Source organism: Leifsonia aquatica H1aii, assembly GCF_000633535.1.
In the GTDB taxonomy this organism is placed as follows: Bacteria; Actinomycetota; Actinomycetes; order Actinomycetales; family Microbacteriaceae; genus Leifsonia; species Leifsonia aquatica_A.
Genome location: NZ_AYMR01000024.1, coordinates 1 through 57,671 on the forward strand (window position 1 = coordinate 1; position 57,671 = coordinate 57,671).

At 71.3% G+C, this 57,671-nt stretch carries 51 protein-coding genes (1 of these 51 running past the window's edge); 30 read left to right on the forward strand and 21 right to left on the reverse strand.

Annotated features, from left to right (window positions below):
* Positions 1 to 34: 34 nt before the first annotated feature.
* Genes U870_RS0118755 through U870_RS0118765 form a run of 3 tightly spaced genes read right to left on the reverse strand, consistent with a single transcriptional unit; the run spans position 35 to position 2,461 of the window.
* A complete protein-coding gene (locus U870_RS0118755; protein WP_025158913.1) occupies positions 35 to 949 on the reverse strand; it encodes a phosphoribosylaminoimidazolesuccinocarboxamide synthase in 915 nt (304 codons plus the stop codon).
* A 19-nt stretch (positions 950 to 968) separates the two neighbouring features.
* Positions 969 to 1,703 (reverse strand): SDR family NAD(P)-dependent oxidoreductase, encoded by a 735-nt coding sequence (locus U870_RS0118760; RefSeq protein WP_025158914.1) that lies wholly within the window; start codon positions 1,701 to 1,703, stop codon positions 969 to 971.
* On the reverse strand, positions 1,700 to 2,461 hold the full coding sequence (locus tag U870_RS0118765) for a hypothetical protein (protein ID WP_025158915.1): 762 nt from the start codon (positions 2,459 to 2,461) through the stop codon (positions 1,700 to 1,702). The genes U870_RS0118760 and U870_RS0118765 overlap by 4 nt, the downstream gene beginning before the upstream one ends.
* A 53-nt stretch (positions 2,462 to 2,514) precedes the next feature.
* On the opposite strand from U870_RS0118765, the gene U870_RS0118770 reads away from it, so the two are divergent.
* Entirely contained in the window at positions 2,515 to 2,982 is a 468-nt protein-coding gene (locus U870_RS0118770) for a MarR family winged helix-turn-helix transcriptional regulator (protein ID WP_025158916.1), read from the forward strand.
* Positions 2,983 to 2,991: 9 nt separating this feature from the next.
* On the opposite strand, the gene U870_RS0118775 is transcribed toward U870_RS0118770, so the two are convergent.
* Together U870_RS0118775 and U870_RS0118780 are read right to left on the reverse strand one after the other, a co-directional pair.
* The gene (locus U870_RS0118775) at positions 2,992 to 3,345 is read right to left on the reverse strand and encodes an SHOCT domain-containing protein (protein WP_025158917.1); all 354 of its coding nucleotides are present in this window, start codon (positions 3,343 to 3,345) and stop codon (positions 2,992 to 2,994) included.
* A gap of 10 nt (positions 3,346 to 3,355) precedes the next feature.
* A complete protein-coding gene (locus U870_RS0118780; RefSeq protein ID WP_025158918.1) occupies positions 3,356 to 3,808 on the reverse strand; it encodes a DUF6325 family protein in 453 nt (150 codons plus the stop codon).
* A gap of 195 nt (positions 3,809 to 4,003) precedes the next feature.
* Between U870_RS0118780 and U870_RS0118785 the strand changes: the two genes are divergently transcribed.
* Entirely contained in the window at positions 4,004 to 5,254 is a 1,251-nt protein-coding gene (locus tag U870_RS0118785) for an FAD-binding protein (protein WP_025158919.1), read from the forward strand.
* A gap of 76 nt (positions 5,255 to 5,330) precedes the next feature.
* Here U870_RS0118785 and purD read toward each other — a convergent pair whose 3' ends face one another.
* Complete coding sequence (gene purD, locus U870_RS0118790; protein WP_025158920.1) at positions 5,331 to 6,584, reverse strand: phosphoribosylamine--glycine ligase; 1,254 nt, start codon at positions 6,582 to 6,584, stop codon at positions 5,331 to 5,333.
* Between the two features lie 57 nt (positions 6,585 to 6,641).
* On the opposite strand from purD, the gene U870_RS0118795 reads away from it, so the two are divergent.
* The 6 genes from U870_RS0118795 (at position 6,642) to U870_RS23320 (ending at position 16,777) form a co-directional block, all read left to right on the forward strand.
* Positions 6,642 to 6,998 carry a sterol carrier family protein gene (locus U870_RS0118795; RefSeq protein WP_025158921.1) on the forward strand — a complete coding sequence of 119 codons (357 nt, stop codon included), beginning with the start codon at positions 6,642 to 6,644 and terminating at the stop codon, positions 6,996 to 6,998.
* Positions 6,999 to 7,141: 143 nt separating this feature from the next.
* On the forward strand, positions 7,142 to 7,567 hold the full coding sequence (locus U870_RS0118800) for a hypothetical protein (protein WP_025158922.1): 426 nt from the start codon (positions 7,142 to 7,144) through the stop codon (positions 7,565 to 7,567).
* Positions 7,568 to 7,599: 32 nt separating this feature from the next.
* A complete protein-coding gene (gene purF / locus U870_RS0118805) occupies positions 7,600 to 9,183 on the forward strand; it encodes an amidophosphoribosyltransferase (protein ID WP_025158923.1) in 1,584 nt (527 codons plus the stop codon).
* A gap of 25 nt (positions 9,184 to 9,208) precedes the next feature.
* Entirely contained in the window at positions 9,209 to 10,330 is a 1,122-nt protein-coding gene (purM, locus tag U870_RS0118810; protein WP_025158924.1) for a phosphoribosylformylglycinamidine cyclo-ligase, read from the forward strand.
* Positions 10,331 to 10,553: 223 nt separating this feature from the next.
* Positions 10,554 to 12,605 carry a purple acid phosphatase family protein gene (locus U870_RS0118815; RefSeq protein WP_081815353.1) on the forward strand — a complete coding sequence of 684 codons (2,052 nt, stop codon included), beginning with the start codon at positions 10,554 to 10,556 and terminating at the stop codon, positions 12,603 to 12,605.
* A gap of 53 nt (positions 12,606 to 12,658) precedes the next feature.
* Positions 12,659 to 16,777 carry a metallophosphoesterase gene (locus U870_RS23320; RefSeq protein WP_025158926.1) on the forward strand — a complete coding sequence of 1,373 codons (4,119 nt, stop codon included), beginning with the start codon at positions 12,659 to 12,661 and terminating at the stop codon, positions 16,775 to 16,777.
* A gap of 75 nt (positions 16,778 to 16,852) precedes the next feature.
* Here U870_RS23320 and U870_RS24075 read toward each other — a convergent pair whose 3' ends face one another.
* Positions 16,853 to 17,824: a hypothetical protein gene (locus tag U870_RS24075; protein ID WP_025158928.1), complete on the reverse strand. Its 972-nt coding sequence runs from the start codon at positions 17,822 to 17,824 to the stop codon at positions 16,853 to 16,855.
* 132 nt (positions 17,825 to 17,956) lie between these two features.
* On the opposite strand from U870_RS24075, the gene U870_RS0118835 reads away from it, so the two are divergent.
* Positions 17,957 to 19,228 (forward strand): Calx-beta domain-containing protein, encoded by a 1,272-nt coding sequence (locus U870_RS0118835; RefSeq protein ID WP_081815354.1) that lies wholly within the window; start codon positions 17,957 to 17,959, stop codon positions 19,226 to 19,228.
* Between the two features lie 4 nt (positions 19,229 to 19,232).
* On the opposite strand, the gene U870_RS0118840 is transcribed toward U870_RS0118835, so the two are convergent.
* Positions 19,233 to 19,766: a hypothetical protein gene (locus tag U870_RS0118840; RefSeq protein ID WP_025158930.1), complete on the reverse strand. Its 534-nt coding sequence runs from the start codon at positions 19,764 to 19,766 to the stop codon at positions 19,233 to 19,235.
* A 144-nt stretch (positions 19,767 to 19,910) separates the two neighbouring features.
* Here U870_RS0118840 and U870_RS0118845 point away from each other — a divergent pair, with 144 nt between their 5' ends.
* Entirely contained in the window at positions 19,911 to 21,149 is a 1,239-nt protein-coding gene (locus tag U870_RS0118845; protein WP_025158931.1) for a sensor histidine kinase, read from the forward strand.
* Positions 21,146 to 21,748, forward strand: a complete 603-nt coding sequence (locus U870_RS0118850) for a response regulator transcription factor (RefSeq protein WP_025158932.1) — start codon at positions 21,146 to 21,148, stop codon at positions 21,746 to 21,748. Before U870_RS0118845 ends, U870_RS0118850 begins: the two co-directional genes overlap by 4 nt.
* 9 nt (positions 21,749 to 21,757) lie before the next feature.
* Here the strand turns inward: U870_RS0118850 and U870_RS0118855 are convergent, their stop codons facing one another.
* Complete coding sequence (locus tag U870_RS0118855) at positions 21,758 to 22,444, reverse strand: DUF998 domain-containing protein (protein ID WP_162819193.1); 687 nt, start codon at positions 22,442 to 22,444, stop codon at positions 21,758 to 21,760.
* A gap of 78 nt (positions 22,445 to 22,522) precedes the next feature.
* On the opposite strand from U870_RS0118855, the gene U870_RS22790 reads away from it, so the two are divergent.
* The 5 genes from U870_RS22790 (at position 22,523) to U870_RS0118880 (ending at position 26,642) form a co-directional block, all read left to right on the forward strand.
* Positions 22,523 to 23,134: a TetR/AcrR family transcriptional regulator gene (locus U870_RS22790; protein WP_025158934.1), complete on the forward strand. Its 612-nt coding sequence runs from the start codon at positions 22,523 to 22,525 to the stop codon at positions 23,132 to 23,134.
* A gap of 68 nt (positions 23,135 to 23,202) precedes the next feature.
* A complete protein-coding gene (locus U870_RS0118865; protein ID WP_025158935.1) occupies positions 23,203 to 24,126 on the forward strand; it encodes an ABC transporter ATP-binding protein in 924 nt (307 codons plus the stop codon).
* Complete coding sequence (locus U870_RS0118870; protein WP_025158936.1) at positions 24,123 to 24,866, forward strand: ABC transporter permease; 744 nt, start codon at positions 24,123 to 24,125, stop codon at positions 24,864 to 24,866. Before U870_RS0118865 ends, U870_RS0118870 begins: the two co-directional genes overlap by 4 nt.
* Positions 24,867 to 24,891: 25 nt before the next feature.
* Entirely contained in the window at positions 24,892 to 26,037 is a 1,146-nt protein-coding gene (locus tag U870_RS0118875) for a sensor histidine kinase (RefSeq protein WP_025158937.1), read from the forward strand.
* Positions 26,034 to 26,642: a response regulator transcription factor gene (locus U870_RS0118880; protein WP_025158938.1), complete on the forward strand. Its 609-nt coding sequence runs from the start codon at positions 26,034 to 26,036 to the stop codon at positions 26,640 to 26,642. The genes U870_RS0118875 and U870_RS0118880 overlap by 4 nt, the downstream gene beginning before the upstream one ends.
* A 32-nt stretch (positions 26,643 to 26,674) precedes the next feature.
* Here U870_RS0118880 and U870_RS24080 read toward each other — a convergent pair whose 3' ends face one another.
* Both U870_RS24080 and U870_RS0118890 read right to left on the reverse strand, forming a co-directional pair.
* Entirely contained in the window at positions 26,675 to 27,265 is a 591-nt protein-coding gene (locus U870_RS24080) for a hypothetical protein (protein ID WP_043710420.1), read from the reverse strand.
* 18 nt (positions 27,266 to 27,283) lie between these two features.
* Positions 27,284 to 27,496: a DUF3073 domain-containing protein gene (locus tag U870_RS0118890; protein ID WP_025158939.1), complete on the reverse strand. Its 213-nt coding sequence runs from the start codon at positions 27,494 to 27,496 to the stop codon at positions 27,284 to 27,286.
* Positions 27,497 to 27,637: 141 nt separating this feature from the next.
* Here U870_RS0118890 and U870_RS0118895 point away from each other — a divergent pair, with 141 nt between their 5' ends.
* A complete protein-coding gene (locus U870_RS0118895; protein ID WP_025158940.1) occupies positions 27,638 to 28,711 on the forward strand; it encodes an NAD(P)-binding domain-containing protein in 1,074 nt (357 codons plus the stop codon).
* Positions 28,712 to 28,872: 161 nt separating this feature from the next.
* Here U870_RS0118895 and U870_RS0118900 read toward each other — a convergent pair whose 3' ends face one another.
* From U870_RS0118900 to U870_RS0118920, 5 genes are read right to left on the reverse strand one after another with little or no spacing between them, the layout of a single operon-like run.
* Entirely contained in the window at positions 28,873 to 30,870 is a 1,998-nt protein-coding gene (locus U870_RS0118900) for a glycogen debranching N-terminal domain-containing protein (RefSeq protein ID WP_025158941.1), read from the reverse strand.
* Entirely contained in the window at positions 30,867 to 31,664 is a 798-nt protein-coding gene (locus U870_RS0118905) for a Type 1 glutamine amidotransferase-like domain-containing protein (RefSeq protein ID WP_025158942.1), read from the reverse strand. Before U870_RS0118905 ends, U870_RS0118900 begins: the two co-directional genes overlap by 4 nt.
* Positions 31,661 to 32,572, reverse strand: a complete 912-nt coding sequence (locus U870_RS0118910) for a carbohydrate ABC transporter permease (protein WP_025158943.1) — start codon at positions 32,570 to 32,572, stop codon at positions 31,661 to 31,663. Before U870_RS0118910 ends, U870_RS0118905 begins: the two co-directional genes overlap by 4 nt.
* Entirely contained in the window at positions 32,569 to 33,705 is a 1,137-nt protein-coding gene (locus tag U870_RS0118915; RefSeq protein ID WP_025158944.1) for a carbohydrate ABC transporter permease, read from the reverse strand. The genes U870_RS0118910 and U870_RS0118915 overlap by 4 nt, the downstream gene beginning before the upstream one ends.
* 14 nt (positions 33,706 to 33,719) lie before the next feature.
* Entirely contained in the window at positions 33,720 to 34,970 is a 1,251-nt protein-coding gene (locus U870_RS0118920) for a sugar ABC transporter substrate-binding protein (RefSeq protein ID WP_025158945.1), read from the reverse strand.
* 437 nt (positions 34,971 to 35,407) lie between these two features.
* Here U870_RS0118920 and U870_RS0118925 point away from each other — a divergent pair, with 437 nt between their 5' ends.
* The 8 genes from U870_RS0118925 (at position 35,408) to U870_RS0118960 (ending at position 44,998) form a co-directional block, all read left to right on the forward strand.
* Positions 35,408 to 36,460: a LacI family DNA-binding transcriptional regulator gene (locus tag U870_RS0118925; protein WP_025158946.1), complete on the forward strand. Its 1,053-nt coding sequence runs from the start codon at positions 35,408 to 35,410 to the stop codon at positions 36,458 to 36,460.
* A gap of 45 nt (positions 36,461 to 36,505) precedes the next feature.
* Positions 36,506 to 37,087, forward strand: coding sequence for an antibiotic biosynthesis monooxygenase (locus tag U870_RS0118930; protein WP_025158947.1), 582 nt, complete (start codon positions 36,506 to 36,508; stop codon positions 37,085 to 37,087).
* A gap of 164 nt (positions 37,088 to 37,251) precedes the next feature.
* Positions 37,252 to 37,731, forward strand: coding sequence for a hypothetical protein (locus U870_RS0118935; protein ID WP_029947860.1), 480 nt, complete (start codon positions 37,252 to 37,254; stop codon positions 37,729 to 37,731).
* A gap of 370 nt (positions 37,732 to 38,101) precedes the next feature.
* A complete protein-coding gene (locus U870_RS0118940; RefSeq protein ID WP_025158949.1) occupies positions 38,102 to 38,953 on the forward strand; it encodes a DUF4097 family beta strand repeat-containing protein in 852 nt (283 codons plus the stop codon).
* Positions 38,950 to 39,591, forward strand: a complete 642-nt coding sequence (locus tag U870_RS0118945) for a PadR family transcriptional regulator (RefSeq protein ID WP_025158950.1) — start codon at positions 38,950 to 38,952, stop codon at positions 39,589 to 39,591. Before U870_RS0118940 ends, U870_RS0118945 begins: the two co-directional genes overlap by 4 nt.
* Positions 39,592 to 39,885: 294 nt before the next feature.
* Positions 39,886 to 42,030 carry an APC family permease gene (locus U870_RS0118950; RefSeq protein WP_081815357.1) on the forward strand — a complete coding sequence of 715 codons (2,145 nt, stop codon included), beginning with the start codon at positions 39,886 to 39,888 and terminating at the stop codon, positions 42,028 to 42,030.
* 129 nt (positions 42,031 to 42,159) lie between these two features.
* On the forward strand, positions 42,160 to 43,524 hold the full coding sequence (locus U870_RS0118955; RefSeq protein ID WP_025158952.1) for an NAD-dependent succinate-semialdehyde dehydrogenase: 1,365 nt from the start codon (positions 42,160 to 42,162) through the stop codon (positions 43,522 to 43,524).
* Positions 43,525 to 43,732: 208 nt separating this feature from the next.
* The gene (locus U870_RS0118960; RefSeq protein WP_025158953.1) at positions 43,733 to 44,998 is read left to right on the forward strand and encodes a Glu/Leu/Phe/Val family dehydrogenase; all 1,266 of its coding nucleotides are present in this window, start codon (positions 43,733 to 43,735) and stop codon (positions 44,996 to 44,998) included.
* An 84-nt stretch (positions 44,999 to 45,082) separates the two neighbouring features.
* Here U870_RS0118960 and U870_RS0118965 read toward each other — a convergent pair whose 3' ends face one another.
* Entirely contained in the window at positions 45,083 to 45,622 is a 540-nt protein-coding gene (locus U870_RS0118965) for a GNAT family N-acetyltransferase (RefSeq protein ID WP_025158954.1), read from the reverse strand.
* Between the two features lie 169 nt (positions 45,623 to 45,791).
* A complete protein-coding gene (locus U870_RS24685; RefSeq protein WP_025158955.1) occupies positions 45,792 to 46,835 on the reverse strand; it encodes a hypothetical protein in 1,044 nt (347 codons plus the stop codon).
* A 258-nt stretch (positions 46,836 to 47,093) separates the two neighbouring features.
* On the opposite strand from U870_RS24685, the gene U870_RS0118975 reads away from it, so the two are divergent.
* Positions 47,094 to 47,855: a MerR family transcriptional regulator gene (locus U870_RS0118975; protein WP_025158956.1), complete on the forward strand. Its 762-nt coding sequence runs from the start codon at positions 47,094 to 47,096 to the stop codon at positions 47,853 to 47,855.
* 92 nt (positions 47,856 to 47,947) lie between these two features.
* Here U870_RS0118975 and U870_RS25120 read toward each other — a convergent pair whose 3' ends face one another.
* Complete coding sequence (locus U870_RS25120; protein ID WP_025158957.1) at positions 47,948 to 48,850, reverse strand: membrane protein; 903 nt, start codon at positions 48,848 to 48,850, stop codon at positions 47,948 to 47,950.
* Between the two features lie 63 nt (positions 48,851 to 48,913).
* Here U870_RS25120 and U870_RS0118985 point away from each other — a divergent pair, with 63 nt between their 5' ends.
* Positions 48,914 to 50,392 carry a PLP-dependent aminotransferase family protein gene (locus tag U870_RS0118985; protein ID WP_025158958.1) on the forward strand — a complete coding sequence of 493 codons (1,479 nt, stop codon included), beginning with the start codon at positions 48,914 to 48,916 and terminating at the stop codon, positions 50,390 to 50,392.
* Here U870_RS0118985 and U870_RS0118990 read toward each other — a convergent pair.
* Positions 50,356 to 51,294 (reverse strand): SDR family NAD(P)-dependent oxidoreductase, encoded by a 939-nt coding sequence (locus U870_RS0118990; RefSeq protein ID WP_025158959.1) that lies wholly within the window; start codon positions 51,292 to 51,294, stop codon positions 50,356 to 50,358. The genes U870_RS0118985 and U870_RS0118990 overlap by 37 nt on opposite strands.
* Positions 51,295 to 51,417: 123 nt before the next feature.
* Between U870_RS0118990 and U870_RS0118995 the strand changes: the two genes are divergently transcribed.
* From U870_RS0118995 to U870_RS0119005, 3 genes are all read left to right on the forward strand, one after another.
* Complete coding sequence (locus tag U870_RS0118995) at positions 51,418 to 52,107, forward strand: TetR family transcriptional regulator (protein WP_025158960.1); 690 nt, start codon at positions 51,418 to 51,420, stop codon at positions 52,105 to 52,107.
* Between the two features lie 99 nt (positions 52,108 to 52,206).
* Positions 52,207 to 55,581 carry an efflux RND transporter permease subunit gene (locus U870_RS0119000; RefSeq protein WP_025158961.1) on the forward strand — a complete coding sequence of 1,125 codons (3,375 nt, stop codon included), beginning with the start codon at positions 52,207 to 52,209 and terminating at the stop codon, positions 55,579 to 55,581.
* A 95-nt stretch (positions 55,582 to 55,676) separates the two neighbouring features.
* Positions 55,677 to 56,606: an arginase family protein gene (locus U870_RS0119005; protein ID WP_025158962.1), complete on the forward strand. Its 930-nt coding sequence runs from the start codon at positions 55,677 to 55,679 to the stop codon at positions 56,604 to 56,606.
* Positions 56,607 to 56,679: 73 nt separating this feature from the next.
* Here U870_RS0119005 and hutI read toward each other — a convergent pair whose 3' ends face one another.
* Positions 56,680 to 57,671, reverse strand: the 3' portion of a protein-coding gene (gene hutI, locus U870_RS0119010; protein ID WP_025158963.1) for an imidazolonepropionase. 175 nt of this gene lie beyond the right edge of the window; 992 of the gene's 1,167 nt are visible here — the last part of the coding sequence; its start codon lies beyond the right edge, outside the window — the gene reads right to left on this strand; it ends in the stop codon at positions 56,680 to 56,682.

Sequence of the window (57,671 nt, forward strand, 5' to 3'; positions counted from 1 at the left end):
GGGCTTCGTCGTGCGTGACGCGTGGCGGAACGGGTCAGGCTCCGGTCAGCCGCTCCAGCAGTTCGCGATAGCGTGCGGTCGTGCGCTCGACGATCTCGGCGGGCAGCTCGGGAGGGGTGCCGGTCTTGTCCCAGTTCGCCGCGAGCCAGTCGCGGACGATCTGCTTGTCGAAGCTCGCCATCCGGGTCTCCGCCGTGGGTGCGGTCGCGTAGACCTGGGCGTCCCAGTACCGGCTGGAATCGCTGGTGAGCACCTCGTCCGCGAGGGTGATCTCACCGGTGGCGCGGTCGGCGCCGAACTCGAACTTCGTGTCGGCGATGATGACACCGCGCTGCTCGGCGATGGCGGAGGCGCGGGAGTAGACCTCGAGCGAGAGGCGGCGCAGCTCCTCCGCGATCTCGGGCCCGACGAGCTCGACGGTGCGCTCGAAGCTGATGTTCTCGTCGTGCTCGCCGAGCGGCGCCTTCCACGCGGGCGTGTAGAGCGGCTCGGGCAGACGGTCGCCGTTGCTCAGGCCGTCGGGCAGCGGGATGCCGCAGACGCTGCGGCTCGCCTGGTACTCGGCCCAGCCGCTGCCCGTCAGGTAACCGCGAACGACGCACTCGATCGGGAACATGTCCAGCGGCTTCACCAGCATCGAGCGTCCCGAGACGGCGGCGGGGATGCGCTCCACCACCCGGTCGTCGGCGCCCTCGTGGCGCAGCTCGTGGTCGGGCACCAGGTGGTTCGGCCCGTCGGCCAGCTGGTCGAACCACCACAGGCTGAGCGCGGTGAGTAGCTCGCCCTTGCCGGGGATGCCCGGCGAGAGCACATGGTCGAAGGCGCTGACGCGGTCGCTGGCGACCACCAGCACTGCCTCGGCGTCGTCGAGGCCGGTCGCGCCCTCCGGCACGTAGAGGTCTCGGACCTTGCCCGAGTAGCTGTGGACCCATCCCGGCAGTTCGCTCACCCGTCCATCGTAGGCGGCGTCACGCCGCCTTGCCGCCGTCGACCGGCAACACGACGCCGGTCACGTAGGAGGCGGCGGGCGAGGCGAGCCAGCCGACGGCCGAGGCGACCTCCTCCGCACTGCCCATCCGCCCGAGCGGCATCAGACTGCCGACGTGGGCGCGGGTCTCCTCGCTCTGCGTGAGGATCGGGCCGGACGCGATCGGGCCCGGCGCGACGGCGTTGACGCGGATGTCGCCCGCCGCCTCATCGAGGGCCGCGGTGCGGGTCAACCCGACGACCGCGTGCTTGGCGGCGACGTAGGCCGACATCCCCGGCGCGGCGGAGGTGCCGGCGCTCGACGCCACGTTGACGATCGCGCGCGGGCCGTCGGCGCGGTGGAGGGCGCGCAGCTCGGCCCGCATCGCCACGGCCACGCTGCGGAACGTCACCGCGACGACCGCGTCGAACTCGTCGGGGTCCAGGTCTGCCAGGGGCGCGGGCCGGTGGCCGCGGCCGACGTTGTTCACGCAGACGGCGAGCGGATGCTCCGCCGCCAGGCCTTCGATTCCGGCGGTCAGCCCGGCGTCGTCCGTCGCGTCGACGGCCACCGGCTCGGCGCAGTCGATGCCCTCGGCGCGGAGGGCATCGACCAGCCGGCGCAGGGCCGCCGCGTCGCGCGCGAGCGGGAGGATCGTGTGCCCGTCCGCGCCGAGCCGACGGCAGATCGCCTCGCCGATCCGGCCGTTCGCACCCACCACCAGTGCGGCACTCACGCGGCCGCTCGATCCCGGCCCCTGCGACGGAGCCGGTCGTGCTCGCGGACCTCGCGCCGGTCGAGCGGGAACAGGAAGCCGGCGGCGATCAGCCAGGCGATGCCGCCGAAGCGGCCGATCGGCAGCAGGAACTGCAGCGGCTCGATCGCCAGGGAGAGGAAGCTGAGCTCGGCCAGAGCGGCGACGACGAGACCCGCCCACGCCAGCCAGCGCGGGAGCAGGCCGAGGATGAGCGCCGGGACGGCCATGCCCGCGAGGAGCAGGCCGAGGCCGGTGACGTATCCCACGCCTCCGGTCACGAACGCGGCGAACGAGAACGTCAGCGCCAATCGCGGATCGGAGGTCAGCTCGGGACGGGAGAGCAGGAAGGTCCCGAAGGCCGAGACCATGAGCAGGATCGACGCGGTGAGTCCGCCCGCGAAGCCGATCGAGGGGCCGGGCACGCGCACGCCGAGGCGCTGGAGGCGCGCGAAGGCGGTGGCGGCCAGGATGCCGAGCGGGACGGCGGAGCCGAACTGGAGGAGGGCGACGACGCGGAGCGCGGTCGCGTCCTGTTGCGCGTGCTGGGCGACGGCGGTCGCCCCCGCGTATGGAGAGACGAAGGCGTCCGGCCCGGCAGCGGCGAACCCGACGATCAGGGCGAGGAGCACGAGCGCGCCGTGGACGACGGCGAGGCCGCCGAGCGGGGGTCCGCCGGATCCGCGCCGCGCGCCTGGCTGCGGCCCGGCGGTCGCACCCGTATCGAGTGAATCGTTCATGGCTGTAATCGTTACATAGTGTAATCGTTACGCGCAACAGCTATTCTGGACTCGTGACCCGTCCCGACGCCGCCGTGCCCCCGCGCACCGCCTTCCTGCTGGCGCAGGTGGGCGCCTCCGCCGCCGACCGCTTCCAGGAGCGGGTGGCCGCGCTCGGACTCACCGCCCGCGCGGCGGGTGCGATCCGCATCATCGGCCAGCGTCCGGGGATCAGCCAGCGGGAGGTCGCGCACGCGCTGGGCGCCCCGCCGAGCCGCATCGTGTCCCTGCTGGACGAGCTCGCGTCCGCCGGCCTGGTCGATCGCGAGCGCAACGAGACCGATCGGCGCAACAATGCGCTCTCGCTCACCGGCGAGGGGCGAGCGATGCTCGGTCGGTTGCGCACGGTCGCCGAGGAACATCAGGCCGAGGTGCTCGACGTGCTCGCACCGGACGAGCGCGTCGCCCTCGCCGCACTCCTGCAGAAGCTCTCGACGGGCACGGGCCTCACGCCCGACGGTCACCCCGGCTACCGGGCCTGACGCGCGGCCTCAGCCCAGCAGTTTCGCCTTCGCCGCGGCGAACTCGTCGTCGGAGAGCAGGCCCTGGGTGTGCATGCTCGCCAGTTGCTGCAACTGCGCCATGAGGTCGTCGGCTCCGGATGCGGGGGCCGCGACGGCCTGCGGCTGCTGCTGCTGCTGCGCCACCGCCTGCTGGGCGGCGGCCTGCATCTGAGCCTGCTGCTGCTGCGCCTCGTACTGCTGCTGCTCGTAGCTGTCCTGTGCGCGCTGCTGCTGGCGGCGTGCCATGCCTCCGCTGACCGCGGTGGCGGTGCCGGCGACGACCGCCGTGCGCGCGGCGAGCCCGATCAGTCCCGGGCGTCCGACCCGTCCGATGAACGGCATGATGTCCTCCTCAGCCTTCCGCGCCCGCGGGCGTCTCGTCGTCATAGTCGCCCGCGACGATCGCGTTGACGACCGGGGCGGGGATGCGCTCGGTGTGCACGACACTTCCCCCTGCCGCGAAGAACCGGCTGGCGAGCTCGGTGGCCCAGCGGTGCTCGATCACCAGCACGGCGCCGGCCCGCCCGGGCTCGATGAGGTCCGCGATCGCGGCCACGTCTTCGTCGCCGGCGAGCCCGCTCGCCTCGAGCTGCACATCGGCCATCCCGATCTGGTCGCCGATCTCCTCCAGCTCGAGCAGTTCGACGCTCCCGTCGAGACCGCGGCGGACGATCAGCAGATCGAGCAGTCGCACGGTCCCGCTCGCCACGAGGTCCAGGATGGCCTCCACGACGGCGGGCGACGGCAGGTCGGTGTCGAACTGGGCGACGATGAACTCCGCGGGTCCGTACTCGAAATCGGCCACCGTGGTCCTCCTCCTGCGGCGGACGCCGCTCCTGCGCCTGACGCTACTCGCGGCGACGAGGCCCGCACAATGACCGATCGCGCGGCGGTTCCGCCCGATCCGTGGTCCCGACCGGGGTGATGCGCACGTTCACATCCCTAGACTGAGTGCGGTCGAGGTGGCGCGGGAGCCGCGCCCGGTGCGAAGGAGGACCGCGTGGACGAATGGAACTGGGCAGGCAATCACCGGTACGCCGCGAGCCGTATCGCGGCGCCGCGGAGCGTGGACGAGCTGCGCGCCCTGATCGCCGACGCGCGTTCGGTGCGCGCGCTGGGGAGCAGGCATTCGTTCAACGACCTCGCCGACACCGACGACCTCCTCGTCAGCACGGCCGACCTCCCGGCACCGATCCGCATCGACCCGGATGCGCGTCTGGTGTCCGTGGGCGGGGGCGTGCGCTATGGCGACCTCGCCCGCGAGCTGGAGGCGGCGGGCTGGGCGCTGCACAACCTCGCCTCGCTCCCGCACATCTCGGTGGCCGGCGCGATCGCGACCTCCACCCACGGTTCGGGAGACCGCAACGGCACGCTCGCGACCGCCGTGGCGGGGCTGACCATCCTGCGCGCCGACGGCGACGTCGTCGAACTGCGCCGCGGCGACGACGACTTCGACGGTGCGGTGGTGTCGCTCGGCGCACTCGGGGTCGTGCTGGAGGTCGCCCTCGACATCCGGCCCACCTTCGCCGTGCGCCAGCGGCTCTTCGGCGGAGTGCCGTGGGAGGCCGTGACCACCCGGTTCGACGAGGTCACCTCGGCGGCGTACAGCGTCTCCCTCTTCACCACCTGGGACGAGGAGGCCGTGAGTCTGGGCTGGATCAAGGAGCTCGCCGACGAGCCGTCCGCGATCGGCGACGACTTCTTCGGCGCGCCGGCCCTGACGGAGGCGCGGCACATGATCGCGACGATGGACGTGCGCAACACCACCGAACAGCTGGGCGTCCCCGGCCCGTGGAGCGAGCGGCTCGCGCACTTCCGGTTCGAGTTCACGCCGTCGAACGGGGCCGAGATCCAGTCGGAGTACCTCGTCCCACGCGCCAACGCCGTCGCCGCGATCGAGGCGGTTCGGTCGATCGCGCCGCTGATCGCCCCGCTCCTGCAGATCAGCGAGATCCGCACCGCCGCCGCCGATGCGCTCTGGCTCTCGAGCGCCTACGGAACCGACGTGGTCGGCCTGCACTTCACCTGGCTGCGCGACCAGGACGGGGTGGAGGCGGTGCTCCCGGCGCTCGAGGATGCGCTGCTGCCCCTCGGCGCCCGCCCGCACTGGGGCAAGCTCTACCTCGACCGGGCCGGCGTCGTCCCGTCGCTCTACCCGCGCCTGGACGACTTCCGGGCCCTCGCCGATCGCTTCGACCCCACGGGCCGCTTCCGCAACCCCTTCCTCACCCGCCTCCTCGCCCGCAGGTAGCCATCCGTTCCGGACTTTTGTACGCCGACACGCGCGTGTTGGCGTACAAAAGTCCGGAAGCGATGGCTGGGGACGGTCAGGACACGCGGGCGGCGATGTCGGTGCGGTGCTGCGAGCCCTCGAGGTGGATGCGGCCGACGGCCTCGTACGCGCGCTCGCGCGCCTCGGCGAAGGTGGTGCCGCGGGCGACCACCGAGAGCACGCGGCCTCCGGTCGCCAGCAGGGTACCGGACGCGTCGCGTGCGGTCGCGGCGTGGGCGATGGTGACTTCGGGCACCTCGGCCGCGGCCTCCAGTCCGGTGATCGGTCGGCCGGTCAGCGGCGCCTCCGGGTAGCCCTCGCTCGCAACGACGACGGTCACGGCCGTGTCGAGCGCGAACTCGGGGCGCGGCATCCCGGACAGGGCGCCGGTCGCAGCGGCGAACAGCAGGGTCGACAGCGGGGTGACCAGGCGCGGGAGCACGACCTGCGTCTCCGGGTCGCCGAAGCGGGCGTTGAACTCGATGACGCGGATACCGCGCTCGGTGACGATGAGCCCGCAGTAGAGGAGGCCGATGAAGGGCGTCTGCTCGACGGCCAGCTGGCGCACGGTCGGCAGCGCCACGGTGTCGATGACCTCGTCGACGAAGGTCTCCGGCAGCCAGGGCAGCGGGGAGTAGGCGCCCATGCCGCCGGTGTTGGGACCGGCGTCGCCGTCGAGCAGCCGCTTGTAGTCCTGCGCCGGGCTGAGCGGGAGCACGGTGTGGCCGTCGCTGACGAGGAAGAGGGAGACCTCCTGGCCGTCCAGGAACTCCTCGAGCAGCACGCCGCCCTGGGTGAGGTAGTGCTCGGCGTGGGAGAGCGCGGCGGCACGGTCCTCCGTCACGAGCACGCCCTTGCCGGCGGCGAGCCCGTCGGCCTTGACAACGTACGGGGCGCCGAGGTCGTCGAGCGCCTTCTCGACGTCGGCGAGCGTCGCCGCGCGCACCGCTCGGCCCGTCGGCACGCCCGCGGCCTCCATGATGCGCTTGGCGAACGTCTTGGAGCCCTCCAGCTGCGCGGCCGCCTTGCCCGGGCCGAAGACCGGGATGCCGCGGGTGCGCACCGGGTCGGCGACACCGGCGACGAGCGGGGCCTCCGGGCCGATCACGACGAGCTCGATGCCGTTCTCGATGACGTACTCGGCGACGGCCGCCCCGTCGAGGGGATCGAGGCCGGTCTCGACGGCCACGTCGGCCGCGATCCCCGCGTTCCCGGGCGCGACCACGATCTCGTGCTCCGCCTCCTCCGCGAGGAGCGCAGTGGTGATGGCGTGCTCGCGGGCACCGGAACCGAGGACGAGAATCTTCACGCGACCATGCTAGAGGGCCACGGCGAGTGCCCGCCGCCCCGGTGGGAGGATGGAGGCATGGCCCGAGCGAAGATCCCCGACTCCGAGGGCGGTCCCGCCGTCCGCGCCGCGCTGGCCGACGGCGCCGACCGCCCCACCACCGCGATGGCCGTGCGTTACCTCCTGCAATTGCTCGCCGAGCGCGCGCCGGGCAACACCGTCGAGGTGCGCGTCCCGCCGTTCGGTGCGACCCAGTGCATCCCGGGCCCCCGCCACACTCGGGGGACCCCGCCCAACGTCATCGAGACCGATCCGGCGACGTGGCTCGCCCTCGCGTCCGGCGCGTTGAGCTGGGAGGACGGCCTCGCCTCGGGCTCCGTGCACGCCTCCGGCCAGCGCGCCTCCCTCGACGGGCTCCTCCCCCTCCGCTTCTGATCGCAGCCCCATCCCGCATCCCGTCCCCGGCTGCCGAGTACACGGACAGTCGGGTCGAAGCGGTCGAGTACACAGAATTCGTGTACCCGGCGGCGGGATGCCGGATGGGCGTTCGCCCAGGCGCGGTAGGGGAGAATGGGGGGATGAGCGATGATCCGGAGGAGCAGGCGTCCGTCACCGAGGCGGAGGTGCGCGTGCACCGTTCGCCGCGGTACTTCCGGTTCATGCTCACCGGCGCCATCCTGTTCGCGATCGTCGCGCTGGTGCTGACGTTCTCCTTCCCGGAGAACCCCACCTACGACCGGGGCACCGTCTTCGGCTTCCTGCTCGCGATCTGCGTGGTGGTCGGCGTCGCCCTCGGCTCGCTCGTCGCACTGCTGATCGACCGTGCGACCACGCGGCGCGCGCGCCGGGTGCAGGCGGATAGAATCGACGTGCACATCCCCGCGGAGGAGCCCGAGGACGCCGAGCACGGCGCTGTCGAGCACGGCGCCGCCACCCCCGGCGACACCCAGCGCACCGGTGCCGAGCCGGACGGCGAACGGCCCGCCTCCCACCCCGAGAGCTGAACACACGACACACCTCGAGAAAGGGGTCCGCTGTGGCCGGAGGCGACGGTCTTCTCAGCCATGATCTGCTGCCCGGTGAGAAAGGACCCCAGGACGCATGCGGCGTCTTCGGCGTCTGGGCTCCCGGTGAGGAGGTCGCCAAGCTCAGCTACTTCGGCCTCTACGCGCTGCAGCACCGCGGGCAGGAGTCGGCGGGCATCGCGACCAGCGACGGCGACAAGATCCTCATCTACAAGGACATGGGCCTCGTCTCGCAGGTGTTCAACGAGAACGCGCTCAACTCGCTGACCGGGCACATCGCCGTCGGCCACACGCGCTACTCCACCACCGGCGCCTCCAGCTGGCAGAACGCGCAGCCGACGCTGGGCCGCACCTCCAGCGGCACGGTCGCCCTCGGCCACAACGGCAACCTGACCAACACCGCCCAGCTCATGCAGCTCGTGCACGATCGCTACCCGGAGCTCGACGGCGAGCTGACCCGCGGCAACACGACCGACACGGCCGTCGTCACGGCGCTGCTCACCGGCGACCTCGACCACACGCTCGAGGCGACGGCGCTGGAGGTGCTCCCGCGGCTGCGCGGCGCCTTCTGCCTCGTCTTCATGGATGAGCACACCCTCTACGCCGCTCGCGACCCGCAGGGGGTGCGCCCGCTGGTGCTCGGCCGGCTGGAACGCGGCTGGGTCGTCGCATCCGAGACCGCGGCGCTCGACATCGTCGGCGCGAGCTTCGTGCGCGAGGTGGAGCCGGGCGAGCTCATCGCCGTCGACGAGAACGGTCTGCGCACCACCCGTTTCGCCCCCGAGAAGCGCGCCGGCTGCGTCTTCGAGTACGTCTACCTCGCGCGCCCCGACACGACGATCGCCGGCCGCGGCGTCTACGAGGCCCGGGTCGAGATGGGTCGTCAGCTGGCCCGTGAGCACGCGGTCGAGGCCGACCTCGTCATCCCGACCCCCGAGTCCGGCACTCCCGCGGCGATCGGCTACGCGCAGGCCTCCGGCATCCCGTTCGGGCAGGGCCTGGTCAAGAACTCGTACGTGGGCCGCACGTTCATCCAGCCCTCGCAGACCATCCGCCAGCGTGGCATCAAGCTCAAGCTGAACCCGCTCAAGGAGGTCATCAAGGGCAAACGTCTCGTGGTGGTCGACGACTCGATCGTGCGCGGCAACACCCAGCGCGCGCTCGTCTCGATGCTGCGGGAGGCCGGCGCGGCCGAGGTGCACGTGCGGATCTCCAGCCCGCCGATCACGTGGCCGTGCTTCTACGGCATCGACTTCGCGTCGCGCGCGGAGCTCATCGCGACCGGCCTCGGCGTCGAGGAGGTGCGCCAGTCCATCGGCGCTGACAGCCTCGGCTACCTGTCGGAGGACGGCATGATCGGCGCGACCGAGCAGCCGCGCGAGCTGCTCTGCACGGCCTGCTTCACGGGGACGTACCCGATCGAGCTGCCGGATGCGCACCACCTGGGCAAGAACCTCCTGGAGCGTCCCGAGGGCGCCGTCGTGGTCGCCGAGTCCGACACGGGCGCGGATGCCGCGTCGGACGGCTGCGAGCCCGGCCCGGACGCCGAATACGAGCGCCTGCTCTCGTTCGGCGACCCCGGCCGCCAGGAGTAGCCGCCCGCCCGGGTACGATTGGCGGGTGAACGACTCCACCGCATCCTCGTCCTCCTCCTACGCCGCCGCCGGCGTCGACACGGCCGCCGGGGACCGCGCGGTCGAGCTCATGAAGGCCGCCGTCGCCCGCACCCAGGGCCCCGAGGTCTTCGGCGGAGTGGGTGGGTTCGCCGGGCTCTTCGACGTCTCGGTCCTGAAGGACTTCCGCCGCCCGCTGCTGGCGACCTCGACCGACGGCGTCGGCACCAAGGTCGCGATCGCGCAGGCGATCGACAAGCACGACACCATCGGCCAGGACCTCGTCGGCATGGTGGTGGACGACATCGTCGTGGTGGGCGCCCGCCCGCTGTTCATGACCGACTACATCGCCTGCGGCAAAGTCGTTCCCGAGCGGATCGCGGCCATCGTCGCGGGCATCGCGGGGGCGTGCGAGGCGACCGGCACGGCTCTGGTCGGTGGCGAGACCGCCGAGCACCCCGGTCTGCTGGGACCGGACGACTACGACGTGGCCGGTGCCGCGGTGGGCGCCGTGGAGGCGGACGACCTGCTCGGCGCCGAGCGCGTGCGCGACGGCGACGTGGTGCTGGCGCTGGCCTCCTCGGGGCTGCACTCCAACGGCTATTCGCTCGTGCGGCACATCCTCGCGCAGCGGGGCATCGGCTTCACCGACCACTCGGACGACTTCGGCGGGCTGGTGGGAGAGGCGCTCCTCGAGCCGACGCGGCTCTACACGTCCCCCCTGCTGCGCGTGCTGCAGGAGCCGTCGCTGCGCGGGTCCGTGCACTCGCTCAGTCATGTGACGGGCGGCGGCATCGCGGCGAACCTGGCGCGCGTGCTCCCGGTCGGCTCCTGGGTCGAGGTGGAGCGGTCGACGTGGTCGCCGAGCCCGGTGTTCCGCATCCTGAGCGACCTCGCCGGCAGCACGCTCGAGTCGTCCGAGGGCACCTGGAACCTCGGCATCGGGATGTTCGCCGTCGTCGCACCTGACGCGGCGGACGCCGTCGCAGCAGCGCTGGCGGCGGACGGGATCCCGACCTGGCCCGTCGGGGTCATCTCGACCTCTGCGCGCGACCTCTCGGGTTTCGAGCAGGGTGCCAAGGGTGTGGACGGCGGCGCGGTGCGACTGGTCGGCTCCTACGCCGGATAACCGCGGCCCAGCGGGTTCTCGGGCTGGTGCGCGCGAAAGTGTAGCGCTTTAGCACCCGGCCATGTCAACATCGATTTCCGGACGTGTGAACCTTTCCTGAACGGTTCCGGAACGGGCTGAACGTTCTCTCAGACGCTCCTTAGGCTGACGATCGCTGCGCTCGCAGCACGCGGCCACGCCCTCGCGCGGCCGCCTACCCGACCGCCCGAAGGACCTCCCCAGGATGAGATCTCCCGCGCTCTCACGCGCCCTCACGAAGTCGAAGACCCGAACGGTCCTGGCCGCAGCGGGGGTGGCCGCCGTCGTGGGCGCGGCCACCTTCGCGGGCGGCCTGGCCTTCGCTGCAGGCGGGCTCAACCCGCCCGCCGAGAACCCCGCTGTGATCTACGCGCCCAACGCCATCCCGGATCGCGTCATCCTCACGCCGAGCTCGACCCCCGCCGTCACCCAGAACGTCTCGTGGCGCACCGCGAAGGGCGTCGCCGCGAAGGTGCAGCTCTCGCCGCTGAGGAAGGGCCCGGTCACCCCCGCCGGGACATTCGACGCGACCACCACCGTCCAGTTCTCGACCGACCTGGGCTACGACATCGCCTACCACACGGCGACGATGACCGGGCTGTCGCCCGCCACGGGCTACCTCTACCGCGTGGGCGACGGCGACACGTGGAGCGAGTGGTTCGAGTTCCAGACCGCAGCCGACGGCGCGCAGGACTTCTCGTTCCTCATCCAGGGCGATGCGCAGAACGACATCAAGGCCTACGCCTCCCGTGCCTTCCGCGCCGCGTTCGAGGCGCGCCCGTACGCGAAGGCCGTGGTGCACCTCGGCGACCTGATCGACACCGACGTCTCCGACGCCGAATGGGGCGGGTGGAACGAGGCGGCCGGCTTCCAGAACGGCTACCTGAACGTGCTCGCCGCCCCCGGCAACCACGAGTACTACCCGGGCCCGCAGCTCACCAAGTACTGGGGCGCGCAGTTCGAGTACCCGCGGAACGGGCCGACCGGCTCGACCGAGGTCACCAGCTACTTCGACGAGAACACGTACTACGTCGACTACCAGGGTGTGCGGTTCATCTCCCTCAACGCGAACGCCGCTCCCGGCGCCATGCTCGACGCCGAAACCGCATGGCTCGACCGGGTGCTCGCCGGCAACCCCAACCAGTGGACGGTCGCCTACATGCACCAGCCGCTGTTCTCGGTCACCAGCGGCCGCGACAACAAGACCGAGCGCGACGCCTGGCTTCCCCTCTTCGAGAAGTACGACACCGACCTGGTGCTCGCCGGTCACGATCACGCCTACGGCCGCGGCAACCTCTTCGCCAACGAGAAGGACCTGCCCGCGGGCGCCGACGCGAAGTCCAGCCAGACCGGCCCGGTCTACCTGGTGACGGTCGCCGGTCCGAAGGCGTACGTCCCGGACCCGGTGGCGTCGAACAACTGGATCACCAACGGCGCCAACATGCGCAGCATGAACCACGACGCGCAGATGTACCAGACGGTCGACGTCACGGACGGCGAGATGCACGTCGAGAGCCACTTGGTGACCGGTGAGCTGTTCGACGGCTTCACGATCACCAAGAAGGATGGCGCGAAGCTCGTCACGGACGACACGAAGGCGCGCGCGTCGGGACCGGGCTCGGACCGCGCCGCGTACACCGCGCCGCAGCTGCCGATCCCGGCCACCCCGGGCGCGACGCCGCAGCCGACCTCGACCCCGGAACCGACCTCGACGCCGGAGCCGACGTCCACGCCGCAGCCCACGTCGACCCCGACGTCCACGCCGCAGCCCACGTCGACCCCGACCTCCACGCCGACCGGCCAGCCCACACCGCAGCCGACCCCGTCGGCCAGCCCCTCGACTCCTGAGCTCTCGGTGACCGGAGTGGCGGCGGGCGGCGCCCTGCAGATCAAGGGCGGCGGGTTCGCGGCGAACGAGGACCTCGAGGTCACGCTGCACAGCGACCCGGTCACCCTCGGCAACTTCGCGGCGGAGGCCGACGGCAGCTACTTCGCCACGCTCCGCATCCCCGCCGACACGGCCCCGGGCCAGCACCGGATCGAGGTGCGCGGGCTGGAGTCCGGTGCCGTCGTCAGCGTGCCGCTCACGGTCCTCGCGGCCGGCTCGCCGAGCACCGGTGTCCGTGACCTCGCGGCCACCGGCTCGAATGCCCTCGCCATCGGCATCCCACTCGCCCTCGGCGGTGCGGCGCTCCTCGCCGGCGGCGTCATCGTGGTGCTCCGCACCCGACGCAAGCAGGACGGAGCCGAGGCCTGATGCGTGTCACACCCACCCACCCGAGTACCCCTGACCCGAAAGGCCGTCACACGATGACGAACTCGTCGCGGCACCGCCGCACGAAGCCGAGACTGCTCGGCGCCCTCGCCGCGGTCGCGGTGGCCTGCGGAATGCTCGCCCCCGTCGCCGGGGTCGCGCAGACCGCATCCGCCGCCACCGTCCCGGCCGCACAGCAATACGTCCCCACCCGCGTGCCCGACCGCGTCGTGCTCACCCCGGCCGCCGACGCCGCCACTGCGCAGTCGGTGACCTGGCGCACCTCCACGGCCGTCACCTCCGGCCAGGCGCGGGCGGAGATCCGCGTCGCCGTCTCGCAGGCGTACCGCACGGACGTCACGACCGTTCCGGCGGCCGAGAACACGACGATCGACTCGGGCTTCGGCTACCAGACGAGCTATCACACGGTCCGGTTCACCGGGCTGTCGCCGAAGACGAAGTACCAGTACCGCGTCGGAGACGGCACGACGTGGAGCGAGTGGCAGCACTTCTCGACCGCGGCGAAGACCGCCGAGCCGTTCTCGTTCATCTACCTCGGCGACGTGCAGAACGGCATCAAGTCCGACGCCTCCCGCGTGATCCGCAACGCGTTCCGTGACCGACCCGACGCCAAGATGGTGCTGCAGGCGGGCGACCTGATCGACTCGGCGAACGACGACTCCCAGTGGGGCGAGGTCTTCAAGGCGGCCGGCTACCAGTTCGGCGAGCAGAACTACCTCGCCGCGGCGGGCAACCACGAGTACGAGGGCGACACCCTCTCCCGTCAGTGGCAGGCGCAGTTCGACTACCCCGCCAACGGCCCGAAGGACGCCGCGGCGGCCTCCGTCCTGGATGGCACCGTGCACTACAACGACTACCAGGGCGTACGGTTCGTCTCGCTGAACAGCAACATCACGGAGTCGAAGGCGCTCGCGGTGCAGACCGCGTGGCTCGAGTCGGTGCTGAAGGACAACCCGAACCAGTGGACCGTGGTGTACTTCCACCACCCGGTCTTCTCGCTCGACGAGGGCCGCAACAACACGGCCATCCGTCAGGCGTGGGTGCCGCTGTTCGAGAAGTACAACGTCGACCTCGTGCTGCAGGGCCACGACCACAACTACGGTCGCGGCAACAGCAACGCCGCCGAGAAGGATCTCCCGGCCGGCTGGAACAACGAGCTGAATTACGACGGTCCCGTCTACGCGGTCTCGGTCGTCGGCAGCAAGATGTACTCCAACGCCGGTCCGCGCCTCTGGACCTCGAACGACGCGCATCTCCGCAAGCTCAAGGGCGACACGGAGCTGTACCAGCTGATCGACGTCTCCGGCGGCACGCTCCGCTACGAGGCACGCACGGCCGACGGCCAGTACTACGACGGCCTCACCATCGTGAAGAACGCGGCCGGCAAGGCTGTGACCGACGACAGCAAGCCGGACAAGATCGACGGCAACACGTCGCCCTGCCTCGGCTGCACGCCGAACCCGGATCCGGGCGGCGAGAACCCGGGGACGGAGAACCCGGACCAGACCGTCGACTACCGCGTCGTGAAGCAGCTCTCGAGCGTCAACAAGTCGAACGCCCAGCTGCCGGCCGGCTCCGCCTACTCGCAGTCGAAGAAGCGTCTGTACCTGGGCGACCAGAACGGCCGGAGCATCTTCGAGCTGGACCCCGACACCGATGCCGTGACCCGGTCGATGACCCTGCCGGAGAACATCCGCGACCTGGGCATCGATGACGAGAAGCAGTTGCTCTACGTGGGTCAGCAGAACCGCAACTGGGTGGTCGTCTCCATCGCGGACGCGAACTTCGGCCAGGTCGTCCGCGGCCCGTACACGTTCATCGAGTCGAACCGTTCGATCGATGTGGACCCGGTCGCCGGCCTCGTGTACGGCGCCATCCCGTCGCGCGGTGTCGAGGTGCTCAACGCATCCGACGGGAAGTCCCTCGGCGTCATCAACGGGACCGCGGACGCGTACTACGTCGCCGCCGACCCGAAGACCGGCATCGTCACCACGGCGTACTTCCGCGACGCGGACGGCGCGGTGAACGTCGCCGCGTTCGACCCGAAGAAGGACTACGCGCAGGTGTGGGAGAAGGTCACCCGGCCGAACGCCCGCCAGCTCGACGTCGACTCGGCCCACGGTCTGGTCTACGTCGGCTACACGGGCACGGCGACCGGCAGCGGCGGCTTCTCCGTCCTGGACATCGCCACCGGCAAGCAGCTTGGCGATTTCGCCGACCCGAAGTACGGCAAGGACGGCTACGGCATCTCGGTCGACGAGGAGCGCCAGCGGGTGTTCGTCTCCAACCGTGACTTCCGCCTCAACCCGCCCGGGTCCGAGTCCACCGCGGTCGCGGTCACCATGAGCGAGCGCGTGCTGGACGACACGTTCGAGTACACCCCGTCGGCCTCCATCGTCTCGGTGAACAAGTCGAACGCGCAGCTGCCGGCCGGCTCGGCCTATTCGCAGTCGAAGAAGCGTCTGTACCTGGGTGACCAGAACAGCCGGAGCATCTTCGAGCTCGACCCGGACACCGACACGGTGACCCGGTCGATGACCCTGCCGGAGAACATCCGCGACCTGGGCATCGATGACGAGAAGCAGTTGCTCTACGTCGGGCAGCAGAACCGCAACTGGGTGGTCGTCTCCATCGCGGATGCGAACTTCGGTCAGGTCGTGCGTGGGCCGTACGCGTTCATCGAGTCCAATCGTTCGATCGATGTGGACCCGGTCGCCGGCCTCGTCTACGGCGCCATCCCGTCGCGCGGTGTCGAGGTGCTCAACGCGCTCGACGGGAAGTCCCTCGGCGTCATCAACGGGACGGTGGACTCCTACTACGTCGCCGCAGACCCGAAGTCCGGCATCATCGCCACGGCGTACTTCGAGGACGCGGACGGCGCGATCAACATCGCCGCGTTCGACCCGAAGAAGGACTACGCCCAGGTCTGGGAGAAGGTCACCCGGCCGAACGCCCGCCAGCTCGACATCGACTCCGCCCACGGGCTCGTCTACGTCGGCTACACGGGCACGGCGGCCGGAACGGGCGGATTCTCGGTGCACCGCATCGCGACCGGCGATAAGGTGGCCGACCTGGCGGATCCGAAGTTCGGCAAGGACGGCTACGGCATCTCGGTCGATGAGGAGCGCCAGCGGGTGTTCGTCTCCAACCGCGACTTCCGGCTCAACCCGCCCGGGTCCGAGTCGAAAGCAGTGGCGGTGACCATCAGCCAGCGCAACGGCGTGGCCCCGACGAATCCGGGCACCGACCCGGGAACGGACCCCGGCACGAATCCCGGAACCGGCACCCCGCCGGCCGGGACCGGCTACACGCCGACCGCGCTGAAGGCCGTGCCGTCGGCGACGGACAACGCGGACCTCGACGTCAAGCCGGTCGGCTCGGTCGTCGATCCCGTCTCGGGCCACCTGTTCGTCGGCAACGAGATGCGCCCGGCACGGGTGCTCGAGATCGATCCCGTCACCGACAAGCTCGTCGCCACCCACGCCGTTCCCGGCGGTGAAGCGGAGGGCGTCCGCGACGTCGCGATCGACAGCGCGAAGGGCGAGCTCTACGTGGCCTATGGCGCGGCCTGGGCCGTGCTCGACACCAAGACGGACACGGTCAAGCGCGGGCCCTTCACCTTCGCGGCGAACGTGCGCGGGCTTGACGTCGACCTCGCCACCGGCCGCGTGTTCGGCGCCACCCGCCAGACCGGCTTCCAGGTGATGGACGCGTACACGGGCGCGGCCATCACGACCGTCGACACCGCGGGCGCCGCCAACTGGACGTCGCACGGCATCGCCGTCGACACCGTGGCGAACCGTCTCTACGTCACGAACGACAATGCGGCGGGCACGGAGGGCGTGCGCGTCTACGACGCGACGACCTACGCACTGCTGCAGACCGTGTCCGTGGCGAAGCCGGACTACCGCTCCATCGCGGTGGACCCGGCCGCCGGTCGCCTCTACATCGGTCACTCGACCGACACGTTCGAGGCGAGCGGGGTGCGCGTCCTGAAGGCCGCCGATCTCACCGAGATCGCGAACTTCTCGGCACACGCCTACGGCAACAAGGTCTACGGCGTCTCAGTCGACGCGTCGAAGGGCGTCGTGTACGTCTCGGCACGCGACCGCTACCCGGCCGCCCTCATCGCCCTGCAGCGCGCGGCGAAGTAACGAGCCACGTTTCCTCGGAACGCCCGTCTCCCGGCCCGTGCGGCTCGGGAGACGGGCGTTCCGTCGTGCTCGGTCTCAGGCGGGAGGCGCGTCTGCCGCGGCGACACCCAGGAGGACGCGGGCCGGGGTGTCGGGTTCGTCGAGTGTGATCGCGAACTGCCGCTGATCGGCCAGCGTGATCACGAGGCCCGGCCCTCTGCGCAGGATGATCGCCGACCGCCCTGGCATGATCCGGTATCCCCAGCCGCCCCACTGCCGTGGTTCCAGGACGACGACGTCGACGGCGGCGATCATCGCGGGTGGGATCCGTTTGAGCGGGATGCCTGCGATGGCCGACGTGACCCGGAATCCCCGATGGTCGACTGTCACCCGGAACGCGCAGAACATCAGCACCAGTACCACGGCGGCGAGGTACACGATCGCGGAGATGCCGACCGATGCGATCCCGTCCTGGACGACGGCAGGCGCGAAGAGGGCGACCCCGAGGGCGACCATGACCCCGGAGGCGACGAGGAGCAGCGGGGACGATACCGTGCGGTTCCAGGTGCCGGCGTGATCGATCGCGGCCGCCGCCCGCACCTCCTCGGTCGTGCCCGGCATCTCGATCGGCGCGGCCGACCCACGGGGGAGGAGTGCGAGCTGCACCAGGGCATAGGCCGGGGCGGCGAGCGTCGGCAGGACCCATCCGCCGATCTCCACGGTGAACGGGTCGGCCGCATCCAGCGACGGGACGGTGCTGCCGAGCCACATGCCCAGCACGAGCGCGGAGGCCGCGCCGGTGAACGCGGCGGTGGCGCGCGGCCCCCACTCCCCGGAGGCGCCGACGAGGACGACGATCGTCCCGACGAGAGCGGACACGGTGCTCACACCGACGAGCCAGCCGAGGAAGACCGGTGCGCTGGTGACCGCGTCCGCCGGACCTCCGGCACCCCAATGCGTCGGAAGACTGGGCGGGAGGCGGGCCTGCCACTGCCTCCAGGTCAGCAGGATCAGGACGGCGGGCACCCAGAGCGAGACGATGGCCAGGGCTTTGCGGAGGCCGAGCATGCGATCCTTCCCATCAACATCGACAGTATGAGCAATTTTACATGCAACGGGCGAGCGGTCCACCTCCTGTGCCCGCGGCGTGCCCTGTTCTGGTCGGAGCGACGGCCGCGCATCGGTGGATAGAGTGGCGGGGTGACCCGCTCGTCTGCCCACCTTCGCGTGGCGTGCGCGGTGGGTATCGCCGCCCTGGCGGGGCTCCTCGGTGCGGCGCCGGCCGCTCTGGCGCAACCGACCCCGGTGCCGGTCGACTCCGGAGTCGTCACCCCCTTCGTCGACTGCGTGCAGGACGCGCCGCTCGGCGCGGTCACGGCGCGCACTGTCGTGCTCGGCTACCGCTCGACGGCCGCCGCGCCCCTCACCCTCCCGGCGGGCGCCGGCGACAACGACCTGACCTCCGGTCCGGCCGACCGCGGCCAGCCGAGCACGTTCCTGCCCGGCGAGCACCACGGCGTCACCCTGCTCACCGTCGACGCGCAGGCCGAGCCCTCCCTGGGATGGCGGGTGCGGGACGCGATCGCGACGATCGCTCCGTCCGCGCCGTCGTGCACCGATGCCACAGCGGTGACGGTCAGCGCGCCCACCAGCACGGAGGCCGGGCGGTCGTTCGTCGTGACCGCCGCCGTCACCCGCCTGCTGCTGGGGACCGTCGATGCGGGTGCCGTCGGATTCTCGGTCGACGGCGGTGCCGAGACCGTCGTCCCGATCGCGGCCGGTTCGGCCCGCGCCGAGCTGACCGCCCCTGCCGCAGGATCCCACACCCTGGTGGCGCGTTATCTTCCGGCCGACGGCGCGACGGTGAGGCCGGCCTCGGCCTCCACCGCGCTCTCGACGGTGGCGGTGAGCGGACCGCTCTCGGTCGCCGCGAACAGCGTGGTCGCCGGCAGCACCTCGGCCGTCCTCGTGGTGACGCGCGCGGCGGGCACAGGCGAGGCCACGGTCGACTACGCGACCGCCGACGGAACGGCCACGGCCGGCATCGACTACACCGCGACCTCCGGGACCGTCGTGCTCGCGGACGGAGTGCGGCAGGCGACCATCCGCATCCCGATCCCTGCGCGGGCGCCCGGTGCCTCCGCAGCGACCTTCTTCGTCCTGCTGCAGCGAGCCTCCACCTCGGTCGGCTCCGCCTCCGCGGCGGTGCTGCTCCCGCCGGTGCCCGTGACGACCCCCGCCTCGGCCGGGGACGGCATCGGCCCGACCGGTGCGCTCACGGCGGCGGGGTCGCGGCACGACACGGCGGGCCCGGCGTCCGCGCTTCCACTCGCCGACCCGACCGCCGCAGGCGAGCGCGGCACAGGTCAGGACCTGCTGCTGCTGATCGTGGGGGCCATCCTCACCGTGGGCGGCATCGCCGGCGTGATCAGCGTCGTGCGCGGGGTGACCCTCAGCCACGCGAGCAGCTGACGCGCTAGCGGAACGTGGAGACCACCCCGCCCACCAGCAGGGCGACGGCCACCGTCCAGCCCACGATCGCGATGCCCTGCCAGACGAGGATGCGTGCCCGCCCCACCCCGGCGGCGGCGAGCATCGTCGCCGTGATCTGGGTCGGCAGCAGCAGTGGTCCGAGCAGGCTCACGCCGGGGACGCCGTAGCGCTCGAAGGCCCGCTGGAACTTGGCCCTGCGCGGCGACACCGTCGCGGTCGTCAGGGCGGCCGGGTCGGCGCCCGCCGCGACGGCGGCCTCCTGCGTCCGCGCCCGCCGCGCCGAGACGACGGCCCGGCGGGCGCCGGAGCCGAGGAGCACCAGCACCGCGACACAGGCGAAGTTGCCCACGATCGCGGCGATGATCGCGATCGCCGGAGCGATGCCGCCGATGATCCCGATGGTCGCGGCGCCCTCGCCTTCGACGAACGGAATGGCCCCCGCCGCGGCCACGATGAGCGGCTGCACGACGTCCGGCACCTGCGCCACGAGGTCCTGGAGGGTGTCGATCAGTGTCATGTCCTGCTCCTGTCCGGTGGTGAACCGATGTCTGCATCGAGTCCATCGGGTCGCGCCACGACGGGGAAGTGTGCGGGCGTCATCGGCCGCCGGGTGTTCCGCCCGTCCCAGACGTGACATTCGTCACGGCCCTACGATGAACGGGTGGGATACCCGACCGAGGCCGAGCCGACCGCCGCGGCCGATCCGACGGCTGAGGAAGCGGTGACCGAGCGGGTCGCCCTCCGGCTGGCGCGCGATGTCACGGTCACCTGGTGGTACACGTTCTCGACCGTCCTCTTCTTCATCGTCATGCTCGTGCCGTTGTGGGCGGTGACTGCACTCGTGGTGGGGCGTGGCGACGGGCCGGCGATCGCGATCGGTGTCGGCGGCACGGCGTGGGTGGCGGCGACGGTCGTTCTGCTGCTCGACTACCGCACGCGCGACGAGGACGCCCCGCTGCTGCGGCGTCGGCGGATGCTTGTCCCGCTCGCGCTGTCGGCCGGGTACTCGGTGGTGGTGGCGCTCGCGTCCGGGATCTGGGTCGCCGCCGCCGTCCCGGTGCTCGAGGCGCTGGTGCTGCTCAACTGGGGGCCGGGCATCCGGCGCCGGGTGGTGCTCGGTGCGACGGTGCTGCTCGGAGCGCTCTGGGCGATCGACGTGCGATTCACGTTCCCGGTCGACGGCTTCTCCACCTGGTTCCTGATCGGCTTCTACTCGGCATCCCTCCCCGCCCTCACCGTCCTGACGCTGTGGTGGTGGGACATCGTCGTCGCCCTCGACCGTGCCCGCGCCTCGGAGGCCAGGCTGGCGGCCACCCAGGAGCGGTTGCGCGTGGCGACGGACGTGCACGACCTCCAGGGGCATCACCTGCAGGTCATCGCCTTGCAGCTCGAGCTCGCCGAACGGCTGATGGAGCATGACCCCGCTCAGGCACTCGAGCAGGTGCGTGCCGCGCGCTCCAGCGTCGACGAGGCGCGACAGGGGACGCGGGATCTGGCGCTGCGGTTCCGCTCGGTACCGCTGCGCGACGAGCTCGCGAACGCCGTCGACCTGCTCCGCGCGGCCGGCGTGGTGGCCGACGCGACAGTCGACCCGGCCGCCGATCACGCCCCCGCGGCGGTTCTCGGTCCGGTGATCCGGGAGGCGACCACCAATGCCCTGCGCCACGGCGGCGGGCGATGGGCGCGGCTGGTGCTCACCCGGGAGGCGGGGTCGTGGCGACTGGAGGTCGCGAACGACGCCGACCTCGACGCGGCCACGGAGAGCGGGGCCGGCGGCGGGGCAGGTCTGGACGGGATCGCCCGCCGAGCGGCGGACGCGGGCGGGGCGGTCGAGGTGCGGCCACGCGACGACTCCTTCGTCATCGTCGTGACCGTCCCGGAACGGACGGGTCGGTCATGATCCGCGTCCTGATCGCCGATGACGAGGCGATGATCCGGTCCGCGCTCGCCGCCCTGCTGCGCCTGGAGGTGGACATCGAGGTCGTCGCCGAGTGCTCGGACGGCGCGCAGGCCGTCACGGAAGCCCTGCGCCTGGCGCCGGACGTGTGTCTCCTCGACCTCGAGATGCCCGGACTCGACGGGGTGGAGGTCGCGGTGCGGCTGACGCGCGCCATCCCCACGCGCTGTGTCGTGATCACCCGGCACGCCCGACCCGGGGTGCTGCGGCGGGCCTTGGCCGCGGGCGTCTCCGGCTTCCTCCCCAAGTCCCGCGACGCCGCGGAGGTCGCGGCCGTCATCCGCAGCGTCGCCGCAGGCCGCCGCTACGTCGACCCGGAGGTGGCTGCCGATGCCCTGAGCGACGAGCGGTCCCCGCTCACCGATCGCGAACTCGACGTCCTGCGGGCGGGGCGGCGGGGGGAGACGACCGGTCAGATCGCGCGCACGCTGTCGTTGGCCCCGGGGACGGTGCGCAACCACGTCTCGGCCGTCCTCGGCAAGCTCGCCGTCGGTACCCGGCAGCAGGCCGTCCTCATCGCGGAGGAGCGTGGCTGGATCTGAGGCGGATCGTCAGTCGTCCACCGGAACGATGATGCGTCCCGCGAGGGCCGCTTCGCGGTACATCCGCACCGAGACGACCGTCAGCCAGGCCCACGCGAGCACGACGACGACCGTCAGCCCGATGGTGGCGACGGCCGAGCCTCCGGAGGCCGCGATCGCCACGAAGCCCAGGATCAGGAGGACTCCCACGGCCACGCTCACGGCGGCGGCGGATCCCGACGCGCCCGCACGCAGCCGTCGGGCCATCGCGAACGACCAGACGGCGAAGGCGATGAAGCCGAGGCCACCCGCCAGCAGGTGCAGCATCCCGTGCACGCTGAAGCCCGCCCCGGCGGCGTCGGGGAGGGCGATCCCCGCCGCGATCAGCAGGATCCCGTAGAGCAGCAGGAAGAGCCAGGCGCGGCGACCCGTTCCGCTCCGGAGGTGACGACGGTACCCGATCGCCGCCGCCGCCGTCATCAGGCCGGTCAGGATGAAGACCACGACGTGTACCCAGCCGGCCACTCCGAGGGAGAGCAGGCTCCAGCTGTCGGTCGCGAAGGAGAATCCCGGCGTCACGAGGCCCTGAACGACGGAGCAGAGGACGTAGAAGGGTCCTGCCACGATGCCGTAGCCGAGGAGGGATTTGGTCACCCGGGCCTCGGGGGTGCAGTCGATACGGGAGGCGGACGACTCGCCCGGCACGGTGCGCGACATGATCATCCAATCTGAACTGAACCGTTTAGTTTCAATCAGGATAGGCTGGCCGGGACGGGCGGGTCAAGGGAGGATCGGATGCGCGAACGCAAGACGGCGGAGATCATGGCGGCGGCGCGCGAGCTGTTCCTCCGCGACGGGTACGCGGGCACCACCATCGACGCCATCGCCTCCTCCGCGGGTGTCTCCAAGGCGACCGTCTACAGCAACTTCGCCGACAAGGACGCCCTGTTCGTCGAACTGCTCGACGTCGTCACCGCCGAGGCCGGCGACATCCTGCGCTCGGCGACCGCGGGTCTGGAGGGTGACGGACCTCTGCGCGACCGCTTCGTCGCCGTCGCCCGCACCCTCGTGCGAGGAGTGCTCCGGCCGGAGGTCGTCAGCCTCCGCCGCCTCGCCATCTCCCAGGCCGTGCGGTTCCCGGAGGCGTCCGCGCGGTACTGGCGCGCCGGGCCGGGTGCCACCATCGACCTGCTCGCCGACCGCTTCGGTGCACTGGCCCACGCGGGCGCCCTCGTCGTCGACGACGCGACGGAGGCGGCGGCGCAGTTCGCCTACGTGCTCGTGGGTCCCCTGCAGGACCGCGCCCTTCTCGACCCCGGCCAGGCCGTCCCGGACGGGGAGGTCGAGGCGCACCTCCAGGCGACGGTCGACGCGTTCCTCCGTGCGCACGCCCATCCCCACCCATGACATTCCTCACCCTCGGCTCCTGACACCCGCACTGCGTCCGCGCATCGGCACCGCGGCACGCTGAGAGGGTGAATCAGACACCTGCCATCCGCCTCGACGGCCTGCGCAAGTCCTTCGGCCCGCTCACCGCCGTCGACGGCGTCGACCTCACCATCCGCCCCGGCGAGGTGGTCGCCCTGCTCGGCCCGAACGGGGCCGGCAAGTCCACGACCATCGACCTCGCCCTCGGCCTCGCGCGCCCCAGCGCAGGCACCGCAGAGCTGTTCGGCGCCGAACCGATCCGCGCCATCCGCGACGGGCGCGTCGGCGCCATGCTGCAGGGCGGGGCACTGCTGCCCACCCTGACCGTCGGCGAGTGCGTCGCGCTCGTCGCCGCCGCACATCGGCATCCCCTCAGCGTCGCCGAGGCCCTCGAGCGCGCCCGCTGCACCGAGATCGCGAAGCAGCGGGTCGCCAAGCTGTCCGGCGGCCAGATGCAGCGGGCACGGTTCGCCGTCGCCGTCGTCTCCGACCCGGACCTCCTCTTCCTCGACGAGCCGACGGCCGCGATGGACGTGGAGGCGCGGCGCACCTTCTGGCAGTCGATGCGGGAGTTCACGGAGGAGGGCCGCACGGTCGTCTTCGCCACCCACTACCTCGACGAAGCGGATACCTACGCCGACCGCATCGTGATGCTCGCCCGTGGCCGGGTCGTCGCCGACGGGACGCCCGCCGAGGTCAAGGCGGTGGTGTCCGGCCGCCGCATCCGGGCGAACGTCGGCTTCGCCTGGAGTCCTGCCGCCGAGGCCGCGCTCGCCGCGCTCCCCGGCGTGCGCAGCGTCGAGCACCGCGCGGGAAGCGTCGCCCTCGTGAGCGACGACTCCGACGCCACCCTCCGCGCGCTGCTCGCGGCGCACGACGACATCCACGACATCGAAGTGACCGCGCACACGATGGACGAGGCCTTCCTCGCCCTCACCGAGGCGCGCGAGACGGAAGGAGCGACGCGATGAGCATCGCCTACCTGGGGCGCGAGTCGCTCCGCCAGCTGAAGAACATGCGCTCGATGGTGTTCACCCTCGCTGTTCCGCTCGTCATGCTGATCGCGTTCGGCGGCACGTTCGGAGGCCGCGGCCAGGTGGACGCGGTGACGCATCTGCCGTGGATCGTCGTCACCACCATCCAGGTGGCGGCCTACGGCGGCATGATGGCGGCCCTCTCGCAGGCGTTCGGGATCGTCACCGAGCGGTCGATCGGCTGGAACCGCCAGCTCCGGGTCACCCCGCTCTCCGGCACCGGCTATCTCGTGTCCAAGCTGGTCGCCGCCCTGGCGCTCGCCTTGGTCAGCGTGGTGGTCATCATCGGCGTGTCCCTGGCGCTCTACCACCCGACGCTCTCGGCGGGCAGCTGGATGCTCGCCGCGCTCGGGATCTGGTGCGGCGTCATCCCGTTCGCATTGCTCGGCATCCTGATCGGCCAGTTCGCGAAGCCCGAGTTCGCCCAGCCGCTCTTCATGGCGGTCTTCATGGGGATGGCCGTGCTCGGCGGCCTGTGGATCCCGCTGCAGATCTTCCCCGCGTGGGTCGCGAACGTCGCGCAGGCCGTGCCGTCGTACTGGCTCAACCGGGTCGGACAGCTCGGCGCCCTGCAGAGCGGCGACGCGCTCACGCCCGCGCTGGTGCTCACCGCCTGGACCGTCGCTCTCGGCGCACTCATCGTCTGGCGCTACCGTCGCGACGCGGCGCGCGGCTGACCGACGCGCTGATTAGGGTAGGGACGTGCTCAGCAACGAGGTCGACGTGCGGCGGCCGGCCGGCTTCGGCAGCCGGCTGACGCACAAGGCGGCACTGCGGTGGTACCCGGGCGCCGTGATCGGCCTGGTGTACCAGGTGTCGGTCGTGTACGGGCTCTGGTCCTCCGACGGCTCGATCGCGTCGAAGACCGTCGCCACCCTCCTCCTCGTCCTCGTCTACGCGGGCTTCCTCGCCCTCCCGCCCCTGCTGTGGTGGGAACCCGAGCGCACCCGGTTCGTCGCGATCGCCGCATACTTCGCGCTGACCCTGCTGCTCGTCCCATTCCTCGGCATCATCACCTGCTGGACGTGGGTCTACGTCGCCTGCGTCATCGGGATGGTCATCGCGCGCCCGGTGCTCCCCACTGTGCTGATCGTGGGGCTCGGCGTCACCCAGCTCGTGGTCTTCCTGATCGCGGGCGGCTTCGACGACTACTGGTACATCGCCCTCGTCACCGTCTCCATCGGCATAATGATGAGCGCGTTCGCCCGCCAGATCGATGCGCTGCGCCGTCTGCGCGCCGCCCAGGGCGAGATCGCCCGGTTGGCCGTCATCGAGGAACGGTCCCGTTTCTCCCGGGACATGCACGACGTGCTCGGCCACTCGCTGACGGTCGTGACCGTCAAATCGGAGCTCGCCCGTCGGCTCGTCGCGGTGGACCCGGCGCGCGCGGAAGCGGAGCTGGCGGACATCGAGCGCCTCACCCGGTCGGCCCTCGCCGACCTCCGCGCGGCCGTCGCCGGCTACCGCGAGATGAGCATCTCGACCGAGCTCGCCGCCGTGCAGGCGAGCCTCGCGGCCGCCGACATCACCGCCCATCTGCCGCGCAGCGGGGAGGAGGTGGCGCCCGACCTCCGCGAGCTCTTCGGCTGGGTGCTGCGCGAGGGTGTGACCAACGTCATCCGGCATTCCGGCTCCCGCAACTGCTGGGTCACCGTCGGACCCGAGACGCTCACCATCGAGGACGACGGTCAGGGCCCCGCGCCCGTCGGATCGACGACCGCGGCCGCCGAGGTTCGCGGCTCCGGTCTCGCCGGTCTGTCCGAGCGCGCGCGCGACGCCGGCGCCGTTGTCGAGGTCTCCGCGGGCGCCCGCGGGGGCACCCTGCTGACCGTCCGGAGGACCGCATGACCATCCGCCTGCTGCTCGCCGACGACCAGGCGCTCGTGCGCGGTGCGCTCGCCGCGCTGCTCGATCTCGAGCCCGACCTCGACGTCGTCGCTCAGATCGGGCGCGGCGACGAGGTCGTCGAAGCCGCGCGCGCCTCCGCGGCCGACGTCGCTCTGCTCGATGTCGAGATGCCCGGCCTCGACGGCATCCAGGCCGCGGCGGCGCTCCGCGCAGAGCTCCCGCGCTGCCGGTCGCTCATCGTGACGACCTTCGGGCGGCCCGGATATCTGCGACGGGCGATGGAGGCGGGCGCGTCCGGGTTCATCGTCAAGGACACGCCGTCCGGTCAGCTCGCCGACGCGGTGCGCCGGGTCGCGTCGGGGCTGCGCGTGGTGGACCCCACGCTCGCCGCCGAGTCGCTCGCCTCCGGGGTCTCGCCGCTGACCGCACGCGAAGCGGAGGTGCTGGCGCTCGCGGGCGATGGCGGGACGATCGCGGACATCGCCCGCCGACTGCACCTCAGCGAGGGAACGGTGCGGAACCACCTGTCGAGCGCGATCGGCAAGACCGCGGCGCGCAACCGTTCGGACGCCGTGCTGATCGCCACACGGCAGGGCTGGCTGTAGCCGGTCGGCCGGCCACGGAAGCCCGGCCCTCGCTACGCCGTCGGCGCGGCCAGGGTCAGCCATTCCTCGTCGCGCACATACCCGAGAGCGGTGTTCGCGGCGAGGATCGCTGCGTTCTCGGCAGACCCTCCCGTGCGGAAGCGGCGCACCCCGTCCGCGTCGAGCGCGAGGAGCGAGGCGGCCTTCACGGCGACGCCGATGCCACGCCGGCGCCATTCCGCATGGACGACGGTGAAGTCCGTCTCCGCCGTCTCGCCGTTGAGGTCGACGACGGTCATCGCGACGAGGTCGCCGTCCGGTGCGACCGCGCCGAACGCGCGCCGCGCGGGGCCCGGTGTCGCGGTCGTGCGGTCCAGCGGGGCGTGACGGGTCGCGACCCCTCCCGGATAGTCCGCTCCGGTCGCCGCGTCGAGGGCCAGCATCGCATCGACGTCGGCCGACGTGAGCTCATGGAGTGCGACGTGTTCGCGTGCGTGCGCGATCAGCGCGCCGAGCCGATCCCGATCGAGACGATCGTGGTCGAGACCGGCGCCGAACGAGCGCGCGACGACGATCCACCCGGCCGCCTCCAGCTCCGCACGGCGGGGCTGGTCGGCTCGCACGATGGCGAGGCCGTCACGCACAGCGAGGAACCGGACCGGTCAGGCGCGCTTCGGCGTCTCGGTCTCTTCGTCCTCGTACCCGTCGCCGGAGTCCTCGGGCTCGTAGTCGGCCCACGCGGCGTACTGGTCGTCCTCGTGGTGTGAATGTCCGGTCAGCTCGCGCTCGAGAGCGTCGTAGTTGACAGTCGGGCTGAACGACTTCAACTCACGCGCGATCTTGGTGTGCTTTGCCTTCTGACGGCCGCGCCCCATGCGTGACCCCCTTTTGGTCCCAGCCCGGGGGCGAGGCTCCCGGGGATCCGAACAGAAACAATCAAAACTAGCATCGAGTTTAGCATGCGGGCCCCCATGGACCCCGAGTATGCGCACAGCCGGACATGATGGGATGACACCGTGACCACGACCAGGACCGAGACCCAGGTGGTCGTCATCGGTGCGGGCCAAGCCGGGCTCGCGGTCGCCTACTATCTGCGACGTTTCGAGCTTACTCCTGGCGAGGATTTCGTCCTCTTCGACCGGGGTCCGGTGACCGGAGGCGCGTGGCAGCACCGGTGGGATGCGCTCAAGCTGGGCAGTGCCCATCACGTCAATGATCTGCCGGGGATGGCCGAGGTCGGGCTCAGTTTCGAGACCGCCGACCGGTCCCTCCCGGCGAAGGACATCGTCGCCGGTTACTACCGCCGCTACGAGGACCACTTCGGGCTGCAGGTCCAGCGCCCGATCGCCGTGTCCAGCGTCTTCGACCGCGGCGCCGATCTCGTCGTGCGTCATTCCGCCGGGGAGACCGCCACCCGGGTCGTGGTGAACGCGTCCGGGACCTGGGGAGCGCCGTTCGTGCCGTGGTACCCGGGCATGAACACATTCTCCGGGCGGCATGTGCACACGTCGAACTACGTCTCGGCCGCCGAGTTCGCCGGCCAGTCGGTCGTCGTGGTCGGCGGCGGGACGAGCGCGATCGGCTTCCTGCTCGAACTGGAGGGCGTCGCCGCCGAACTCGCATGGGCGACCCGCCGTCCGGTCGACTTCCGCGACGAGTCCGAGCTCACCATCGAGGGTGGCGTCGCGGCGGTCCAGCAGCAGGATGCGGCGGCGCGGGCGGGCGCGGCCCTGCCGAGCATTGTCAGCGGGACCGGCGTTCCGCGCACGCGCCGCATCGCGGCCGGGATCGAACGCGGTGTGCTCGTCGAGCGCCCGATGTTCGCCGCCGTCGAGCCCGATGGCGTGCGCTGGAGCGACGGCTCGTTCACCCGGGCCGACGCGATCGTCTGGGCGACCGGCTTCCGCCCCGAGCTCCGCCACCTCGCGCCGCTCAAGCTGCGCGAGAAGGAGGGGGGACTGACGGTCGCCTCCGGAGCGTCCTGGCAGGACGGCCGCATCTTCCTGGCCGGGTACGGACCGCAGGCGAGCACCATCGGCGCGAACCGCGCAGGCCGCGTCATCGCCCGCCAGATCATGGCCCAGCTCTAACTCTCCCCCTTCCCCCTCGCCCGCAGCTCCTCGGGCCTTCGAAGTTCACGTCGTTGCTCCCATTTCGCGGGAATGAGCGCAACGACGTGAACCTCGGCGGTCGAGAACGACGGAAGGGCCCGGCGCGGAGTGCGCGCCGGGCCCTTCCGAGGGGGTGTGCTCTACGGCACGTCGATGTCGCGCGGCTCGCCGGCGAAGCGCACGCCGCGCACGTGGGTGTTCGCGGCGGCGGCCCCGGGAGCCACATCGAAGCGGCCGGCGGGCGCGTCCGCGCTCAGGCCCAGACGAGCGCTCAGCACGGCGACGGCCGCGGCCGCCGACCATGCCTGCGGGCGGCAGGCGGCCGGGTAGGGGATGGGCGCGGCGGTCTCGGCCGCACTGTCGCCGGAGTGCAGCTCGGGCATCCGGTAGCCGAAGCCGTCCGCGGCGGCGAGCAGGCCGTCCGAGAGCTGCTCCGCCTCGTCGGCGAAGCCCTCGCGCGCCAGGCCGGTGATGACGATGGCCGTGTCGTGTGCCCACACGCTGCCGCCGTGGTAGCTGAGCGGCCAGTAGCCGCCCGCCGCACTCGACATGGTGCGCAGGCCGTAGCCGGAGGAGAGCTCCGACGACGCGAGCCGGCGGGCGATCAGCTCGGCCTGGCCGGGCTGGAGGATCCCGGTGCCGAGCAGGTGCCCGATGTTGCTGGTCACCGTGTCGACCGCACGCTTGGAGGCGTCCAGGGCGATCGCCGGGTAGGCGCCGGCCGGGTCGTCGATCCAGAACGACTCGGCGAAGCGCGCCTTGAGCGCAGCCGCCCAGTCGCGCCACTCCGCCGCGCCCTCGCGTCCGAAGGCCTCCAGCAGGGCGGCGCCGCCGATCGCGGCCTCGTAGGCGTATCCCTGCACCTCGCACAGCGCGATCGGGCCGTCGGCGAGGGTGCCGTCGTTCCACTGGATCGAGTCGCCGGAGTCCTTCCAGCCCTGGTTCGCGAGCCCGTGACCGGTGGTGTCGCGGTACTCCAGGAAGCCGTCGCCGTCGCTGTCGCCGTGATCGCGCATCCAGAGGAGGGCGGCCTCCAGCGCGGGCAGGAGGGCCTCGACCTCGTCGGCCGGCAGGCCCCAGCGCCACGCGTCGTGCAGCAGCCCGATCCAGAGGGCGGTCGCGTCGACGGTGCCGAAGTAGAGCGGAGGCAGCACGACGCCCTCGCCCGGGATGGTGAGCGCCGACGGGCGCAGCTCGTGCATGATCTTGCCGGGCTGCTCGGCGGTCTCGCCCACCGTCTCCGTGCCCTGCAGCGAGGCGAGCACGCGGAGGGTGGAGCCGGCGATGTCGGTGCCCAGGGGGAGCAGCATCCGCGCCGCCCAGATCGAGTCGCGGCCGAAGAGCGTGAAGAACCACGGGGCGCCCGCGGCGAGGAAGACGTCGTCGGGGCGCGCGGTGGTGGTCATGCGCAGCGACTGCAGGTCGGCCAGCGCGCGGTCCAGCCACGAGGCCAGGCGCGAATCTCCCGTGGACGCGGTGAAGGCCGCCCACTCCGCGGACGGTCCGGCCCCGGCGACCACGGCGGTCGGGTCGTCGACGGCGATCTCCCACGCGACGGAGACGGCGCTGTGCGCGGCGATCTCGACGTCCCACGCGAGCGTCGCTGCGGTGCCCTCGGCCGAGACCTGCGCCCCGTCGGCGGACAGCACGGCGGTGACCGGTCCGGACGTGTACGTGACGGTGGAGCCCTCCACGGTCGCCAGGACCGGGTGCTCGGCGCCCGTGAGCCCGGCCTTCACGACCTGCATCGGGCTGAAGTCTCCGCGGGCGGCGACGGAGACCGTCGTCGCGATCGGCTCGCGCAACGCGTTGCGGACCACGATGGTCTCGCGCAGCACCCCGGCACGCACCTCACGGGTGCGCTCGACCCGGACGCGCGGGTCCGCGGTGGAGTCGTCGAGCCCGCGGGCGAGGGAGGTGAAGACCGCGGTGGCCGCGTCGGGACCGGCGGTCGCGATGTGCTCGAGGCTCGAGGCGGAGACCGTGAGGCCGACGCGGTCGAGCACGCGCAGATCGGAGTGGAAGAACCCGTGGATGCCGGCGCCGTCGATGTCGCCGTCGGCGGTCGACCACGCCTGGCTGGGCGCGGTCAGGACCACGACGCTGTCGTGCAGCAGGGGTTGGAGCGGGTGGGTCATCGTGGCTGTCGCGCCTCCTCGATAGGGCGTGTGAGTGTGGTTCGGTGGGAAGGATCGGGGGATCGGTGGGGCAGGACGCGAGGGTTCAGCCGCGACTCCGCGACGGTCGTCCCGTCGCGGTGCAGTCGCCAGGCGGAGGCGTCCTCGCGCTCGGCGATCACGTCGACGAGGTCACGGCCGCGGTAGACGAGGCCGACGCCCTCCTCGAGCGCGTAGCCGTCGCCGAGGGTGCCGTCGGCGATCGCCGCGAGGTGCGCGGGCCGCCGGTTCGGGTCGGAGTCCCAGTGCACGCCGAGCGAGCCGGCAAGCAGCCCGAGACCGTCCGGGACCGCGCTGATCCCGGGGCCGTACGAGGCGGTGGTGCCGCCCTCGTGCCAGCACAGCGCACCGGCGGAGCCGCCGGCCAGGACGACGCCGGCCTCCCACGCCTCGGTGAGCAGCCGGTCGAGGCCGTGGGCGCGCCAGACCGCGAGCAGGTTGACGAGGCTCCCGCCGCTCACCCACACGACGTCCTGGCGCAGCAGGTGCTCGCGCAGGTCGGCGACGTTCGGATGCGGGAAGAACCGCACATGGCTGGCATCGACCCCGGCGGCGCGCGCGGCTTCGAGCTCGCCGCCTTCGACGTGCCGCTGGTCGCCGCCCGCCGTGTTGATGTGCGTGACGCGCGGTGCGCGTCCGCTCACCTCGGCGAGCTCGATCGCGTGGAGCAGGAGCGGGCCGTACACGGAGTCGGTCCACTCGCCGCCGTTCAGGCCGCCGCAGGTCGCGACGATGGTCGGGGCGGTGGCGGTCACTCCTTCACCGCGCCCTCGCTCGAGTTCATGATGCGCCGCTGGAAGATGAAGAACATCACGGCCACCGGGATGGTCATGAGGGCCGCAGCCGCGAGCTTGAGCGGGAACTGGTTGCCCTGGCTCAGCTGGCCGCTGGCGAGGCCGGCGACGCCCTTGGTGAGAGTGGTGAGGGCGGGATCCTGCGTCGAGACGATGAAGTGCGCGAGCTCGTTCCACGACCCCTGGAACGACAGGATCACGATGGTGATGAGCGCCGGCCGCGCCATCGGCAGCACGATCGACCAGAACACCCGGAAGGTGCTGGCGCCGTCGATCCGCGCCTGCTCCTCCACGCTGGCGGGGATCGACTCGAAGAAGTTCTTCATGATGAACACGCCGGCCGCGTCGGTCAGCAGCGGCAGGATCATGCCGGCGTAGGAGTCGTAGATGCCCAGCTGGTTGATCACGAGGAACTTCGGGATGAGCAGCACGACCATCGGCACCGACATCACGGCGACGAGGGCGGCGAAGATGACGCCGCGGCCGCGGAAGTGCAGGCGGGCGAGGGCGTAGCCGGCCAGGGAGTTGAAGAAGACGCGCCCGAGGGTCACGAAGATCGTCACGATCGCCGAGTTCGCGAACCAGGTGGGGAAGTCGGAGTTCAGGAAGAGCTTCGTGTACGCGGCCGTCGTCCACACCTGGGGGATCAGGGAGACCGGGTGGGCGGTGGCGTCCGCGTCCGTCTTGAACGAGGTCGCCAGCTGGATGAGGAACGGCAGGATGTAGACGACCGCCAGGACCACCAGGATGGCGTAGCTGACCGAGGTCGCGGCGATGGTGCCGTTGGAACGACGGCGCGGCGGCCGCGCGGGTGCGGTCGTGGCCGTGTTCTCGGCGCCGGACGGCGCTGCAGGCAGGGTCGCGGTCATCGCTTCGGCTCCTTCTCTGCCGCGGCGGCGACGCCGTCGGGCACCGCGGTGCTCGCCGTGACGGCGGGCTGGTAGAGGCGCATCCGCCGCTTGGACACCGCGCGCTCACGCAGCACCCAGCGCTGGAAGATCGTGAACAGGACGATGATGACGAACAGGATGAACGCGATCGCCGCGCCCTGTCCCCAGTTCTGATCGACGAACGAGGTCTTGTAGGACTGGTAGGCCGGCGTCAGCGTTGTCTTGCCCGGTGCACCCTTGGTGCCCGTGTAGATGGCGTCGAAGACCTGCCAGCAGCCGATGAGGCCGAGGGTGAGCACCGTGAAGAGGGTGGGGCGCAGCTGGGGGAGGGTGATGCGCCAGAAGCGCTGCCAGCCGTTGGCGCCGTCCATCATCGCGGCCTCGGTGATGTCGCCGCCGAGGTTCTGCAGGGCGGCGATGAAGAGCAGCATGAAGGTGCCGCTGGTGGTGAAGACGGCCATGATGATGTAGGCCGTCATGGCGACGGAGGGACCGCCCAGCCAGTCCCACCAGGAGACGCCGAGCAGGGTGTTCTGCGTGAGCGCGCTCGGGCCCTGCGTGACGCCGAAGACCCGCAGCAGGTTGTGGACGAGGCCGTCGGGGTCGTTGAACCAGTTCGGGCCGTTGATCCCGATCCAGGACAGCATCTGGTTGACGGCGCCGGTGGTGCTGAAGAGGAAGAGCCACAGCACGGTGATGGCCACCGAGCTGGTCACGGAGGGGAAGTAGAACGCGGTGCGGAAGAAGCCGCGCCCGCGCAGCACCGCCCGGTTGACGAGGACCGCGAGGCCGAGGGCGACGGCGGTCTGGATCGGCACGACGAGGACGACGTACCAGGCGTTGTTCTTGAGGGAGATGCCGAAGTCCTGCTCGGCCAGCCCGCCGCCGGCGAGGATGGAGCTGTAGTTCTTGAGGCCGATGAAGTTGACGTCGGAGGAGAAGGGGCTGCCACGGCCGCCCCAGTCCGAGAAACTCACCCACAGTGCCATGAGCACCGGGACGACGAGGAACACGCCGAGCAGAATGATGACCGGGGCGGTGAACAACCACCCCGAGGCGGCCTCGCCGCGCCGGATTCCGGAACGGCGAGACCGACTCGTGGTTTGCGACATGGGAGGGTTCGTTCCTACTTCAGCAGCGCTTCGAGGTTCTTCTGGGTCGCGTCGAGGATGGCCTTCGGGTCACCCGTGGCCAGCGACTCCAGCTTGCTGTTGAGGTCGGTGACGACGTCGGCCGAGCCCTTCGCGGTCGGGACGCCCTTGGCGTAGTCCGCGGCGGAGAGGAACGGGACGAGGGTCGGGTTGGCCTTCTTCCAGTCGGCGGCGGCCGACTTGATCGACGGCATCGGGCCGAAGGCCTCCGAGAAGGCGAGCTGGTCGTCCTTGCTGGTCAGCTGCTCGACGAGCTTGAGCGCGGCGGCCTGGTTGGGGCTGTCCGCGGCGATGCCCCAGCAGTTGGTGAACTGCAGCGTGCCCTGGCCGGCCGGGCCGGCGGGGAGCTCGGCGACGGTGTACTTGATGCCCGGGTAGTCGGACTTCATCGCGCCGGTGATCCAGTTGCCCTCGATGGTCATCGCGGCCAGGCCCTTGCCGAACGCCTCGCCGCCCCAGCCCGCGCCGACGTCCTTGGCGTACTTCAGCTCGCCGCCGTTGAGGAGCGTCTTGACGTAGTCGAGCGCCTTCACGTTGGCGTCGCTGTTCGCGGTGGCCTTGGTGGAGTCGTCGTTCATGAGGTTGCCGCCGGCCTGGACCATGAAGGAGCCGATGCGGGCGTACTCACCGGAGATGCCGAGGCCGACGTGGTCGGCGGTGGTCAGCTTCTTGCTGACCGACTCGAGCTGGTCCCAGGTCTTCGGGATGTCGGCGTCGGTCAGACCGGCCGCGCTCCACATGTCGTTGTTGATGATGAGCTGCAGGGTCGAGAAGTCCTTCGGCGCGCAGTAGAACTTGCCGTCGTAGGTGAAGGACTTGACCAGGCTCGGGTAGAAGTCGTCCTTGTTGCTCAGCTGGTCGCCGTAGGCGAGGAGCGAGCCGTTGGACGCGTAGCCGGCGAGGGCGTCGGTCGACAGGTAGAACACGTCGGCCGGCTTCTTCGCCGCGAAGCCCTGCGAGAGCTGCTGGTTGAGGTCGGTGGCCGCGACGACGGAGGCCTTGGTGCCCGAGCTCTTCGACCAGTCGGCGACGGCCGACTTGACGGCGGTGGTCTCCGCGTCGCCCGACGAGCCGATCATGACCGTGAGGGCCTTGTCGGACGACGTGAGCTTGCCCGAGTCGGTGCTGCTGCTGCCGCTGAAGCCGGAGCCGCAGGCCGACAGCGCCAGGGCGGTCGCGACGGCGACGGCGCCGCTCGCGATCCACCTGTTGGTGTTCTTGCGCATGTGTTTCTCTCCTTGGTGTGTGCGTGTCCAACGGGTGGACACGCTGAGGGTGGGGTCGGGAAAGTGTGGACGGGTCAGGTCGGCGGGGAGGCTGTGGTGCGCGCCGGGCGCGGTGTCTCCGCGCCGCCGACAGTAGACCAGCGAACCTGCGAGGAGGCCGCCGGGGAGCGACGGTCCAGGGGAGGGACGCTGCGCATCGGTGCGGGCATCCGACCTCCTCTGGTCCGTCGTGCGATCAGTTCTCGTTCGCCCATCGTCTTGAACGATCAATCGTCTTGAACGATCAATCGTCTTGAACGATCAAATCGCAACGTGCTAGCGTCGCATTTGAACGATCAAATGGGAATGCAGTCACCATAACCATGGCCCTCCCGGCCTGTCAAGCAGGCAGACGGTAGGGTCTAGGTCAGTCCGCACCGAGCCGAGAGGAGTCCGCCATGGGTGCACAGCCCACCGTCAGTGATGTCGCCGACGCCGCCGGCGTCTCCCGGCAGACGGTCTCCAACGTGCTCAACGCCCCCGAGCTGGTGCGCCCGGCGACCCGCGAGCGCGTGCAGGACGCGATCGTGCGCCTCGGCTACCGCCCGCACGCCTCCGCCCGCCGGTTGCGCACGCAGAAGAGCTCCACGATCGGCATCCGGCTCGATCCGATCACCCGGGACGGCATCTCGGGAAGCATCCTCGACCGCTTCCTGCACGCCCTCACCGAGCAGGCCGACCGACAGGGCCTGCGCGTCCTGCTCTTCACCGCGGACGACCCGGACGACGAGATCGCGCAGTTCCAGCGCCTGTCCGACGCGGCGGACGTGGACGGCTTCGTGCTCACGTCCACCTTCCACGGCGACCCCCGGACGGAGTGGCTGATCGAGCACGGCCAGTCGTTCGTGACCTTCGGCCGCCCGTGGGGGATCGACGACATGACCGACCCCGAGCACCTCTGGGTCGACGTCGACGGACGCTCGGGCCTCCGTGACGCCACCGCTCATCTGCTGGCGCAGGGTGCGCGACGCATTGGCTTCCTCGGCTGGCCCAGCGGATCCGGGACCGGCGACGACCGCCGAGAGGGCTGGCTGGAGGCCATGCGGGCGGTGGGCGCCGTCCCCGAGGCCGACCTCGCTGCCCTGCAGGCCACCGCCGAGGACGGTGTCACGTTCGGTGCCGAGGGCATGCGGCGGCTGGAGGCCACGGCCGGCCCCGAGGGCGTCGACGCGGTCGTCTGCACCTCCGACTCGCTCGCCCTCGGCGCGCTGACGGTGGTCGGCAGCCGGGTGCCGGTGATCGGCTACGACAACACCCCGGTCGCGGCCTCCCTCGGCTACTCGAGCGTCGAGCAGCCGCTCGATGCCGTCGCGGCGGGCGTGCTCGAACTGCTCACCGGCGCGCACGGCGGCCGGGTGCGTGCGGACGACGACCTCACCGATCCACGGCACCGACTGGTCGCCCCGCGGCTCGTCGTGCGCGACGGTCCCGCGATCTTCGCCCAGCGCTGAGGCGGACGAAACACCGGTGTAACGCGCGGCCGCGACAATGGAGGCATGTCTCCACAAGAGTCGTTGCAGGATGCGCCACAAGCGCACCGCCTCCCGATCACCGTGTCCATCACCCGCCGCGTCGACGGCAGCCGTCTGCCCGAAGTGACCCGTTGGGTCCAGTCCGGCGTGAATCTCGCGAACACGTACGAGGGCTTCCTCGGTTCGGGCTGGGTGCGCGCCCGCGCCGACTCCGACGAGTGGCACATGCTCTACCGCTTCGCGGACTCCGAGACGCTCGAGGCATGGGAGGGGTCGGACGACCGCGCGACCTGGCTGTACGACGGGCGCGAGCTCGTCGAGGTGTCGCGTGTGGAGCGCCGCACCGGCATCGAGGGCTGGTTCGACGCGCCGCAGCCGGGGCTGCCCGTCGCGCCGCCGCGATGGAAGCAGGCCGTCACGATCTGGCTCGGCTTCTTCCCGCTGTCGCTGTTGTTCACCTGGGCGACGGTCACCTTCGTGCCGGGCTGGCACGCGCTCTGGCCGCTGGCGACCGTGCTGATCAGCACGCTCTGCCTCACGCCGACCATGACGTATCTGCTGCTCCCGTTCGTCACGAGACTCCTGCAGCCGTGGCTGCGCCGATGATCCTCGGCGGCCCGGCACGGTGATCAGCAGGCTCTGACCGGATCCTTGCGACGTTTGGCGAGGAATCTCGCATATCGAACTTCTACAGCTTGTAGAATTTGAGCGTGCGGCACCCGCCGCACGAATGCGAAGCGGCGGAACGTCCGCTGCCGGAAGGACTCATCGTGACCGTTGCAACCGAAGCGCGACCCGCAACCTCCACCTGGGCGAACCGGTTGGTACGCCCCGTCGGCATCCTGGCCATCGTGGCCGGACTCGTCATGATCATCGCCGGCGGCGTCGTCTGGGGCGTGGTGAGCAGCCAGCTCCAGGATCAGAAGATCACCGTCAGCGAGGACGCCGCCGCGTTCGGCGGCCAGACGGTCGCGGGGCCGTTCACCGCGCTGGCGCAGGCCGACATCATCAACACCCACGCGGAGAAACTCTCGGGCGGCAAGACCTACGCCGAGCTCGAGCAGGACGATCCGCTGCGCCCGATGGTCATGAATGCATCGTTCCTGCGGGCCTCGCTGTTCACGTCGGTGGTCTCGTTCGGCGTGGCGGCCTTCGCCATGGGCGCCGGCCTGATCGTCGCACTGCTGGGCTGGGCCGTCTGGATGGTCGCTCCGAAGCGCCGGGGTGCGAGCCCCGCCGTCGCGGAGTAGGTGCCGGCGGGGGCGGTTCAGCGTCGATCCGAAAGACGCCGCCGCGTCACCCGCGACCGCTGGGCCGCCCTCAAGAGGGCGACCCGGGAGCGCCTCGCGGCCCGCACGGCGGGCTAGATCAGGGGCGGTGCGTCGACACACGCACCGCCCCTTCTGCGCGTCCGGGCCGGGTCCCCGTCCGACCCTGACCGGACCCTGAGCCGACCCTGATTCCGGGCCGAGGGGGTTGCGATGACCGCAACTCGCGATATATCGTGACTCTCGTCAACATCGCGATATATCGCGAGTCACCGAGGGTCCGGGCATCCGGCCCGGACCCTCCTCGGAATCAGCGCCGCACGGCAGCGGCGGAACAGGAGAGGTCAGGACGATGGCACAGGAGAAGTGGCTGATCCAGCCGGGCGAGAGCCGCACGATCGACGTGGAGCTGGTCCGCACGCTCAAGGTGGGCTTCATCGGCGGGCAGATCGACATCATCGGGCACGACGAGCCCGGCGCACGGATCGAGGTCCACACGGTCCAGGGGCGCGACCTCAAGGTCACCATCGACGGCGACCGGCTGGAGATCGATCACCCGCAGCTGCGCTGGGACAACTTCATCGAGGTGTTCAAGTCGATGCGCTCCAACGCGAAGGCCGACGTCAGCGTCCTCGTGCCCCGCGATGTCGCGCTCAAGTTCGGCGTCGTCTCGGCGACGGCCCTCATCTCGGGCCTGCGCAGCGACGCACGACTCAGCACCGTCTCCGGCGACGTCGTCGCCGACGGGCTGGTGGGGGACATCGAGCTGAACTCGGTCAGCGGCGAGCTCTCGGTGCGCGGCCACACCGGTCGCATCAACGCGCACACCGTGTCCGGCGATGTGACCGTCAGCGGTACCATCCCGAAGCTGTCGGTCGACGGCGTCTCGGGCGACGTGATGGCCGACATCTCCGGCACTCCGGACGAGATCGCCATCAACACGGTCTCGGGCGACTCGACGATCCGGATCCCGGAGGCGATCGGCGCCCGGTACCGCGCCAACACCGTCTCCGGACGCGTTCAGCTCGACAACGTCGTGGTCGTCGGTTCGGTCGGCAAGGGGTACAGCGGCACCACCGGCTCCCTCGACGGATCGTGGGTCGACATCAACGTGAACTCGGTCTCCGGAGCCGTCTCGGTGCTGCGCAGCACGCGCACCACCACGGAGGATGCGCGGCAGGGCGGCGAGGGGGCGTCGGCGTGACCCCCGTCTTCGCCCACGGCAGCCTCCGCCTCTACCTGCTGAGCCTGCTCGACGAGTCGCCGCGCCACGGGTACGAGCTGATCCAGGCGCTGTCCGACCGCTTCGGCGGCACCTACACCCCGAGCGCCGGCACCATCTACCCGCGGCTGGCCAAGCTCGAGGAGGAGGGCCTGGTCACCAAGCAGGCCGACGGCCGCAAGACGGTCTACGCGATCACCGACGCGGGACGTCGCGAACTCGCCGAGCGCGAGCACGAGCTCGGCGCGATCGAGGACGAGGTGACCGACTCCGTGCGCCGCCTCGCCGACGAGGTGCGCGCCGGGGTGGACGATGCGATGCGCACCCTCCGTGCCGAACTCGCCTCGGCCGCCCGGGAGAACCGGCGCGACGCGACCCGGGTCGATCCGCGTCGGGAGGCGCGCGATGCGGCCCGCGAGGCGTCGCGCGACGCGCGGTCCGCCGCCTCCGCCGCGATCCGCGACGCCGATGTGGCGATCAACGACTTCCGCCAGCAGGTGCGCACCGAGCTGCGGCTGCAGGCCTCGCGCGGCACCCTCCCGGACGGGGCGGTGACGCTGCTGAAGGACGAACTCGTGCGTGTGCGCCGTGCCGTCCTGGAGGCGCTCGGCCGGCGCTGACGGGAGGGTCGATGTCGTCGTTGCGCTTCTATCTGCGCTCGGTGCCGCCGGCGGGTCGGACGGTGGGAGCGGAATGCACAGCAACTCCCGGCGAACGTTCTGAGAGATCTCAGAGAGAGCGGCCGACCCCCGTTCCGCCGCGTCCTACCGCGGATCCGGCGGTGTGGGAGGGCCGAGGCACGAGCCTTGCGGAATCGCAACAGCCCACCCCCTCGACGCGCCGACTTGACAGGGTATTGGCAGCGAGTAGTCTCATCCCTCGTGACAAATGAGGGGAGATCCCCGAAGCGCTGGTTGATCGGCGACCCGCTTCCGAGCGAAAAGCTCGAAGGACAGCTGCTCCCGAAGCACCTCGCCCTACCCATCTTCGCCTCCGACGCGCTGTCGAGCGTGGCCTATGCGCCGCAGGAGCTCCTGATGATCCTGCTGCTCGGCGGGCTCTCGTTCCTCACCTTCGCCCCGTGGGTCGCCGCGGCCGTGGTCGTTCTTCTCGTCACCGTCGTCCTCAGCTACCGCCAGCTCGTCAAGGCGTACCCCTCGGGAGGCGGCGACTACGAGGTCGCCCACAAGAACCTCGGCGAGAAGGCCGGGCTCATCGTGGCGTCGGCGCTCCTGGTGGACTACGTGCTCACCGTGGCCGTGTCGGTCGCCTCCGGCGTCGACAACGTGATCTCCGCCCTCCCGTTCCTGGCTCCCTGGCGGGTGGAGCTGGCCGTGGTCTGCGTCGTGCTCATCGCCGCCGTCAACCTCCGCGGGGTCCGCGAGTCGAGCAAGGCCTTCGCGCTGCCGACCTACATCTTCATCGGCAGCGTCTTCCTGATGATCGTGACCGCGCTGATCCGCACCGTGTTCGGCAACGCCCCGGTCGCGGAGTCCGCCGGCTACCAGGTGCACGCCGGCAGCCTCACCCAGGCGGCGATGGTCCTGCTGCTGCTGCGCGCCTTCTCCTCCGGCTGCTCCGCTCTGACCGGGGTCGAGGCGGTCGCCAACGGCGTCCCCGCCTTCCGCACCCCGAAGATCCGCAACGCCCGCGTGACGCTCGGGCTCATGGGCGGCATCGCGATCGTGCTGTTCGCCGGACTGACCGCGACCGCGCTGATCAGCGGCGTGCACTACGCCGAGAATCCGTGCGACCTCCAGGGCTGGGCGCAGTGCGCGACCTCCCCGCAGCGCAGCCTCATCGCCCAGATCGCCTCCGCGACGTTCGGCAACAACACGTTCTTCTTCTTCCTCATCCAGGCCGCCACCGCGATCGTCCTGCTGCTCGCGGCGAACACCGCCTTCAACGGCTTCCCGCTGCTCGGATCGGTGCTCGCCCGCGACTCCTACGCCCCCAAGGCGCTCAACACCCGCGGCGACCGCCTCGTCTACTCCAACGGCATGATCGTCCTGGCACTGGCCGCGACCGCCCTGCTGCTCGTCTACCAGGCGAACCTGACCCAGCTCATCCAGCTCTACATCATCGGCGTCTTCGTCTCGTTCACCCTCGGCCAGTCCGGGATGGTGAAGCACTGGATCACGCTGCTGCGCGAGGGCGGCCAGACCGGTCGCGAGCGCAGCAGCATCATCCGGTCCCTGTGCATCAACGCCTTCGGCGCCTGCCTGACCGCGATCGTGCTCATCGTCGTCACGATCACGAAGTTCACCCACGGCGCCTACCTCGTCTTCATCTTCATGCCGATCCTGTGGTTCCTCATGCTCGGCGTGAACCGGTACTACCGGGACGTCGAGAAGGAGATCGAGGTCGACCCGATCACGACGTTCGGCTCGGTCGGCGACCACGCGATCGTGCTGGTCGGCAAGATGCAGAAGCCGGCGCTCAAGGCGCTCGACTACGCCATCGCGGCTCGCCACGACTCGATCGAGGCGATCCACGTCTCCATCGAGGAGGAGGCGACCGAGGAGCTGCAGAAGCAGTGGATCGAGCAGAACATCCATGTGCCGCTGACCATCATCGAGTCGCCGTATCGCGAGTTCGGCGTGCCGCTGGTGAAGTACCTCAAGCACCGGCGTGAGGAACACGGCTCCGAAGTGACGACCGTCTACCTGCCGCAGTACATCGTCGGCCATTGGTGGGAGGGCATCCTGCACAACCATCGGGCACGGCGGCTCGCCAAGATGCTGATGCTGTGCCACGGCGTCACCGTCGCTCTCGTGCCTTGGCTGCTCGACTCCTCGTCGCTCATCTACGGTCGACGTTCGCGCCCGCTGCCCGGCCAGGATCGTCGCGGAGAGCCCGTGCGCGCGATCGCCCGGCGACCGCTGGTGCCCGCGTCGAAGCCGCACGCCCGCATCCACATCCACTCCACGCCGCTCGCCGTCGGACAGCCGGACTCCGTGCCGGAGGCTCCCACGGTCGCCACGGCTCCGGAGGCGCCCGCCGCGCCGGCCGGAGAGGCCCCGGCCGCCCCGAAGGAACCGGCGCCCACCAAGCGCTGAGCCCGTCGCGCTCTGTACACTGTGTCGGTCCCGGTCTGAGAACTCGGACGTCGTGTCGAGGCGATCCGCGCGGATGACGCGTAGGGTCGCAAGAGGGCCTGACGCCATTCATCGCAGAAGAGGAGTGCCATGAGCTACGCCGTGACCAATCCCGCCACCGGCGAGACCGTGAAGACCTTCGAGCCCATCGGCGACGCCGAGCTCGAGGCCGCCATCACCGCCGCCAGCGACGCCTACCGCGGCTGGTCGAAGTCGTCCACCGTCGAGGAGCGCGCCGCCCTCGTCCGCCGCGTCGGCGAACTGCATGTCGAGCGCCGCCAGGAGCTGGCCGACATCATCGTCCGCGAGATGGGCAAGCCGGTCGAGCAGGCGCTCGGCGAGGTCGACTTCGCCGGAGCGATCTACGAGTACTACGCCGACCACGCCTCCGAGTTCCTGCAGGACGAGCCGATCGCACTGCTCGACGGCGAGGGATCCGCGGTCGTGCGCCGGTCGGCGCTCGGCGTGCTGCTCGGCATCATGCCGTGGAACTTCCCGTACTACCAGGTGGCCCGCTTCGCCGGCCCGAACCTGGTGATCGGCAACACCATCCTGCTCAAGCACGCCGAGCAGTGCCCGGAGTCGGCCGCGGCGATCGAGAAGATCTTCCTCGACGCGGGCTTCCCCGTCGGCGCGTACGTGAACATCTACGCAGGCCACGACCAGATCGAGAAGGTCATCGCCGACCGCCGCGTGCAGGGCGTCTCCCTCACCGGGTCGGAGCGCGCCGGAGCCGCCGTCGCCGAGATCGCCGGCCGCAACCTGAAGAAGGTCGTGCTGGAGCTCGGCGGCTCGGACCCCTTCATCCTGCTCTCGACCGACGACCTCGACGCCACGGTGCAGAATGCCGTCGACGCCCGTCTCGACAACAGCGGGCAGTCGTGCAACGCGGCCAAGCGGTTCGTGATCGCGGACGACCTGTACGAGTCGTTCCTGGAGAAGTTCACCGCCAAGCTCGCCGAGGTGGAGGCCACGGACCCCACCAGCGAGGATTCGGCCCTCGGGCCGCTCTCGTCTCTTCGTGCGGCCGAGAACCTCGAGGACCAGGTGAAGCGCGCGGTCGAGCACGGCGCCACCCTGGTGCGCGGCGGCGGTCGCGACGGCGCCTTCTTCCAGACCACGGTGCTCACCGACGTCACACCGGAGAACCCGGCCTCGCAGGAGGAGTTCTTCGGCCCGGTCGCACAGGTGTTCCGCGCGAAGGACGAGGCGGACGCGGTCCGCATCGCCAACGACACTCCGTTCGGCCTCGGCTCCTACCTGTTCACCACCGATGAGGAGCAGGCGCACCGCGTCGCCGACCAGATCGAGGCCGGCATGGTCTTCGTCAACCTGGTCCTCGCCGACGGCGCCGAGCTGCCCTTCGGCGGCGTCAAGCGCTCCGGCTCGGGCCGCGAGCTCGGCCGCTTCGGCGCCGACGAGTTCGTCAACAAGAAGCTCATCCGCATCGGCTGATCCGTCAGACGGCAGCAGAAGGCCCCGCGCACGCAATCGTGCGCGGGGCCTTCCGCGTCTCCGTCGGGCATCCGTCGGGCATTCGTCGGCATTCGCCCGCTGCTCGCCACCGTGTCTAATCAGGCCCCTCGGATTCGACACCACGTCGACCGCGAAAGTCTCCGCTCCTCCGTACCGTGGCTTCCACACAAGTGCTTGAGGAGGAGCCGTGGCCCTGACGTTGGATCGGACGGAAGCGAACCCGCTGGATGAGGCGATCGCCCAATTGGACAGCGCGATCGCGACGCTCGGCTACGACCGGGGGATCCGCGACATGCTCGCCACCCCGCGCCGCGAGATGACGGTCGCCGTGCCCCTGCGGGCGGACGACGGCACGGTGACGGTGTTCACCGGTCACCGGGTGCAGCACAACTTCTCGCGCGGGCCGGCCAAGGGCGGACTGCGGTTCAGCCCGAACGTCACCCTGGAAGAGGTGCGGGCACTGGCGATGTGGATGACCTGGAAGTGCGCGCTCGTCGACATCCCCTACGGCGGCGCCAAGGGCGGTGTGCGGATCGACCCGCGCCTGCACAGCGAGGCGGAGCTCGAGCGGGTGACCCGCCGCTACACCAGTGAGATCCTGCCCATCCTCGGCCCGGAGCGCGACATCCCGGCGCCCGACATCGGCACGTCCGAGAAGACCATGGCCTGGATCATGGACACCTACTCCGTCGTCTCGGGCTACACCGTCCCGGGCGTCGTCACCGGCAAGCCGCTCAGCCTCGGCGGCTCCCTCGGACGCGCCAGCGCCACCTCCCGCGGGGTCGTGCACATCGCGCTCGCCGCGCTCCGCCACCGCGGGATCACCCCGGCCGGTGCGACCGCGGTCGTGCAGGGCTTCGGCAAGGTCGGCCGCGACGCGGTCTTCTTCCTGCACGAGGCAGGCGTGCGCGTCGTCGCCATCGCGGACCAGTACGGCGCGGTGCACAACCCCGCCGGCATCGACCCGGAGAGGCTGGCCGCCCACGTCGACGCCACCGGCTCCGTGGTCGGCTACATCGGAGCGGACGCCGCGGACAGCGGAGACGTGCTGGAGCTGGACGTCGACCTGCTCGTCCCCGCCGCCGTCGAGGGCGTGCTCAACGAGGAGAACGCGCACCGGGTGACCGCGCGCGTGATCGTCGAGGGCGCGAACGGTCCGACGACCGCCGCCGCCGACGCCGTGTTCGCCGCCAACGGCCAGCTCGTCGTCCCCGACATCCTCGCCAACTCCGGGGGCGTGATCGTCTCGTACTTCGAGTGGGTGCAGGCCAACCAGGCGTACTGGTGGCGCGTCGACGAGGTGGAGGCGCGGCTGGAGGAGCGCATGCTCGCCACTTGGCGGGACGTGCTCGAGTCCGCTCGTTCCCGCGACCTCACGCTGCGCGCCGCCGCGACGGCACTGGCTGTAGAGCGCGTCGCCGAAGCGCACCGGCTGCGCGGGCTGTACCCGTAGGCCGCCGGATCGGGCGTCCAGCCCGTCGGAGGGTCGGAACGCCCGGGTGTTCAGAGCGCCCGGGTGTTCAGACAGGCCGGGTGTTCAGACCGCCCGGGTGAACAGGTGGACGGTGATCGGCTGGTCGCCGTCGTGGATGTGGATGTCGCGCTCGGGGTCGGCGACGAAGCCGAGACTGCGGTACAGGGCGTGGGCCCCGGTCATGTGCTCGCCGCTGTTGAGGGCCACGACCCCGTAGCCGCGGCTCCGCGCCTCGTCGAGGGTGAACGCGGTGAGGCGCGCTCCGATGCCGCGCCGGCGGGCGTCCGGGCTGACCGCCAGCAGGCGGAAGTAGAGCTCGCCCTCGCGGAGCGCGCCACCCAGATCGAATCCGGCGCGGAGGATGGAGACCGTGCCGACGAGCGTGCCGTCGGAATCGGCCGCGACCCACACCTCGTACTCGTCGGTGCGGCCTGCGGTGTCGAGAAGCTGAGCCCGGTATCCGTCGCTGATCGTGTAGTCGTGCTGGTACGCGGCGAAGCTGAGCTCGCCGATCGCCGCGTACTCCGTCGGGTCGGCCAATCGGATGACGAGGCCGTCATCCGGTGCTGTCGTCGGTGATCCCGTGGTCTCGGTCGTGCTCATCGGTGCCCTCGCGTCCTTCTCGTGCCGTGTCGCGCGGATCACGCTCCCACCGCCGACAAGAGCTCCAACAGCCGCGCGCCTCCCTCTCTTCCCTCCACTCGCTCGCGAGACGTGAGTCGTTGCGGGTGAACGAGGCCGCTCACCCGCAACGACTCACGTCTCGGCGTCGCTAGCGGTAGAGGGGGGTGCCGTCGGGGGCGGCGGGGACGGGGGTGCCGTCCACGTGGAGCGGCCAGGCGAGCTGCTTTCCGGCCGGGACGGCACCGAAGTCCGGGCGTCCGTCGGGGCCGCCCGCCAGGGGCGAGCCGTCCGTGAGGTGCGGCCAGGCGAGTGCGCGCTGCGGCACCGCGGGCGCCCCGGGCGCGGGAGCCGCGGACGAGGCCGGCGCAGCGGGCGCCGCAGGAGCCGCGGCCTGCACGGGCGGTTCCGGCGCCGGCGCCGGAACCGGCGCGGGCGCGGGGGCAGCGGGGAAGGCCGCGGGGGCGGGGGCCGGGGCCGTGAAGGACGGAGCAGCCGGGAACGGCTGCCCGTACCCGGGCTGCGGGTTCCCGGAGGGAGCATAGCCCGCCGCCGCGTAGCCGGGTGTGGCGTGCGTCGCGGCGCGCTGCTCGCGCGATCCGAGCAGGCCCCACAGCGGTACCAGGACGAAGCAGACACCCGCGACGATGCTGATCGCCCCGATGACGCGCCCGTAGAACTCGTAGTCCCACAGCGTGTTCAGCGAGTACGGCGCCGGCAGGGTCACGAGCACCGCGATGAGGGCCAGGGCGACGAGTGCGACGACGGCGAAGATGTCGGTGGGACGGCTGCGCCAGCGGTTCCAGATCAGGCGCAGCAGGTCGCCGAGGCCGAGCATCGCACGCACCCAGAGCAGGGTGGCGATGCCGAGGAAGAAGGCGGCGAACTGGTCGCCGACCGAGAACGGGCTGAGCCAGATGATCCCGATCCAGAGCAGGAGCAGATAGGCGTCGGCACCGAGCGAGGACAGCTCGAACCAGGAGGGTCGGAACCGGCCGATGAGGGAGTCCAGCCAGACCAGGAGGGCGAAGACGACCAGGGTGATGTTCGTCGCGATCACACGTCCCAGGGTCGCGCCGCTGACGCCGAACAGCACGAATCCGATGGAGAGCAGGGCTGCGATGATCACCGCCCCGATGAGCACGCGCGGGGCCCACCCGCCGATCGCACTGTTCCGGATGCCAGGTGTCGTCACGTCGCACGCCTTTCCACGGGTTGCGGGGGCGCGATCGCCCCCGCCAGTCACGCTAACAGAACGGTGCGGAGCCGCATCCGGGCGGGCACCGACATTCTGATCCGGGTCGGCCACGCCTGCCGGCGCGGTCGGACCACGCGGAGGACGGCAGCCGCCGCCCGCGCGGCGGGACCGGGGTATCCGACCGCTTGACCTTGACGTAACGTCAAGATCTAGCGTGGTGATCGCACCGCACGACGGAGACGGGAGGAGGAGCGCATGGACTGGTCGATCCAGGACATCGCCCGCATGGCCGGCACGACGAGCCGCACCCTGCGGCACTACGACGGCATCGGTCTGCTGCCGCCGAGCCGGGTCGGAGGCAACGGGTACCGCTACTACGACCGGGACGCGCTCGTGCGGCTGCAGCGCATCCTGCTGCTGCGCGACCTCGGGCTCGGCCTGCCGGCCATCGCCCGGGTCCTCGCCGATCGGGAGGATGCGGTGCCGGCGCTGCGCGACCATCTGGGGTGGTTGCGCGGCGAGCAGGAGCGGCTGGCGCGGCAGATCGCGTCGGTCGAGACCACGATCCACGCGGTGGAGGAAGGAGAGCAGATCATGCCAGAGGACATGTTCGACGGGTTCGATCACACGAAGTACAAGGACGAGGTCGAGGAGCGCTGGGGGCGGGAGGCCTACGCGGCCTCCGACCGATGGTGGCGTGGGATGACGCCGACCCAGCGCCAGGGGTGGAAGGAGCGGCAGGAGCAGCTCGCCGCCGACTGGATCGCCGCGGCGGGCAGCGGCGTCGCCGCCGACTCCGCCGAGGCGCAGGACCTCGCCCGCCGGCACGCCGAGTGGCTGGCGGACATCCCGGGCACTCCCGGCCACGGCGCGGGCGGTCCTCCGGCCGCCTACCTGACCGGCCTGGGCGACATGTACGTCGCCGACCCGCGGTTCGGCGCCACCTACGGCGGCGTCGAGGGCGCGACGTTCGTGCGCGACGCGCTCCGCGTCTACGCCGCCGCCCACCTCGGGTAGGCCACGGCGTCGAGACGGCGGACCCTCCGCCGTCTCGACGCCGTGCGTGCGAGATCGAGCCGTCTCGGCGACGGGCCGGGAGCGCGCGCGGGTCAGGCGCGGCGGGCGCGGGTGCGGCCGCTGAGACGGTCGTCGAGCCAGTGCGCGGCGATCAGGCGCGACGGGCGCGACTCCCGCTCCGGTGTCGTGGCCGTCTCGGCCGGAGCCCGGTCGGGCTGCGTGCGGCGCACGAAGGGGCCGTCGGCGTGATCGGCGAAGCGGCCGCGGGCGGCCGCGTCCGATTCGAGCAGGATGCCGTCGCGCACGTCGACACGCGCGGCATCCTGCTCGTCGCGAAGGCCGACCGACTGCTCGGCCGTGCCTTCGAGTTCGCCCTCCAGCTCCGCAGCCCTTGCAACGTGCGGGAGCCGGATGGCGAAGAACGGGATGGTGAGGGCGCACAGCGGCCCGATCAGCAGGGCCTCGGCCAGCGTGCCGATGCCGACGTTGCCGCCGAGGAACCAGCCGATGATCAGCACCACGACCTCGATGCCGGTCCGCACCGCCCAGATCGGCCAGCCGGTTCGGGCGTGCAGCCCGGTCATCAGGCCATCGCGCGGGCCCGGCCCGAGCTGGGCGCCGATGTAGAGGCCGGTGGCGACGGCGAGCAGCGCGAGTCCGGCGACGAAGACCAGGACCTGGGCCCAGAGCTGCGTCTGCTGCGGGATGACCCACAATCCGAACTGGGCGCTCGGCCCGACCAGCAGCACGTTGAGCACGGTTCCGAGGCCCGGGCGCTGCCGCAGCGGGATCCAGAGCAGCAGCACCGCGAGGCCGACGACATTCGTGATCAGCCCGAACGCCCATCCCGAGTGGATCGACAGCCCTTGGGCGAGCACATCCCACGGCGACACCCCGATCGCGGCGCGGATCATCAGCGCGATGGCCATCCCGTAGAGGAATAGGCCGATCAGCAGCTGGATGAGGCGCCGGGTGAGGAGGAGTCGCGGGGTCACGATGACAATCCAATCGCCCGATTGGCCTTCCATCAAGATGCCAATTCAGTTAAAGTGGCATGCATGTCGGACCCTCAGCTCACCGCCCGCGCCCTCGAAGGGCTGCTCGGCCAGTGGCGGGGAGCCGGCTCCCAGTACCAGGAGCTCGCCGACCGCGTCCGGCTCCTGATCCTCGACGGGCGAGTCCCGATCGGCACCCGTCTGCCCGCCGAGCGCGACCTCGCCGGCCGGCTCGGGCTCAGCCGCACGACGGTCGCCGCCGCCTATCGGCAGCTGCGTGAGGGCGGCTACGTCGACAGTGTGCGCGGCTCGGGAAGCGTCGCCCGCCTTCCCGGTCCGGCTCTCGCCCTCCCGGTCGGCGGCGGCGAGGGGATGCTCGACTTCACCAAGGCCGCGCTGCCCGCGGCTCTCGCCCTCCCCGCTGCGGCGCGCGCCGCCGCCGAGGAGCTGCCGCACTTCCTCCCGGACTCGGGGTACGACCCGGTCGGACTGCCGCATCTGCGCGAGGCCATCGCGGCGCGCTACACGGCGCGCGGTCTGCCGACCGATCCCGACCAGGTGCTGGTGACCGTCGGCGCGCAGCAGGCCATCGCGCTCATCGCGCGCACCTTCCTCGGTCGAGGGGACCGCGCCCTGGTGGAGATGCCGACCTATCCGCATGCGACGGAGGCGCTGCGGCTGGCGGGGGCGCGGCTCGTCCCCATCACCGTGACGCCACCGGCGGAGGGGCCGCATCCCCTCGGGGCCGAACCGGACGGCTGGGACGTGGACGCGATCGAGCAGACGATCCGTCGTGCGAGTCCCGCGCTGGCCTATCTCATCCCCGACTTCCACAACCCGACCGGCGCCTCGATGTCCCCGGCCACGCGCGAGCGCGTCCTGGCCGCGGCCGCGGATCACGGCACGATCGTCGTCGGCGACGAGACCACCGGCGAGCTCGACATCGACCGTGCCGGTGAGCACCTCCCGCTGCCGGTCTACGCCGAGCGGGCGGCCGGCGGTGCTCCGGTGCTCCTCATCGGGTCGGCGAGCAAGAGCCTGTGGGGCGGCCTGCGGATCGGCTGGATCCGCGCCGACAGGCCGCTCGTGCAGCGCCTGATCGCGGCCAAGCCGTCGACCGATCTGGGCACACCGATGATCGAGCAGCTGGTCGTCGCACGGATGCTGCCTCAGATCCCCGAGATCGTGGAGGAGCGGCGCGTCCAGCTACGCGAGGGGCGCGCCACGGTGCAGCGGCTGATCGCGTCCACGTTCCCCGACTGGACGATGCCTCCGCTCCACGGCGGCCTCGCGGCATGGATCGGGATCGGCGCGCCGGTGAGCTCGGCCCTCGCCCTCGCGGCCCGCAACCACGGGCTGCTGATCGCCGCCGGCCCGCGGTTCGGGCTGGACGGCGCCTTCGAGCGCTTCCTGCGCATCCCGATCACCTACTCGGTGGAGGAGACGGAGCGGGCGTTCGTCGCGCTGGAGCGCGCGTGGGCGGTCGCCGTGAACGAGCCCGCGCCCTACTTCGAGGCTGCGGCGCTGCCCAACGTGGTCTGAGCGTCGACTCCGACGATGCCGGCGGCGACAGCCCACAGAGAGGTGGGGAAATCGTGCCCGCGGGCGCTGCGGGGGAGCGTGGCCCGGTGGGTGGGGCCGACCAGGGCCCAGCGGTCGGGGCCGTAGTACGCCCCCTGCTCGGCGGCGGGGTCGACGGCCGCGAAGAGCAGCGGCTCGGCACCCTGTTCGACGCCCTGGGAGGGCAGAAGGGTGCGGCGTGAGGGCTGCAGCGCCTTGTCGTCGCTCCGGGCGAGGTTGCGGCCCGCCGTCTGCAGGTTCGTCCGGGTGTAGCCGGGGTGCGCCGCGGTGCTGAGGAGCCCCCAGCCGCGCGCGTCCGACAGCGCAGCGAGACGCAGGGTCATCAGGAGGTCGGCCAGTTTGGACTGCGCGTACGCGCGACCGGCGCGGTAGCGGCGCTCGGAGTCGAGGTCGGCGAAGTGGATGCCGCCGAAGTTCGCCGTGCCGCTCGACATCGTCGCGACTCGGGGCGCGGGCGATTCGAGGAGACGCGGAAGCAGCAGGTTCGTCAGGAGGAACGGGCCGAGGAAGTTGCTCTGCCACTGCAGCTCGTGCCCGTCCACCGTGACCGTGCGCTTCGGCGGGACCATGACGCCCGCGTTGTTCACCAGGGTGTCGATGCGCTCGCCGTCCGTCAGCACGCCGTCGGCGAAAGCGCGCACGCTGGCGAAGTCGGCCAGGTCGATGCGGCGGAGCTCGAGCTGCGCGCCGGGCACGCGGTTCAGGAGGTCGCGGCGCGCCGCCTCCCCCTTCTCCGGTGAGCGCACGGCCATGATGACGCGCGCGCCGGCGCCGGCGAGCCGGGCCGTGGCCTCCTTGCCGGTGCCGCTGTTGGCACCGGTCACGATGATGGTGCGTCCGGTCTGGTCGGGAACGGTGTACATGGGCTCCTCCGTCGGGCAGCGGGTGTCCGGATGGGTCGGGGATCGGTCCGGTCGTGAAATAATGAACCGGTGGTCTGTTACGGACAGTAATAGACCGATGGTCTGTTAGCAAGGGGGTACCCGATGTCTCAGGCGACGTTCAGCCGAGCGCGCAGCACGGAGCAGCGCGCGCAACGCCGCGAGGACATCCTGACGGCGGCACGCACGATGCTGGCCGACACCCGCGTCGCCGAGCTGAGCCTCAACGGGCTGGCGAGGGAGGTCGGACTCGCCAAGTCGAACGTGCTGCGCTACTTCGAGTCGCGCGAGGCCGTGCTGCTCGAGCTCTACGACCGCGAGTTCCGCGACTGGCTCGACGCGCTCGAAGCGCGGCTCGCGGCGACGCCGGAGCGCACGACCGGATCCCTCGCGGCAGCGGTGTCCGCGACGGTCGCCGCGCGGCCGGTCCTCGCCGAGCTCTGCGCGAGCGCACCGGGGATCCTCGAGCACAACATCTCGGGCGAGGTCGCGCGCGCCTACAAACGGGGCATGCTCGCGTCGGCGGCACGGCTCGCAGCCTTGGCCGCGCCCTGGATCGGCACCGACGAATCCGACGCCCTCGTGTTCGTCGGAGCGGTCACGCTCGCCATCGGGGGAGTCTGGTCGAGCTGTCGGGTCTCGCCCGGCATGGCAGAGGCGTATGCGCTCGATCCCGACCTCGCGCGCTACCGGCTCGACTTCGCGACGAGCCTCCGGACGGGGGTCGCGGTCGTGATCAGAGGCCTGCGCGCCGGCCGGGTGGAGACGCCGGGTGGAGTCCCCACCCCGAAGTAGTACCACGGCATGAGGAAGTTGCACCGTCTGCAATGAGATGCTGGACCTGCGTCATCGCTGCCGCGCGTCCTGCAACCACACCCGCTGAGGGGAACATCCGTGCACTTTCTCGCTGTGCTCAGCATGAAGAACCGCGCGCTGATCGCGCTCGTCACCATCGTGGCGGCCGTGTTCGGCGGTCTCGCGCTCACCAACCTGAAGCAGGAGCTGATCCCCTCGATCTCGTTCCCGCAGCTCGCGGTCGTGTCGACCTATCCCGGCGCGTCGCCGGAGGTCGTGAACAACGACGTCAGCACGCCGGTCGAGGCGGCCATCCAGGGGGTGCCCGACCTCGAGAGCACCTCCGCCGTCAGCAGCACGAACACGTCGATCATCACGGCGAAGTTCACCTACGGCACGGACCTCGCCACCGCGGAGCAGAAGATCGACCGCGCGATCAACCAGATCAAGTCCACTCTGCCGTCGGGCGTGGAGCCCCAGGTCGTCTCGGGCAGCATCGACGACCTGCCCGTCATCCAGCTGGCGGTCACCAGCAACGGCGACCAGCGGACCCTCGCGGACGACATCACCAAGCTCGCCCTGCCGGACATCAAGGACGTCACCGGCGTCAACGACGCGCAGCTGGTCGGCGAGGTCGGCCGCCGCATCACCATCACCCCCGACCCCGCGAAGCTGGCCGCGGCCGGCGTCAGCAGCTCGGCCGTGAAGGACGCGCTGCAGCAGAACGGCGTGCTGCTCCCGGGCGGCTCGATCACCGAAGACGGCAAGACCCTCTCCATCCAGTCGGGCAAGCAGCTCGCATCGGTCGACGACATCGCGGCCCTGCCGCTCGTGCGCAGTGCGACCGCCGGTGCGGGCTCGTCGGGTGCGACGGGCTCCGGAGCGTCTGCCGGCGCGGGCGCCTCGGGCGCGACCGGTGCCACGGGCGCCTCTGGTGCCGCCGGTGCGACCGGCACGTCCGGATCCGCCGCCGCGGAGGCCGCCGCTGCCGCGTCGGCCACGCCGCCGACGATCGGCGATGTGGCCACGGTCGCCGAGACCGACGACCCGATCACCTCCATCTCGCGGGTGGACGGCAAGCCGGCGCTGACGATCGCGGTCACCAAGCTCCCCTCGGCCAACACCGTCGAGGTCTCGCACGGAACCACCACGCTCATCCCGGAGCTCGAGAAGAAGCTCGGCTCCGACGCGAAGATCACGGTCGTCTTCGACCAGGCGCCGTTCATCACCCAGTCGATCAACTCGCTCACCGAGGAGGGCCTGCTCGGCCTCGTGATGGCGGTCATCGTCATCCTGGTGTTCCTGCTGTCGGTGCGCTCGACGCTGGTGACGGCGATCTCCATCCCGACCAGCGTGCTCATCACGTTCGTCGTGATGTGGGCGACCGGCTACACCCTCAACATCATCACTCTCGGCGCGCTGACGATCGCGATCGGGCGCGTGGTGGACGACTCCATCGTCGTCATCGAGAACATCAAGAGACAGCTGGTGCCCGGCGCCGACCGGGCGGTCACGATCGTGCGCGCGGTCCGGGAGGTCGCGGGTGCGATCACCGCCTCCACGATCACGACCGTGGCGGTGTTCCTTCCGCTGGCCTTCGTCGGGGACGTGACCGGCGAGCTGTTCCGGCCGTTCGCGCTCACCGTGACGATCGCGCTGCTGTCGTCCCTGCTCGTCGCGCTGACCATCGTCCCCGTGCTCGCCTACTGGTTCCTGCGCGCCCCGAAGGCCCGCAAGCACGAGGGCGGCGAGCACGACGACGAGGCGGCGCACCTGACCGTCGAGGAGGCCGCCGCCTCGGGCCACGACGAGCTCGAGCACCCGTCGCGCCTGCAGAAGGGCTACCTGCCGATCATCCGCTGGACGCTGAAGCATTCGGCGATCACGGTGATCCTCTCGATCCTGGTGCTCGTCGGGACGGTCGCGCTGGCTCCTCTGATGAAGACGAACTTCCTCGGCGCGAGCGGCCAGAACTCGCTCACGATCACCCAGACCCTCGAGCCGGGCGCGAGCCTGCAGGCGAAGGACGACGCCGCCAAGGCGGTCGAGCAGAAGCTCCTCGACACCAAGGGCGTCGAGACCGTGCAGGTGTCGATCGGGTCCAGCGGCTCCTCCCTGCGCGACGCCTTCGCGGGCGGCGGCGGAGGCAGCTCGACGTTCTCGATCACCACCGACCCCGATGTCGACCAGGAGAAGCTGCAGAACACCATCGAGAGCGAGCTCGGATCGCTGAACGGCCAGGGCACCATCCAGGTGTCCTCGCAGAGCGGCTTCGGCGGCTCGAGCGACATCGAGGTCGACATCACGGCCAGCACGAGCGCCGACCTGCAGAAGGCCACCGACTCGGTCGTCGCCGAGCTGAAGAAGCACTCGTCGCTCAAGCAGGTCACCGACAACCTCAGCGCGTCGCTGCCGTACATCGCCGTGACCGTCGACCGTACGAAGGCCGCGGAGGCGGGCCTCAGCGAGGTCGCCGTCGGAACGATCGTCTCCCAGGCGATGCAGCCGACCCAGGCCGGCACAGTCGCGATCGACAACACCACGCTGACGATCTACATCCAGAACGCGGACGCGCCCACCACGGTGGCCGGCCTCGCCGACCTGCAGATCCCGACGGCGACCGGCCTGGTGCCGCTCGACTCGCTCGCCACGGTCGAGGAGTCGAAGGGGCCGTCGACGGTGACCACGGAGCGCGGGCTGCGCACCTCCACCGTCACCGCGACGCCCGCGACGGACAACCTGTCGGTCGCGAGCGCGGACGTGACCAAGGCCCTCGCGAAGGCGGACCTGCCGCAGGGCGCGACGGCCAAGGTCGGCGGCGTCTCGTCGAGCCAGACCGACGCCTTCGCCCAGCTGGGGCTCGCGCTGCTGGCGGCCATCCTGATCGTCTACATCGTGATGGTGGCGACGTTCCGCTCGCTGCGCCAGCCGCTGCTGCTGCTGGTCTCGGTGCCGTTCGCCGCGACCGGCGCCATCCTGCTGCAGCTGGCCTCCGGCATCCCCCTCGGCGTCGCCTCCCTGATCGGTGTGCTGATGCTGATCGGCATCGTGGTGACGAACGCGATCGTGCTCATCGACCTGGTGAACCAGTACCGCCGACGCGGGCTCTCGGTTGCCGAGGCCGTCGTGCACGGCGCCTCCCGCCGTCTGCGCCCGATCCTGATGACGGCGGTCGCGACCATCGCGGCGCTCTTCCCGATGGCCATCGGTCTGACCGGGCACGGCGGCTTCATCTCGCAGCCGCTGGCGATCGTCGTGATCGGCGGCCTGGTGTCGTCCACGGTGCTCACGCTCGTGGTGCTGCCGACCCTGTTCAACCTCGTCGAGGGCGCCCGCGAGCGTCGGCAGGCGAAGAAGGCGGCGGCGTCCGGCGGTGGAGACGGCGACGGCGGTCCGGGAGCCGCGGGAGACGCGCCGACGACCGACCCGCAGCCTCCGGTGTTCACGGCTCCGGCGGGCGGACAGCAGCTCTGAGAGCGTCCCGGGCGATCGACACGTCGTCCGGGATCCCAGACGGGGGATGCGCGGCCGCAGCGGCTCGGGCATCCCCCGCTTGGTACCGTCGCGCTATGAGCACGCGCGCGCTGTCCGTCGATCCGCTGTGGCCCCGTGCGGGGGACTGGCCCGGGCTCGCGGCACTCCCAGCAGAGCAGCGCGCCGACCTGACCGTGCTCGGCATCCCGACCTGGCGCACGTCGCTCTCGCCGACCGGAGCGCACGCGACGCCTGCGGCGGTCCGCGGAGCGCTCCGACGCTACGCCGCGCACGCGGACGGACCGGACCTCGACCGGTTGCGGTTCGCCGACGCGGGCGACGTGACGGAGCCCGACGGTGCGGATGGCGAAGCGCGCGCCATCGCCGCGATGCGTGCCGCCGTCGCGCGTTCCACCCTGACCGTGGCCGTCGGCGGCGACAACGCGCTCACCGTGCCGGCCGCGCTGGGGTCGTACGGGGACGACCTCCCCACCGCCGGACTGATCACGCTGGACGCGCATCACGACCTGCGGGACGGGGTCTCGAACGGCTCCCCGGTGCGGCGACTGGTCGACGCGGGGCTGTCCGGAACGCGCATCGTGCAGATCGGCATCGCCGACTTCGCCAACTCGGCGGCCTACACCCGCCGCGCGGCCGACCTCGGGATCACGGTGGTCGCCCGGGACGCCCTGCATCGGCGACCCCTGGACGACGTGATGGCCGAGGCCCTCGAGATCGCCGGGGCCGCGGGCGGCCCGATCCACGTCGATCTCGACGTGGACGTCTGCGACCGCTCCGTCGCACCGGGCTGCCCGGCGTCGGTGCCGGGAGGCCTCGCCGCGTGGGAGCTGCGACGTCTGGCGCGACGGGCGGCGGCGTCCCCGCTGGTGCGATCGATCGACATCGCCGAGGTGGACGCGACCGCCGACGCCCCCGACGAGCGCACGGTGCGTCTCGCCGCGCTCCTCGTGCTGGAGGCCGCCGCCGGGGTCGCCGCGCGCAGCGTCCCGGGGAACGACAGCTAATGGTCACGGCACGCCGCGGACGGCGCCCACCGCGCGGCGGGTCCCGCCGACCGGACCCCGAGGGCGTGCGGGATCAGACGCCGCCGACGACGGTGCGGGAGACCAGGGGAACGCCGGGGCGGTAGGCGAGGTGCACGGACGACGGCGCGTCGAGCACGACGTAGTCGGCGCGCGCCCCCACGCGCAGGTGCCCCACGTCGTCCCGGCGCAGCGATTCGGCGCCGCCGAGGGTCGCGGCTCGCAGCGCCTCGCCCACGGTCATGCCCATGTCACGCACCGCGACCGCGATGCAGAACGCCATCGACGATGTGAACGACGATCCGGGGTTGCAATCGCTCGCGAGGGCGACGCGCACGCCGGCGTCGATCAGGCGCCGCGCGTCGGGATACGGGTGACGCGTCGAGAACTCGACGCCCGGCAGCAGGCCGGCGACGGTGTCGGAGCCGGCGAGCAGCTCGATGTCCCGCTCGGTCGGATACGTGCAGTGGTCCACGGCGGCGGCGCCGAGCTCGACCGCGAGAGCGATCCCGTCGCCCGGGCCGAGCTGGCTGGCGTGCAGCCGGAGCCCGAGACCGCGCGCGGCGCCGGCGGTGAGGATGCGCCGCGACTGGTCCGGATCGAACGCCCCGGTCTCGCAGAACACGTCGATCCACCGCGCGTGCGGAGCGCACGCGTCGAGCATCGGGCCGGTCACCAGGTCCACGTAGCCGTCGGGGTCGTCGGCGAACTCCGGCGGGATCACATGCGCGCCGAGGAATGTGGTCTCGGCCGTGACCTCCCGCGCCAGCCGGAGCGAGCGCTCCTCGTCGTTGACGGTCAGCCCGTAGCCGCTCTTCACTTCGAACGTCGTCGTGCCCTGCGCGCGCAACTCGGCCGAGAACCTGTCGATGTGGTTACGCAGTCGGTCGTCGCTCGCGGCGCGTGTGGCAGCCACGGTGCTGCGTATGCCGCCCGCAGAATACGGGCGCCCGGCCATCCGCGCCTCGAACTCCCCCGAACGGTCCCCGGCGAAGACGAGGTGTGTATGGCTGTCCACGAAGCCCGGCAGCACGGCGGCCCCGCCCG

Excerpts from the sequence above, each read along its gene's own strand:
- U870_RS0118765 (WP_025158915.1), bottom strand. The coding sequence starts at position 2,461 with ATGAACGATTCACTCGATACGGGTGCGACCGCCGGGCCGCAGCCAGGC.
- U870_RS0118775 (WP_025158917.1), bottom strand. The coding sequence starts at position 3,345 with ATGCCGTTCATCGGACGGGTCGGACGCCCGGGACTGATCGGGCTCGCC.
- U870_RS0118795 (WP_025158921.1), top strand. The coding sequence starts at position 6,642 with ATGGCCCGAGCGAAGATCCCCGACTCCGAGGGCGGTCCCGCCGTCCGC.
- U870_RS0118800 (WP_025158922.1), top strand. The coding sequence starts at position 7,142 with ATGAGCGATGATCCGGAGGAGCAGGCGTCCGTCACCGAGGCGGAGGTG.
- U870_RS0118815 (WP_081815353.1), top strand. The coding sequence starts at position 10,554 with ATGAGATCTCCCGCGCTCTCACGCGCCCTCACGAAGTCGAAGACCCGA.
- U870_RS23320 (WP_025158926.1), top strand. The coding sequence starts at position 12,659 with ATGACGAACTCGTCGCGGCACCGCCGCACGAAGCCGAGACTGCTCGGC.
- U870_RS24075 (WP_025158928.1), bottom strand. The coding sequence starts at position 17,824 with ATGCTCGGCCTCCGCAAAGCCCTGGCCATCGTCTCGCTCTGGGTGCCC.
- U870_RS0118840 (WP_025158930.1), bottom strand. The coding sequence starts at position 19,766 with ATGACACTGATCGACACCCTCCAGGACCTCGTGGCGCAGGTGCCGGAC.
- U870_RS0118850 (WP_025158932.1), top strand. The coding sequence starts at position 21,146 with ATGATCCGCGTCCTGATCGCCGATGACGAGGCGATGATCCGGTCCGCG.
- U870_RS0118855 (WP_162819193.1), bottom strand. The coding sequence starts at position 22,444 with ATGTCGCGCACCGTGCCGGGCGAGTCGTCCGCCTCCCGTATCGACTGC.
- U870_RS22790 (WP_025158934.1), top strand. The coding sequence starts at position 22,523 with ATGCGCGAACGCAAGACGGCGGAGATCATGGCGGCGGCGCGCGAGCTG.
- U870_RS0118870 (WP_025158936.1), top strand. The coding sequence starts at position 24,123 with ATGAGCATCGCCTACCTGGGGCGCGAGTCGCTCCGCCAGCTGAAGAAC.
- U870_RS0118880 (WP_025158938.1), top strand. The coding sequence starts at position 26,034 with ATGACCATCCGCCTGCTGCTCGCCGACGACCAGGCGCTCGTGCGCGGT.
- U870_RS0118890 (WP_025158939.1), bottom strand. The coding sequence starts at position 27,496 with ATGGGGCGCGGCCGTCAGAAGGCAAAGCACACCAAGATCGCGCGTGAG.
- U870_RS0118900 (WP_025158941.1), bottom strand. The coding sequence starts at position 30,870 with ATGACCCACCCGCTCCAACCCCTGCTGCACGACAGCGTCGTGGTCCTG.
- U870_RS0118910 (WP_025158943.1), bottom strand. The coding sequence starts at position 32,572 with ATGACCGCGACCCTGCCTGCAGCGCCGTCCGGCGCCGAGAACACGGCC.
- U870_RS0118915 (WP_025158944.1), bottom strand. The coding sequence starts at position 33,705 with ATGTCGCAAACCACGAGTCGGTCTCGCCGTTCCGGAATCCGGCGCGGC.
- U870_RS0118920 (WP_025158945.1), bottom strand. The coding sequence starts at position 34,970 with ATGCGCAAGAACACCAACAGGTGGATCGCGAGCGGCGCCGTCGCCGTC.
- U870_RS0118925 (WP_025158946.1), top strand. The coding sequence starts at position 35,408 with ATGGGTGCACAGCCCACCGTCAGTGATGTCGCCGACGCCGCCGGCGTC.
- U870_RS0118930 (WP_025158947.1), top strand. The coding sequence starts at position 36,506 with ATGTCTCCACAAGAGTCGTTGCAGGATGCGCCACAAGCGCACCGCCTC.
- U870_RS0118940 (WP_025158949.1), top strand. The coding sequence starts at position 38,102 with ATGGCACAGGAGAAGTGGCTGATCCAGCCGGGCGAGAGCCGCACGATC.
- U870_RS0118955 (WP_025158952.1), top strand. The coding sequence starts at position 42,160 with ATGAGCTACGCCGTGACCAATCCCGCCACCGGCGAGACCGTGAAGACC.
- U870_RS0118965 (WP_025158954.1), bottom strand. The coding sequence starts at position 45,622 with ATGAGCACGACCGAGACCACGGGATCACCGACGACAGCACCGGATGAC.
- U870_RS0118975 (WP_025158956.1), top strand. The coding sequence starts at position 47,094 with ATGGACTGGTCGATCCAGGACATCGCCCGCATGGCCGGCACGACGAGC.
- U870_RS0118985 (WP_025158958.1), top strand. The coding sequence starts at position 48,914 with ATGTCGGACCCTCAGCTCACCGCCCGCGCCCTCGAAGGGCTGCTCGGC.
- U870_RS0118990 (WP_025158959.1), bottom strand. The coding sequence starts at position 51,294 with ATGTACACCGTTCCCGACCAGACCGGACGCACCATCATCGTGACCGGT.
- U870_RS0118995 (WP_025158960.1), top strand. The coding sequence starts at position 51,418 with ATGTCTCAGGCGACGTTCAGCCGAGCGCGCAGCACGGAGCAGCGCGCG.
- U870_RS0119005 (WP_025158962.1), top strand. The coding sequence starts at position 55,677 with ATGAGCACGCGCGCGCTGTCCGTCGATCCGCTGTGGCCCCGTGCGGGG.